The sequence below is a fragment of the Rhodococcus erythropolis NBRC 15567 genome, from assembly GCF_001552595.1.
GTDB classification, from domain to species: domain Bacteria; phylum Actinomycetota; class Actinomycetes; order Mycobacteriales; family Mycobacteriaceae; genus Rhodococcus_F; species Rhodococcus_F erythropolis.
On record NZ_BCRM01000017.1, the window covers coordinates 1 to 57,671 of the forward strand.

Consider the following 57,671-nt stretch of genomic DNA (forward strand, 5'->3'; position numbering starts at 1 on the left):
ACCCACCATGCGATAGGAGGTCATATCCGGTATTAGACCCAGTTTCCCAGGCTTATCCCGAAGTGCAGGGCAGATCACCCACGTGTTACTCACCCGTTCGCCGCTCGTGTACCCCGAAAGGCCTTACCGCTCGACTTGCATGTGTTAAGCACGCCGCCAGCGTTCGTCCTGAGCCAGGATCAAACTCTCCGTTGAAGACTCTAGATATCACCACCCCGAAGGCCGGCTAATCAGTCATAGACAAAAAGAGTCAAATCACTAGCAAAAAACTCAACTAGCAAAAAATGTGTCGGCAACCATTCAGACGGAAGAATGAACAATCACCGACGAAAAATACTCACACCACACACAAATCAACCAAACCCCAAGAGGCGGTTGATCATTCGCGGATGTGAAGTACCAAAAATATTTGGCACTGACATTCATCGACACACTGTTGAGTTCTCAAAGAACACGCACACACCATCACCACGACCCTATGGCCGCCGCTCCGGGGCAACTTTTCCAGCCTATCCCAACCAGGTCACCGGCGCAAACCGGAACCCCGTGAAGAAAAACTGGATTGTGTTCGCCAGGCACTTCGTACAACCTCGTGTCACTCACCCTCGCAGGTGGGAGTCGGTGTCCGTGTCGCTCTGACCTGGACAAAGTTACGCGAAGATCAACACAACACCAAATCGCCAGGTCAGAGCACTGCGGTCGGTAAACTTCACGGAACCCAGTACCTCTCGGCCAGTTCTTCGACGATCGGATCGCCTTCCTCGGCCTGTTCCAACGCTTCGAGATCGTCGTTGATCGACACCAGCCGGGGATCGTCACCCTCAGCTTCCTGAATCGGGTGCCGACCGTCCTCGGCGAGTTGCCTCAGTAGCTTTTCCTTGACGCGCGCTTTCAACGAATCAGCCATACCGCCAGCATGTGCCGCTCCGGCCCAGTTGTCGAGGCCTACTCGTCGTCCTTCTTGCCGAAGACACGTCGTGCCGTCGGAATCAGGATGATCAGCGCGCCGAGCAGAACGATGAGCGAAAAAACCTGCAGTGCCATGTCGACCTCTTACCGTCACGCCGGCGCGAGCCAGCTCCCCCACGGGGTGTTTCGAACAACCGTAAATGCAACGAGAACTCCGAGCACCACGATCGTCACAGTCGGCCGAAGCACGATCATGCGATCCCGCGTGCCCTTCCAACGGCGCACTGTCCAACCGATCCACGCGATCACCAACACCGCGACAAACGGCACGATCAAGACATTGCTGGACACTGCGGCGCCAACATCCAGATTAGTCAGGTCATTGACCGCACGAAGGCCACCACACGCCGGGCACCACAATCCCGTCAACGCATACATCGGACAAACGCCGTAACTACCCGCACTGTGGGGATCACGGAAGTGGAGTACCGCGGCGGCCGTCACCGCCACTGCAGCAACACCGACGGGTGCGGCCAGCGCGCGTCGTCGCCTTGCGACCACTTCCAACTCCATGACATCCACTGTAAGAGACCTCGGCAGCGACTAGCGCGCGCGAACGACTACCGACCGGACCACCATGTCGTGCCAGCACTGGTGCTTCGAGTCCCAGAGCGGCCAGAGATAGTTGAGGAAGCAGGCGCCACCCAGGATCGCCATCATGATCCAACGAAGCAGCGCCATCACCGGGCCGAGAGGCACACCGTCGGACTCCCGAATCACCGAAATTCCCAGCCACTTCTTGCCGAGCGTCTGTCCGGTGTTCCCTTGCCTGAAGACGAGATTCCACACCTCGATCAAGAAGATCGCCAGTATGCCGACGACCATGACGATCACCCCGACCGGATTACCGCCTTCAGCGCTCACGCTGCCGTCGTCGTATGTGGTCACTTCGGATCCGGAGAACGCGATCACTGCTCCGATGCCCGCGAGGATGACGCCCGGGAGCGGAACGACAAAGCCGTCGAGGATTGACGCAAACACCCGAGAGATCCAGCTTGCGAACGGATAGGCGGGCGTCGGCGGCTGATAACCCTGTGGCGGCATCGGCGGCATCTGCCCGTACGGCGGATTCTGCGATGGTTGGCCTGGTCCCCAGTTCTGATCCGACATCGAGGTCTCCCCTGTTCAGGCACGTGTTCGCCGAACTCAGGATAAACCGCACATACGCAAGAATTGGGAACTAACGACCAGAGCCCCACATCCGGATTTCCGGGTGTGGGGCTCTTGGCTGAGCTGCCTGAGAGAATCGAACTCTCGACCTTTTCATTACGAGTGAAATGCTCTACCGACTGAGCTAAGGCAGCGTGCCTTTCGGCGGTGGCGAGTCTATCTGGTCAACCCCCGGATCGCGAAAACGGGGGTCGGAAAGCGGCTCCGATGGAGGCAACCATCGCATCGAGCGCCCACTGCAACTTGACGTTGAAGTCGACGGCCTCGCGGCATTCGAGCACCGCTTCGATGCACTTGAGCAACCCCTCCGGGGACGTTCGTGCAGCCAACTCGGCGGCCTGCCGAGCCATGTCGGGATGGGTCGCCGTCGACGTCGACCCCAGCGAATAGGAAAGCGCGTCCCGGTACATGCCGGCCAGGTCGATCAGCGTCCGGTCGAGAAGATCGCGGCGGGCCCGGGTGTCGCGCGATTTCTGGCGTGCTTCGAGGTCCTTGATCAGACCAGCCGATCCGCGCAGAGTCCCGGCTGTTCCCTTGCCGGTTCCACCGCCACCCAAGGAGACCTTGAGCTCCTCGAGTTCCTGTTCCTTGAGTTCGGCGTAGAACGCCTTGGTGTCAGCCTCGATCGACTTCACCAAGTTCTCTGCGGCCTTGTACGCCGTCGAAGCACCGATCGCGTCTGCGGCCAGCCGAAGCGAACGCTGACGCTCGTCCCGCGCGCTCTCGTCGGTGGCGAGGCGCCGCGCCCGACCGACATGTCCGCCGCTGATCGATGCGGCGATTCTCGCTCGCTCCGGATCCAGCCCGTCGCGGTCGATCAGTACCTGAGCGATCGATTCGACGGACGGCGTCACCAACGGCATGTGCCTACACCGCGAACGGAGGGTGACAGACATGTCTTCCGGATCGGTCGTCGGCGCGCAGAGCAGGATGACCGTGCGGTCCGGTGGCTCCTCGACAACCTTCAACAGGGCGTTGGCTGCGCCTTCGGTCAAACGATCGGCATCCTCGACCACGATGACCTGCCACCGCCCCGTCGTCGGCCGACGCGAAGCGATGTTGACTATCTCGCGCATGCCTTTGACGCTGATGCTCAGGCCGTCGGGGATGATCCGTCGTACGTCACCGTGGGTTCCACCCATCGTCGTCGTACACGCATGACACTCACCGCACCCTGGTGCACCGTCGGAGGTGCATTGCAGGGCTGCGGCGAAGCAGAGAGCAGCAACCGAACGACCAGAGCCGGGTGGCCCGGTGAAGAGCCACGCGTGGGTCATCTCCGAGCCGCTGGAATCGCCACGAGCAGACAGCGCAGCATCACGCAGGCTCTGCTCGACGTCGTGCTGACCCACCAGCCGACCGAACACACCTCGTTCGGCCACTTCAGTACTCATGCAAAAACCCTAACCGTCGGCACCGACGAAGCCTTACGAGTCCTTCTTCGCGGGAGCCTTCTTGGCGGCAGCCTTCTTGGCCGGGGCCTTTTTTGCGGCTGTTTTCTTGGCAGCGGCCTTCTTTGCCGGAGCCTTCTTGGCTGCTGCCTTCTTCTTGACGGGACCGCGGGCCCGACGATCAGCCAGCAACTCCGACGCACGAGCATCGGAAATGGATTCGACGTCGTCGTCCTTGCGAAGGCTGGCGTTGGTCTCGCCGTCAGTGACGTACGGACCGAAACGGCCGTCCTTGATCACCATCGGCTTCTCGCTGACCGGATCGACGCCCAACTCACGCAACGGAGGCGTTGCCGATGCCTGACGCCCACGACGCTTCGGCTCGGCGTAGATCTTGAGGGCCTCGTCGAGCGTGACGGTGAACATCTGCTCTTCGTTGGCGAGCGAGCGTGAGTCCGTGCCCTTCTTCAGGTACGGACCGTAACGGCCGTTCTGCGCGGTGATCTCTTCCTTGGATTCGGGGTCGACACCCACGACGCGCGGAAGCGACAGCAGACGAAGCGCATCTTCCAAGGTGATCGTCGCCAAATCCATGGACTTGAGCAGCGATCCCGTCCGCGGCTTGGGGCCCGCGACCTTCTTGGCAGCCTTCTTCGCGGGTGCCTTCTTGGCTGCGGCCTTCTTCACCGCAGTCTTGGTACTGCCCGAACTGATTTCTTCCGGCTCGGGAGCGGAGACGGGAACGATGTCCGGTTCCGGCTCGGCCGGCGGTTCGGGCAGGATCTCGGTCACGTAGGGACCGAAGCGGCCTTCCTTCGCGACGATCTCGTGGCCCGTCAGTGGGTCGACGCCCAGCTTGCGGCCCTCTTGAGGCGTCGAGAACAGTTTCTCGGCGTACTCGGGAGTGAGCTCGTCCGGCGGCAGGTCGTCGGGAAGATTTGCCCGCTGCGAGATCAGATCGCCTTCGGGATCGTCCGGGTTCTGAACCATGCGCTCGAGATACGGGCCGAACCGGCCGACGCGCACGTGCACCTCGCGGCCCTCGGCGTCGTCGAAGAGACGGATGGAGTTGACCTCGCGAGCGTCGATCTCCTCGAGGTTGACTCCGACCATCTTCTTCAGCCCGCCCTCGCGGGCGACCGAACCTTCTGCGCCTGTCTCGCCGCCGAAGTAGAAGCTGCTCAGCCAGTTGCCGCGCTGCTCACGGCCACCGGCGATCGCGTCGAGATCGTCTTCCATTCCTGCCGTGAAGTCGAAGTCGACCAGCCGGCCGAAGTGCACCTCGAGCAGTCCGATGACGGCAAACGCCACCCAGGACGGAACCAGCGCGCTGCCACGTTTGTAGACGTATCCGCGATCGAGGATGGTCTTGATGATCGACGAGTAGGTCGAAGGACGGCCGATGCCGAGTTCTTCGAGCGTCTTGATCAGGCTGGCTTCTGTGTAGCGAGCGGGCGGGTTGGTGCTGTGCCCGTCCGGATCGAGCTTGGTGGCCGTGACTTCCTGGCCCTTGACCAGTACCGGAAGCCTGGATTCGGCGTCGTCGGACTGACCGCCGGCTTCTTCGTCGACACTTTCGACGTAAGCCTTGAGGAAGCCGGCGAACACGATGGTGCGACCCGAAGCGGAGAACGTGCAGTCCTCGCCGGTTCCTGCCGTGCCGGAGATGCGGAGCGTCAGCGTCGTACCGCGGGCGTCGGCCATCTGCGAAGCGACGGTCCGCTGCCAGATCAGTTCGTACAGCTTGAACTCGTCGGAATCGAGCTTGGAATGCAGCTGACCCGGGGTCTGGAACACGTCGCCGGCGGGGCGGATCGCCTCGTGAGCTTCCTGCGCGTTCTTGACCTTGCGGGTGTACTGACGCGGCGTCGGATGGACGTACTCCGGACCGTACAACTCGGTGGCCTGCGCACGAGCGGCTGCGATCGCCGACTCCGAGAGCGTCGTCGAGTCGGTACGCATGTAGGTGATGTAGCCGTTTTCGTACAGACGCTGCGCGATGCGCATTGCGCGCTCGGACGTGAAACGAAGTTTGCGTCCGGCTTCCTGCTGGAGCGTCGACGTCATGAACGGCGGGTAAGGCTTGCGCGTGTACGGCTTGTCCTCGGCGGAGGAAACCGTGAGGTCGACGCCCTGCAACGCTTCCGCGAGACGACGCGCGTACGCCTCGTCGAGCACGGTGACCGCGCTGCCCTTGAGCTTTCCGTCAGCTCCGAAATCGCGACCGGAGGCGACACGCGAACCGTCGACGGAGACCAGGCGAGCACCGAAACTACGCGGGCTGGCCGCTGCACCGGCGTCGAGCGTCGCGGAAATGTCCCAGTACGACGCCGACTTGAACGCCATGCGCTCGCGTTCACGCTGGACGATGACGCGAGTGGCCACCGACTGGACGCGGCCGGCCGAGAGCTTCGGCATGACCTTCTTCCAGAGAACCGGGCTGACCTCGTAACCGTAGAGACGGTCGAGGATGCGGCGGGTTTCCTGAGCATCGACGAGGTCGGTGTCGAGTTCGCGGGTGTCTTCGGCGGCAGCACGGATTGCCGGCTCGGTGATCTCGTGGAAGACCATTCGACGAACCGGAATCTTGGGCTTGAGAGTCTCGAGGAGATGCCAGGCGATTGCCTCGCCCTCGCGGTCGGGGTCAGTTGCGAGGAAGAGCTCGTCGGCGTCCTTCAACAGAGACTTGAGTTCGGCGACCTTGCCCTTCTTTTCCGGGCTCACGACATAGAGCGGCTCGAAGTCGTGATCGACGTTGACGCCGAGACGGGCCCATGACTCGCCCTTGTACTTGGCCGGAACGTCTGCTGCGCCTCGCGGCAGGTCGCGAATGTGACCGACCGATGCCTCTACGACGTAGTCCTTACCGAGGTAGGGAGCGATTTTGCGCGCCTTGGTCGGTGACTCGACGATCACGAGGCGACGAGGGTTACCGGACGCTCCCTGACCGCTGCCGTTGTCCGCTTTAGCCACCTGCTGCCCGAGCCTTCCTTTGGACGTTCACTGCCGTCGGCAGATCTTCAGAACTAGACGTGTGGAGCAAGTTATACCCCGTGTCTCTCTTTACAGAGTGACATACCCGCAAGACATTCGTGCAGATCAGTACAGTATGGGCTCCGTCGGACACGCGGCATGAGCACCGTCGGACGCGAGGCAAGAGCACTGTCAGACGTGCGGCCAGGCGACCGAAGTGTCGACGTGTTTCGGCGCCTCACCGAGGTATTCGACGAGCTTTGTCAGTCTCTTCTTTCCCGACACACGGAGCCCCGGGCCCGGTGTCCGGTTACCCAGTTGAGTCGGCGCGATACCAACCCGCATCAAGGCCTGAGCCAGCGGTGCGTGCGTCTCCTTGGCATGGGGGTCGAGGCCGAACACGAATCGCTCGCCGCCTTCTTCGAGCCTGCCGGCCGCGACGGCCCACACCCGGAGTTGGCGGGAGTTCGGTACCCAACCGACCGGCACCGCCTTCACAGCTCCCTTGGTCCACTGCACGGACAGCGGAAGGAGTGCGGGCGTCGACTGAGTGCGGACCAATGGGCTGCCTTCTTCACTACGCGTCACCTCGGCCCCGAGTCCGCACTGCGCGATCAACTCGGCAACGGCCTGCGCTCTCCAGTCCCGATCCACGACGATCGAGATCCGGGCACGGTCCTCCGAGGTCACGACCTGACCCGGTCCGGCCAGCATTCCGGCGAGGTCCGTCACGGCAGGTGGAATCGACTCGGCAGAGAAAAAGGACAGTTGGCTCACAGAGTGAAACGTAAGCCACGAAGGTACTGACGGCATAGACGACCGGCCGTGGTCGAACAGCTGCGTGCATTACCTCGGACAGAGAAAGACTGGCTCAGCCCGAAAAGATTTGTCCCCCACCGCACGGATGCGATGGGGGACAAATACTGTCCGAACTAATCGCTCAGCGAGTGAGCGGAAAAATCAGACCGCGCGAACGCCGGTAGCCTGGGGCCCCTTGGTGCCCTGGCCGACCTCGAACTCCACACGCTGGTTCTCCTCGAGGGTACGGAAGCCGTTGCCCTGAATTTCGGAGTAGTGAACGAAGACGTCTGCGGAACCGTCTTCGGGAGCGATGAAGCCGAAGCCCTTTTCAGCGTTGAACCACTTCACAGTGCCCTGTGCCATGCTTTTCCTTCTCTTTCTAACACCGGATTCGGTGAACAGCCCTTACAGTCCACCGGGCCGGTTCCGACCGCTGTACGTCTTTATTTCCCCCTCAGGAAAGGCAGAGCACCGCGCCCGCAACAACGATCCTGCGAGCGTGCACTTTCTCAAGCCTACGAACACAGAAGCTGCGACCGATTGTCAGTCAACCATGTTCTCCGCGTGCACAACAGTCGAAAAGGGAACTAAAAACGTTAAAAGTTCGCTACGAGAAAAACGGCCCACGATCGTGGCTTCCCGCTTGCGCGCCGACCACCCGGTTCCACCAAGACCGCCGGCCGTTGCGTATCATCAAAACTGCAGGTAGCGACAGTTTCCGATTGCCGCCACACCCCAACGCCGAGCCCGGAGAGTCACGTGAACGCACCTTCCCCGATCCCCGCCCCGGGAGGGAAGCCTGGCGACACCTACGGGCAGATGCTGCTCGATCGCGTCGTCGCCGGGGTCAGTGGAAGCGAAAAACCACTGATGTTCACCGCGCAGTTGCCTGCTCGCGTAGCCGAGTTCACCGAATGGCCGGAGTGGGTGCACCCCAGCGTCGTACGCGCGCTCGCCGAGCACAGCGTGCGGTCCCCGTGGATCCACCAGAGTGAGGCCGCCGACCTCGCTCACGAGGGAAAACACGTGGTCGTGGCCACCGGTACGGCGTCGGGTAAGTCACTGGCATACCAACTCCCGGTGCTGACGGCCATGGCGACCGATCCGCTCGCAACTGCCCTGTACCTCTCCCCCACCAAAGCGCTGGGCTCGGATCAACTGCGAGCAGTGCTGTCCCTCACCGACTTCGACGTCGAACTTCGCAGCACGAACGCCAGTGCGTACGACGGCGACACCTCGCAGGAACTCCGCACCTGGGCACGCGAGAACTCACGCTGGCTCTTCACCAACCCCGACATGATCCACATTTCGCTGCTCCGCACCCATCAGCGATGGGCGCACTTCTTCCGCAACCTGAAATACGTGATCATCGACGAATGCCACTCCTACAGGGGAGTCTTCGGATCCAACGTCGCGCTCGTGATCCGGCGACTTCGCAGGATTGCAGCGCGCTACGGCGCCGAACCTACCTTCATCCTGGCCAGCGCGACCACGGCAGATCCCGGCGCAGCGGCCTCGCGGCTCATCGGCGCACACTGCACCGAGGTCACGGAAGACGGATCGCCGCACGGCCCACGCACCGTCGCACTGTGGGAGCCGCCGCTACTCGAGGCATTGACCGGCGAAAACGGTAGCCCGGTACGACGTCCCGCGGGCGCGGAAGCAGCGCGGATCATGGCTGACCTCATGATCGAGGGCGCCCGTACTCTCACCTTCGTCCGCTCCCGCCGCGGTGCCGAACTGACCGCGATGGCCACCAAACGTCTACTCGCCGAGGTGGACCCGGACCTCGCCGAGCGAGTCGCGTCGTATCGCGCCGGATATCTGGCCGAGGACCGTCGCGAACTGGAAGCTGCGCTCGCCGACGGCACGCTGCTGGGCGCAGCCACCACCAACGCGCTGGAGCTCGGCGTCGACATCGCAGGCCTCGACGCCGTTGTCGTGGCAGGCTTCCCGGGGACCGTTGCCTCGTTCTGGCAGCAGGCCGGTCGCTCCGGGCGACGCGGCGAGGGTTCACTCGTCGTGTTGATCGCCCGCGACGATCCACTCGACACCTACCTCGTTCACCATCCGTCGGCGGTACTCGACAAACCCGTCGAGGCGACGGTGACAGATCCCGGAAATCCGTACGTCCTGGGACCACAACTTCTCTGCGCTGCAATGGAACTCCCACTTTCCGATGCCGAGGTGGATGCTTTCGGGGCTCTCGAGGTTCTGACCAGGCTGTCGGAGGAAGGCAAGATCCGGCGCCGAAAGCACGGATGGTTCGTCACCGCCGATTCGAACCCCCACGGCTCTTTGGACATTCGCGGCGGTATCGGAACTCAGGTGGCCATTGTCGACGGTGAATCCGGCCGGATGCTGGGTACTGTCGACGCGGGCCGCGCTCCGGCCACAGTTCATCCCGGTGCCGTGCACATTCATCAAGGCGAGACCTATGTCGTCGACGAACTGGACCTCGACGTCGGACTCGCATTGGTACACACCGAGAATCCGGACTGGACCACCTCGGCCCGAGAGACCACCGAAATCACCATCACCGAACAACTCGAGCACAAGAACTACGGCGACATCGCCGTCGCTCTCGTCCAGGTCGAGGTGACACATCAAGTCGTCGGGTACCTACGACGGTTGACTTCGGGTGAAGTCCTCGACTCGATCGAACTCGACATGCCCGCACATACTTTGCCCACCAGGGCAGTGATGTACACGGTCACGCCGGAACTTCTCGAATCCATCGGGGTGCCGCCCGAACGGTTCCCCGGATCACTGCATGCCGCCGAACATGCCGCGATCGGCCTGCTGCCACTGGTGGCGATCTGCGACCGCGGAGACATAGGCGGCGTATCGACGGCAATGCACGCGGACACCGGACTCCCGACTGTCTTCGTCTACGACGGTCACGCCGGCGGCGCCGGGTTCGCCGACCGGGGGCACAGCGAACTGTCACGATGGCTCACCGCGACGCGCGACGCCATACTCTCCTGCGAGTGCGCTCACGGATGCCCGTCCTGCGTCTATTCACCCAAGTGCGGCAACGGAAACGACCCACTCGACAAAGACGGCGCGGTCAAGGTTCTGACCGCCGTCATCGATACGATCAGCTGAGACACGATCAGCTGACCGGACCCGCACGAGCGTAGGCCTGCGCATCGCCGATCCCGAAGCCCGACAACAACACCGGTGCACGTATCTCGACAACTACATCCCACCCCTGCACCTCACATTCCGCGAGCACCGTACGCATACGCTCCGCGATCGCCGCGGACTTCGCACACGCAGACGCCTCACCTCCGTCCAAGGCGCCCGCACCGCCGAGAGCCGAAAGATCAGCGGCCGACTGAGCAGTGTGCCGGGCCACCACCGCGGACCCGACATGCAGCATCCCACCAGTCACCATCACGATCGCTGCCAGAACGCAGCACGCCAGAACCGTGGCAACACCTTCGTCGTCACGTAGGTTCACCCCTCTTCCACCCCTGACTCCACAGCTGCCACCGCCTCGGAAGAAATGTCGACCAACGGCAGCAACGTACTCTCGGCGCTGACAACGGCAACGGCAAAGCCGTCAACGATCTCCACCGAGATCGACGCATTTTGGGGTGCGATCCGGCGGGCCGTGGCGACCGCAGACTCACGATCACCACGTGCCACCAACCGCGCGGCCTCACGAGCTGCGTCGACACACCGAACCTGCATCGACACCGCGAGGACGCCACCGATACACAGCACGACCACCGTGACGATCGAAGCCAGAGCAATCGCAGCCTCCACCGTCACGGCGCCGTCGTCGGCTTGCCGAATACCTCTCGTGGACAACATCACACAGCTGTCTTGAGCGCCTTGTCGATGATGCCTGTCAGCGCCGAAACAATGGAGTCGCCGGTGACAACCGTGTACAGGACGGCACCGAATGCGGCGGCCGCAATCGTGCCGATCGCGTACTCCGCGGTAGACATACCGTCGTCCTCCGTTACCAACAACGCAAATCTGGCCGACACCGTCCTGAGCGTCTTCGAAATCATTTCTCCCCCTTCAATCAAAACCTGTGGCAGCAGTTCTGCCGCAGGAGCTTTCACACGGATCCGGCTCACAACAGGCCGTTACCGAGCACAGTCGTGGCAAGCCCGATCACCACCGGGACGATGCCCAAGGCGATGAACGCCGGCAGGAAACACAGTCCGAGTGGACCGCTGATCAGCACTCCCGCACGTTCGGCCGCGGCAGCAGCCAGATCCTCCGCGTCACCTCGACTGCGCTCGGCGAGTTCGGCCATGGACGAGGACAGCGACGAACCCGAACGGGCGGAACGCCGAGCCATTCTGGCGAGCGCCTCGGTATCGGGATCGAGAGCGGCTTCGCTCCACGCGGCGTCGGGGTCGGCACCGAGCGCGAGAAGGTCGGCCACGCGACTGAGCGTGTCGGCCATCGGTTTCGGTGCCGTCGACGCCATCGCTGTGATCGCGGCGGAGACGGGAAGCCCCGCTCGCAGGCAGGCCCCGAGAAGGTCGAGACTTGCGGCAACCGCGAGTGGATCCGGCTTGTCCGGGGCTGAAACCGAATTTTCTGTTGTTGTGTCCGCGAACAGAATTTCTGCCGCCCTGGCCGAAGCGCCGCGGCGAGCGGGAATGATCGCGAGCGCCAACGCGATCATCGCCACGGATGCCCAACTCACGACGTGACCTTCGCAGTTATCCGGTCGGTCCAGAGCAAACCAGCTGAGACACAGGCAGTTCCGATCACGAGCAGCACGCCGCCGAGCCCACCGCCGAACAGCACGCGCAGAGGCGACGCCCCCATCAACTGGCCGAGGCCGATCCCCAGCAGCGGTAGAAAAGCCAGCACCGCAGCCGTCGCCCGAGCGCCCGCCAACCCGGCCTCGGTGCGCTGACGAAAGCGTCTACGCCCCAACATGTCCGTCCGGACCGCGCCGAGTAGTTCAGCCAGCGCCAGACCGTGTTGGTCTGCGACCCGCCAGACGGATCCGATGCGGGAGAACTCACGCTCGATGCACGAATCCGGTACCGCGAAGGCCGCCGCGGCAGAACCACCGAGACGCGCCCTGGCCCCAGCGGACCGGAACACCGCACTTACTTCGCCGGTACATTCCTCGCCTGCAACAGAACTGGCACTTGCAGGATGCGCGCCGACGCTCAGCTCGGCGATCAGCACCTCCAGACCGGAGAGCAGCATCTTCTGTGAGAGGTCCCGGTTTTCGGCCGCCTTCGCGCGGCGCCCACGAAAGATCAAGGTTCCGGCGAGGACAACCGCCGCGCATCCTGCCGACAAGCCTCCGAGAACCCATGCAGCCGACACCGCGAAAAATGCGGCGACCAACTGCCACGGAATCTGCCGGGAGGGCTTGCGGATGCTCGGGGCGTACGTAGCGAGCCGAGCACGTGAATCCCGCACCGGCGCAATCGAGACCGCCAACGCGAGGACCAGGAAGGAAACTGTCACGTCCCGACCTCTCGATTGCGAAGCCGGAACATCCGCTCGAGCCGCTCACGACCCGAACCGCCGTCCGGCCATGCCTGCATGATTTGTACGTATCCGTCCGCACCGCGGTCGATGACGCCGATCTGTTCGAGACGCCTCGATCCGTCGGCCAACCGGTGCACGTGCAGGATCACTTGAACTGCCGCGGCAAGTTGACTGTGCAACGCGTGGCGATCCATACCGCCGAGCGCAGCCAACGCCTCGAGTCTGGCCGGCACCTCTTCAGACGAATTGGCGTGAACGGTGCCGGCGCCGCCGTCGTGGCCGGTGTTCATCGCCGTGAGCAGATCCGTCACCTCTGCACCGCGGACCTCACCGACGACGATGCGATCGGGACGCATCCGCAGTGCCTGCCGAACCAGATCGCGCACCGTCACCTCTCCGACGCCCTCGACGTTGGGAGCCCTGGCGACGAGGCGGACGACGTGCGGATGCGGCGGCGCTAGTTCGGCCGCGTCCTCGACGCAGACGATTCGCTCGCGCGGGTCGACGGCGCCGAGCATGGCGGACAACAACGTGGTCTTTCCCGCGCCGGTCCCGCCGATCACCAGGAAGGCCAAGCGGCACGAGATGATGCGATCGAGGAGTTCGCGCGCGTCCGGTTCCACGGCGCCGTGAGCACACAGCGCGTCGAGACCCTGTGTTGCGGGCCGCAGCACTCGCAGTGACACGCAGGTTCCGCCCTGGGCCACCGGTGCGAGTACGGCATGAAGTCGTACCCCGAAGTGCCCGTCGCCGACGCCCCGCAGACGGCCGTCGACCCACGGTTGGGCGTCGTCGAGGCGTCGACCTGCCGACAGTGCCAACCGCTGCGCCAGTCGACGCACGGCTGCCTCGTCGGTGAACCGGACCCCTGACCTTTCGAGGCCGACCCCGCGGTCCACCCAGACCTGATCCGGCGCGGTCACCAGTACATCGGCGACACCGGGTTCGTGCAGCAGTGGTTCGAGCGGCCCTGCGCCTGTCAGTTCCGTCTGGAGCACCCTGACGACCTCCAACAGATCCGTGTCCGCCAGAACGCCAGAGGACTCGGCTCGCACGGCGTCGGCAACGGTGGCCGCCGTCGGCTCGGCGACCGACGACGCCGTCAGCCGCTCGCGAACTCGGTCGAGCAGTTCTGTCGTGACCAACGCACTCATGCCGCAGCCCTGCGCGGGCGTGCGCCGGATTCGACGGCGTCGAGTACCGCTGTTGCCACCGCACTCAGCGGACAGCCTCGGGTCAATTCGAGGCCACCGCGCTCGAGCATCGGCGCCAGCGAGCGGTGGCCGCGCATCACGGCCGTCAGCGGCAGGCCGAGCATGTCTGCCACATCGGCGCCGCGTAGGCCTCCCGGCGCCGGCCCACGCACGACGAGCCCGACATTGGAGTTGTGTCGCACCACCCAGGCTCCGACCTTCTCGGCAGCGACGCACGCAGCCACGGTGGCCGGAACCACCACGAGAACCAAATCCGACATCTCCAACGCGGCCTGACCTACCTCGCTGGGATGACGTGGCACGTCGCAGACCACGAGTCCGCCGGAACTGCGACCTGCGTCCAGCACGGCGCGAACGGCGGTCACTGTCGGACCGTCGATCTCGCGGCGACTGCTCGCCAGAACCCTCAGGAACTTTCCCTTTGCCGGCAGGGCATCGCGCAGCGCATCCGGGGCCAGCCGCCCGCCCTCGACGGTCAGTGCACCCCAACGCAATCCGGGGGTCGTCTCGATGCCCAACAGCACATCAGCGCCGGAGCCGAGTGCGTCGACGTCCACCAGTAACGTCGGGACGTGACGTGCCGCCGACGTCAACGCGACAGCCGCAGCTGTTGCCGAGGCTCCGCCGCCACCACAACCACCCACCACGCTCACGACGGTGCCGTCACCACTCACGTCGACGTGGTCGGCCAGAACTGCGACCAGTGCGTTCTCCTCTTCCGGCAAGGACAGAACGCTGTCGGCTCCGATCGCGGTGGCGCTCTTCCAGTCGTCGACGGTCGGTGTGCCGTCGCACACGAGGAACACTCGCGTTCGTTTAGGGGAACGAGTCAGAGCATCCCGCGCAGCCGACGCGTCCAACACGACCGCCGAGGCCCGGTTCCACTGTTGCCGAGAAACGGGATGCTCGGCCTCGTCCAGACAGCGATCCACCGCGGCAGCGACGCGGCGCACGCTCGCGAGGACCTTCGCGTCGTCGACGAGAACCAGAATGGGAGCCCCGGTTTCCCGAGAGTTGATCGTCGTGTTCATGACTGCAGAGCCTGAACGAGCACCGGCACCGAAAACAGTGGGTCGAGAGAGCCTGTGGACAACTGGGAAGTTGTGGAGAAACAGGCCTGAGACAGAGGACGACCCCCGCCAATGGGGGGAGGAGGCGGGGGCCGTCTGAGTTCAGCCCCGGGGGGTCGGGCTGAACTAGTTCGAACGAATCGAACAGCAACGATCTTACACCCGCCATTGGCGAGAAATGCAAGCCTGAGCTGCACTGAACTGCTGTTTTTCGCCGAAAGAGGACGCTTGCCGAGGAGCACACGAACCGCCTGTCGGACTATCCTCATTCCTGTGACCGACAAGCCTGCGAACGGACTGAATACCGGGCGGACAGCCGCTTTCTTCGATTTGGACAAAACGATCATCGCGAAGTCGAGCACCCTGGCGTTCAGCAAGCCATTCTTCGCCCAGGGTCTGATCAATCGACGCTCGGTTCTCAAGAGCAGCTATGCGCAATTCCTGTTTCTTCTGTCCGGCGCCGATCACGATCAGATGGAGCGCATGCGCGAGCACCTGACTGCGATGTGCGCGGGCTGGGACGTGGAACAGGTGAAGGCCATCGTCGCGGAGACTCTGCACGACATCGTCGACCCACTCGTCTTTGCCGAGGCGGCCGATCTGATCGCAGATCACAAGCTGCGTGGACACGACGTCATCGTGGTGTCGGCGTCGGGCGAGGAGATCGTCGCGCCGATCGCCCGCGCCCTCGGCGCCACCCATTCCGTCGCGACGTCGATGAGGGAAGAAGACGGCCACTACACCGGCGAGGTCGACTTCTACTGCTACGGTCCGGGCAAGGTCGAAGCGATGGAAAAACTCGCCGCGGAATACGGCTACGACCTCGCCGCCAGTTACGCCTACTCCGACTCGGTGACCGATTTGCCCATGCTCGAGGCGGTCGGACATCCCACCGCAGTCAACCCCGATCGTGCATTGCGCAAGGAAGCGGCCGTATACGGTTGGCCCATACTGACTTTCTCGAACCCGGTCTCGCTTCGCGCGCGATTGTCGGCCCAGTCCACGACGACGGTCGCCACAACTGCAGCGGTGGGAATCGCAGCTCTGGTGGCCGGCGCCATGACCTTCGGGCTACTGCGTCGGAAACGCTGAAATCCAATGCCCACAAACAAAAATTGGTACTTGCTGTGAGCCCGGACACAGGGTACAAAGGAGTTACGGAAGAACGGAAGGCCAGGAACGGCTCGGAAGAGAAGGACCGTTTCCCCAACCGAAATTCCTAGCACGGGCACTAGGGCACCCACGCGGAGCACAAGCCACTATAAGGGCAGAAGCGTTGTGGGCCTGCGAGATTCGTTCAATTTGAGCGAGGACCCCGCACCGGTTGCGGGGACGACCTCAGAAAGTGCGATCCCTCGCCGAGGCCACCCACACAACCCACCGAGCACGCTTGGTAACGAGTAGTCCGTGCTGACGGGCGGCGAAGTCGATTTATCGGCAGCGCCGCCCGTTCGTTATGTGCCGGCCTCGCCCTGTTGCAGACTATCCAGTCGCCGCGTCGGCGATCGAAGTCGCTTCTCGCGCACCGGCTTCGAGAGCTCCACAGCACAAGATCACCCAACTGCCGACACCCGCCGGATTTCCCGAAGCGAATCCAGCCGCGCCGTCCGTGTACGCCTGCGGCCGCCGAAGCCAACTGACCTCGGGGACTCCCAGATTGTGCGGATCCAACCCGGACGAGACCGCAACCAGACGCGAAGCCGCACGTGCAACAATGCCGTCAGCGGTGCCGAACGGGCTCAGCGCCAAGAGTTCTCCGTGTACGACGGCCGCCAGAACCGGCGCCGGCGCACTGGTTCCGCCGGTAACGAGTTGTGCGAGAGCGTCCAACCGCTCCCCCACTCCGCGATCCGACCGTGGCCGTCCCAGTTGATCCGCGTCCTCGACGAGGTCTGCCGCGGCCAGCAGGTGCAGCCGGGCCAAAGCCTGCAGCGGGGCGCGCTTCCACGTCGACTCCATGAGCGGAAGACTGTCGCCGTCCAGAGCCTGAGCCACGCGCAGAGCACCCGCGAGAATCGGATCACCGGCCATGCCCTCGGCCGGCAATTCGGTGGTGCCACCGGCCAGCGATGCGGAAGCTCGCGCAGCGCGAACCGCGGCTTCGGCGGCAGTGGTGGGCCAACCGCGACGGTTGGTCTTGTGCCGATGAACCTCACCCAGAGCGTCGCGCGCATGATCGGCGGCGGCGCGTACGCCTGGAAGATCGACGAGGGGCTGCAGGGGGTCCGTCACGATCAACGACGGTACCCTTGCAGCCCCTCTGCGGACTTGCCTACCTACCTGTTGCGTCAGCTTCCCAGCGTGATGGACCCGCCGGGAATCGCGTCGAGCAACTTGCGGGTGTAGTCCTGTTGCGGATTGCCGAACACATCGTCGATCGGTGCCGATTCGACTATCGAGCCACGCGACATCACCAACACGTTGTCCGCGATCTGACGAACCACGGCCAGGTCGTGCGTGATGAAGAGGTACGTCAACCCGAACTCTGCCTGCAGGTCGTTGAGCAGGGTCAAGATCTGATCCTGCACGAGCACGTCAAGAGCGGAGACCGCCTCGTCGCAGATCACGACCTCCGGCTGAAGTGCCAACGCTCGCGCAATTGCGACGCGCTGACGCTGTCCGCCGGAGAGCTCGTTCGGGAACCGTCGCATGACCGACTGGGGCAGACCGACCTTGTCGAGAAGTTCGCGGACGCGAGCCTCCCGTTCTGCTTTGGTCCCGACCTTGTGGGTACGCAGCGGCTCTTCGATCGTGCGGTAGATCGAGTACATCGGGTCGAGCGTGCCGTAAGGGTTCTGGAAGATCGGCTGCACTCGACGACGGAACGCAAAGGTTTCCTTCGCACCGAGTTTGGACACGTCCTGACCGTCGAAGACCACGTTGCCTGCGGTGGGCTCGAGCAAACCGAGAACCATCTGCGCGACCGTCGACTTACCGGAACCCGATTCGCCGACGATTGCAGTCGTGGTTCCGCGGCGGACCTTGAAGGACACGTCGTTCACGGCTGTGAAGTCGGTGGTCTTGCGGAAACCCTTGCGCAGCTTGAACACCTTGGTCAGATGATCGACGACAAGAACGTCGTCGGTCGCCTTGCCGAAGGACTCTGACGCACTTTCCTCGGCCTTGACCGCTTCGGCGACCTCTTCCGCCTGTTCGCGAATCTCGGCGCGCGCCACCGACGAGCTGAGCCGCTTCGACGCCAACGACGGCGCAGCAGCGACCAGCTTCTGCGTGTACGGATGCTGCGGGCGCTTCAGAATCTCCAGTGCCGGACCGGATTCGACGATACGACCCTTGCTCATCACGATCAGATGCTCGGCGCGCTCGGCGGCCAAGCCCAGATCGTGAGTGATGAGCAGAACGGCGGTGCCGAGTTCCGTTGTCAGACCGTCGAGGTGGTCGAGGATCTGACGCTGGACCGTGACGTCGAGCGCCGACGTCGGCTCGTCCGCGATCAGGAGCTTCGGACGAGCGGACAACCCGATCGCGATGAGTGCGCGCTGACGCATACCGCCCGAGAACTCGTGCGGGTACTGCCCCAACCGGCTCTCGGCTTCGGCGAGTCCTGCCTCCTCGAGCAGTTCGGCGGCCCGAACCTTGGCTGCCTTGCCCTTGGCGATCCCGTTGGCGGCCAGTGCTTCCTCGATCTGGAAGCCCACTTTCCACACGGGATTCAGATTCGACATCGGGTCCTGCGGAACCAAACCGATCTGGCTTCCCCGGATGTGGACGAAGTCCTTCTCCGAGACCTTCGAGATGTCCTTGCCGTCGAAGATGATCTCGCCTGCCGTCACCTTGCCGGTGCCGGGAAGCAGATTGATGATCGAGTGTGCGGTAGTGGACTTACCCGAACCCGATTCGCCGACGATCGCGACAGTCTGACCCGGGTAGACGGTCAGGCTGACGCCTCGAACTGCCGGAACCGGACCGGAATTGGACTGGAAAGACACCTCGAGATCACGAATCTCGAGCAACGGAGTTTCCTCCGAGGTGAGAGTTTCCTTGGTGGTCATCGTGCTCACCGCTTCCGCGACTTGGGATCGAGGGCGTCGCGCAGAGCGTCACCCATCATGATGAATCCGAGAACGGTGATCGCCAAAGCCGTTGCCGGGTAGAACAGAATGGTCGAACCCTGACGCAGCGTCACCTGAGCGTTGCTGATGTCGCCGCCCCACGAAACCTCGGTGGACGGAAGACCGATACCGAGGAAGGACAGCGTCGCCTCGGCAACGATGTACGTACCGAGCGAGATGGTGGCGACCACGATGATGGGCGCCAACGAGTTCGGGATGACGTGGCGGATCAGTGTCTTGAGCTTCGAGACACCCAACGCTTCCGAGGCCATGACGTAATCGTTGTTCTTCGCCGAGATCACCGCGCCTCGAGCGATTCTTGCCATCTGCGGCCAGCCGAAGAGCGCCAGCACGCCGACGACGGTCCAGATGGTGCGATCGGTGAACAGCTGCATCAGGACGATGGCAGCCAGGATCAGCGGGATGCCGAAGAAGATGTCGGCGACACGGGAGAGGATCGAATCGGTCCATCCGCCGTAGAAACCGGACAGCGCGCCGAAGATCACGCCGATCACCAGCACCGACGCCGTGACACCGACGCCCACGAGTACGGATGCGCGAGCACCGTAGATGGTGCGCGAGTACACGTCACAGCCCTGGCGGTCGAAACCGAACCAGTGCCCTGAGGTCGGCCCCTGCATGCTGTAGGTCAGGTCGCAGAACCGCGGATCGGTGCTCGTGAACAAGCTCGGAAACGCTGCGATGACGATGACCGCGAGGATGATGATCGTCGAGATGATGAACAGGGGGCGCTTGCGTAGGTCGCGCCACGCATCGGTCCACATGCTGGTCGGCGCCTGATCGAGTTTGACGGCGTCCGTCTCCCCCGGTGCCGCAACTTCGGGCGGTGCCACGAAATGACTTTGCCGGACTGCGCGTCCGGTCTTCACGGTCTCAGACATAGCGGATCCTCGGATCGAGCGCGGCGTACAAGAGGTCGACGAGCAGATTCGCGATCAGGTAGATCACGATCAGGATGGTGACGAACGAAACCACCGTCGGCGCTTCACCTCTGGTCACGGCCTGGTAGATCGTGCCACCGACGCCGTTGATGTTGAAGATGCCCTCGGTGACGATGGCGCCGCCCATCAACGTTGCGAGGTCGGCACCCAGGAACGTGACCACGGGGATCAGCGAGTTGCGCAACACGTGCACGCGAACCACTCGTCCACGGGAAAGTCCCTTGGCGGTAGCGGTGCGGACGTAATCGGCAGTCAGATTCTCCGCCACGGACGTTCGGGTCAGTCGCAGTACGTACGCAAACGAGACCGAACCGAGAACCAGGGCAGGGAGCAGGAGATTGGTGAAGCTGGTGTTGCCACCGACCGTCGGCGGGACGATGCCCCATTTGACGCCGATGAAGAACTGAGCCAGGAAGCCGATCACGAAGATCGGGATGGCGATGAGAACGAGGCTGAACAGCAGGACGGTGCTGTCGAAGAATCCGCCCTTACGCAGGCCCGCGATGAGGCCGAAGCCGACACCGAAGACCGTCTCGACGATCAGTGCCATGAAGGCAAGTTTCATCGTGATCGGAAATGCCTGTGCCAGAACTTCACTGACAGGTCGTCCGGAGAACGACGTGCCGAAGTCCAGCGTGAAGATGCCCTTCAGGTACAGCAGGTACTGCTGATAGAAGGGGAGATCGAGGTGGTAGCGCTCCCGAAGCTGTGCTGCCACAGCCGGACTGAGCGCCTTGTCGCCCGCCAACGCGGCAATCGGATCACCGGGAAGCAGGAAGACCATGGCGTAGATCAGAAGAGTGGCCCCGAGAAAAACCGGGATCATTTGAAGCACTCGGCGACCGATGTACCAGAGCATCGGATCACCTCCTTGTCGATGATCGTGTACGTCAGCGGACAGTCCGGTGTGAACACGAGTTCGGGACGGCAGGCAGGGCGCCTGCCGCCCCGAACTCACGTTTCAGATGCGGATCGTTCTACGCGTCAGTTCTTTTCGATGTCTTCGTAGACCGGAACACCGTTCCAGCTGATGGTCACGTTGGAAACGTTCTCCGACCATCCACTGGCAGCGTTGCGGTACCACGTCGGAACTGCGGGCAGGTCCTTGAGCAGGACTTCCTGGGCCTGATCGAGCAGTTCCTGAGCCTTCGCCTGATCGGTCTGGCCGGCCGATTCGCGCAGGAGGCGGTCGAACTCGGGGTTGGAGTAGTCACCGTCGTTGGAGCTGCCGCCGGTCTGGTAGTTCTGCGCCAGGAAGCCGTACTGCTGCGGGTAGTCGCCCTGCCAACCGGAGCGGAAAGAGCTCTGGATGGTGCGGTCGGTGGCTTCGGTGCGGATCTGAGCGAAGGTGGCGTACTGCTTGCCCTTCGCGTCGATACCGAGGGTGTTGCGGATGCTGTTCGCCGTGGCATCGACCCATTCCTGGTGTCCGCCGTCGGAGTTGTAGGCGATCTCGAAGCTGCCGGACCACGGTGCGATGGCGTCAGCCTTGGCCCAAGCAGCCTTGGCCGCCTCGGGATCGAACTTCACGTTGCTGTTACCGGTCAGCGAGTCGTTCCAGCCCTTGATTGCGGGGCTGGTGAAGTCGAGTGCAGGCGTCCTGGTCTTGTTGAAGATCTGCTGGGTGATCTGATCGCGGTTGATCGCCATCGAGATCGCCTGACGGCGGAGCATGCCCTCTTCGCCGCTGAAGTGCGGCAGGCGACCCGGGATCGTGAACGTCTCGATGGTTGCCGACGGCTGGTTGACGGTGCGTCCGGGCAGGTCCGACTCGAAGGTCGTGACGGCGCTCGGAGGAACCTGGTCGAGAACGTCGACGTTGTTGGCCAGGAGATCGGTGTACGCCGTGTCGAGGCTGTTGTACATGATGAAGTCGACGCCGGCGTTCTTCGGCTTACGGTTGCCGTTGTAGTCCGGGTTCACGACGGTGTCGATGCGGACGTTGTGCTGCCACGCGCCGGTTCCGTCGAGCTTGTACGGGCCGTTGCCGATCGGGTTCTCACCGAAGGCGGTCATGTCCTTGAACGCGACCTCGGGCAGCGGGTAGTACGCCGTGAAGCCGAGGCGATCGGGGAACGCCGACTCGGGCTGCTTGAGTTCGATGGTGAAGGTGGAGTCGTCCACAACCTTCAGACCCGACATGGTCTGTGCCGTCGGAACCTCGGCGGCAACTTCGTCGTAGCCCTTGATCGGATCGAAGAACGATGCCTGAAGCTGAGCGTTGGTGGAGAGGGCTCCGTAGTTCCACGCGTCGACGAACGACTTCGCGGTGACGGGGGTGCCGTCCGTGAATGTCCAGCCGTCCTTGAGCTTGACGGTGAAGTTCTGACCGTCGGTGCTCTCGATGGACTCGGCAACCTCGTTCTCCGTACCGCCGTCTGCGGTGTACGAAACGAGACCGGAGAACAGTGAGTCGAGGACGCGGCCGCCCATGTTCTCACTCGTGTTCGTGGGGATCAACGGGTTCTGAGGCTCGCCCGCCCAGGCGTTGACGACGCCACTGGACGATCCGCCCGACGAATCGCCGGACGAACATGCCGTGATCAGCACTGCCGTCATTCCGAGCGCGACCGCGCCGGTCGCTATGCGTGAGATACGCAAAGGAATTCCTTCCACATCTAAGTGACCCCGAGCATGCTCGCGGCCTGCCGACAGCCGTAACTGCCGGCGTCGTGTCGCCTACAACTGAAAGTGAACGTGACTTCGAGTTGCGGTCGAATAATGGTTTGACAATAGACACATCGAACCCGAAGCGCGCACCGCACCCATTGTTGGAAAATTGGGGGTAATTGAATTCGGGCACATTCATTCGTCGGCGGAAGTGACCACCCGTCGCATCGATTCGACCGATCGTCGCAGGACAACGGGTTGCAACGTGATGCAACGGTGCGTTTGAGCGAGCTTGTGACTACCCTCACACGGAGTCAGAAAAGTGTCGATCAATGTGGAAAGAAGGCCGTCAGCCATGACAAGCGCAGCCGAAACAGACGTCCCCCAGGCATATCCGCCGAGCGCAGAGTTCGCTGCGGCCGCCAACGCGGGACCGGAGTTGCAGGCTGCCGCAGATACCGACCGCCTCGCTTTCTGGGCGAATCAGGCTGAGCGCCTTCACTGGCACGAGAAATGGACCGACGTCCTCGACTGGACCGACGCCCCCGTCGCCAAGTGGTTCGTCGGCGGCAAGCTCAACGTCGCCTACAACTGCGTCGACCGCCACGTCCTCGCCGGCAACGGCGACCGCGTCGCCATTGCATTCGAAGGCGAACCAGGCGATTCCCGGGATCTGACCTACAACGACCTCCTCGCCGAAGTCAGCCGCGCCGCAAACACTTTCACCGACCTCGGCCTCGTCGCCGGTGACCGCGTAGCGATCTACATGCCGATGATCCCCGAAGCGATCGTCACCATGCTCGCCTGCGCCCGCCTCGGCCTGACGCACTCGGTCGTCTTCGCCGGATTCTCCGCCACTGCCCTACGCTCGCGCATCGACGACGCCCAAGCCAAGCTCGTCGTCACCGTCGACGGCCAGTGGCGACGCGGCGCCGCAGCACCCATCAAAACAGCGGTCGACGAATCCGTCGCCGGAGCCGACTCCGTCCAGAACGTGTTGGTGGTCAACCGGACCGGCATCGACGTCGAGTGGACCGACGGCCGCGACCTGTGGTGGCACGAGACCGTCGCGCAGGCCTCACCTGAGCACGAAGCGCAGGCCTTCGACGCCGAACATCCCCTGTTCATCCTCTACACCTCCGGCACCACCGGTAAGCCCAAGGGCATCATCCACACCTCCGGCGGCTACCTCACCCAGGCGTCGTACACCCACCACAACGTCTTCGATCACAAAGCGGGACAAGACGTCTACTGGTGCACCGCCGATATCGGCTGGGTCACCGGACACTCCTACATCGTCTACGGCCCCCTCTCCAACGGCGTCACCCAGGTCGTCTACGAAGGCACCCCCAACTCCCCGAACGAGCACCGCCACTTCGACATCATCGAGAAGTACGGCGTCTCCATCTACTACACCGCCCCCACCCTCGTGCGGACGTTCATGAAGTGGGGCCGGGAAATCCCCGACGCCCACGACTTGTCTTCGATCCGTTTGCTCGGATCTGTGGGCGAGCCCATCAACCCCGAAGCGTGGCGCTGGTTCCGCGACGTCATCGGCGGCAACAAGGCCCCCATCGTCGACACCTGGTGGCAGACCGAGACCGGTGCGATCATGATTTCCCCGCTGCCCGGTATCACCGCCACCAAGCCCGGATCCGCGATGGCACCGCTGCCCGGTATCTCCGCGAAGATCGTCGACGACGACGCCAAGCCCCTCGGCCCCGGCGGCAACGGTTACCTCGTCCTCGACGAGCCGTGGCCGGCGATGCTCCGCGGCATCTGGGGCGACATGGACCGCTACCGCGACACCTACTGGTCCCGCTACGCCGAAGAAGGCTGGTACTTCGCCGGTGACGGCGCCAAGTACGACGACGACGGCGCCCTCTGGGTCCTCGGCCGCGTCGACGACGTCATGAACGTCTCCGGTCACCGCATCTCCACCTCCGAGGTGGAGTCAGCACTGGTCAACCATCACGGAGTCGCCGAAGCCGCCGTCGTCGGTGCCGCGGACGAGACCACCGGACAGGGCATCGTCGCGTTCGTCATCCTGCGCGAAGGCGTCGAGAACACCGGTGAGGTTCTGATCGCCGAGCTCAAGGCGCAGGTCTCCACCGACATCAGCCCCATCGCAAAGCCGCGTCAGATCACGATCGTGCCGGAACTGCCGAAAACCCGATCCGGCAAGATCATGCGCCGCCTCCTGCGCGACGTCGCCGAAGGCCGCGATCTCGGAGACACCTCAACCCTGGTCGATCCCAAGGTATTCGACGCAATCCGCGGCAAGTAGGGCCTTCGGCCCCGTGCGCCTTTCTGGTAGTCCCCACTACCGGAAAGGCGCACAGGGGCGGAGCCCCTCTCGCAACTTCACTTCCTCTTTCGACGTCAGCCAGGACTCCTCGGCCACGCGAATGTCTGCGGCAACCCGCTTGTGCAGAGATTTTCCGCGTGAGGAGAGAAACACGCGTACCTTCCGGCGATCGTCCTCACCGACCTCCCGATAGATCAGCGCAAGCGAGACCAACTTGTCCGCAACTCGCGTCAGCGTCGGAGCCGGTGTTCCCGTTCGATCGCGCAGCTCAGCCATCGTCAGCCCCTCGGTCGACGCCAGGGCTTCGAGCGTCATCCAGTGATCGAGAGTGAGATTCTCAGCCGCCAGCGCTTTCTCCGCCGCTGCCGCGGCCATTCGAGCCGCTCGGACCAGCGTGGTCGTCAGCGAAGCATCAAGAATTCCGGAGTCACTTTTTCCCACTGATCGCTCCCCCGCTGTTGCGTACTTCACACTTCTCGGGCAATACTTTCAAATGAAATGATAGTAACCCAGGCCAGGCCGCTGACTTCCGATTCCGGCGGCGACGCATGAGCGCTACCGGCGCGCTCGAACGCGCGCGCAGCGCCGTGTGGCGCCTGGGCATGGTGCTTCCCCTCCAAGGGCCGGCCGGACTGTTCGGTCCGTCGTGTGAGGCGATCAGCGAATTGGCCGCCCGCGATCTCAACAACTCCGGCGGCGTACTGGGACGCGAAGTCCAGATCGAAGTGATCGACGGCGGCGCTTCGCCGGGCGTCGTCGCAGCCCGCGTGCAACAGCTACTCGACGCAGGTGACATCGACGCCGTGAGCGGTTGGCACATCTCCTCGGTCCGCCACGCACTCGCACCGGTGGTCGCAGGCCGTATTCCGTACTCGTACACCTCGCTCTACGAGGGCGGCGAGGTCAGACCAGGAATCTACTGTTCAGGCGAAACACCACGACAGCAGATCGCGCCGGCACTGAAGTGGCTGCGCGACAACGTCGGAGCGCGCAAGTGGTTCGTCGTCGGCGACGACTACATCTGGCCTCACAGCTCGCTCGGGGCCGTGAGGCAATTCGCCACCGAACTCGATCTCACCCTGGTCGGCGGTTCGTTTGTCGATCTGGGGCGCGGCAACATGAAGCAGTTGGTCGAGACCGTCTCGAGCTCCGGTTGCGACGGCGTGATCATGCTCCTCGTCGGGCAGGACGCCGTCGACTTCAACCGAGCCTTCGCCCGCCGAGGCCTCGACGAGTCGATGATCCGGTTCAGCCCGTTGATGGAAGAAAACATGCTGCTCGCAAGCGGCCCCCGCGCAACCCGGAACCTGTTTGCCTCGGCAGCGTACTTCCGCTCGATGGTCGACGGTAACTCCATGGACCTGCTCGGGCGCTACATCGCACTGCACGGCGCGCACGCTCCGGCACTGAACAACGCTGCCGAGTCGTGTTACGAAGGGATACATACCCTTTCGGCCCTGGTTCGACGCGCCGACAGCACCCACCCGCACGCCCTGGACGCCGTCGTCGAAGGCGCCGCGTACGACGGACCTCGCGGAACCGTCGAGTTTCGCGATCGCGTTGCACGACAGAAGATTCAGCTGGCCGTCGCCGACGGACTCGACTTCTCGATCATCGCCACCCTCTGAAACCTTCCCCTGAGATCCACCTCTTGACTTCTGTGGCGCGCATCACTTAGTTTCATTTGGAATCATTTCATTTGAAAGTAACCCGTCCCGAAAGTAACCGGAGGTGCCCGATGGGCAGTGTTGGTTTGCTTTACGTGGGAGCCGTCCTCTTCGTCAACGGACTGATGCTGCTCGGCACAGTTCCCGTTCGATCCGCCTCGGTCCTCAACCTCTTCGTCGGCGCACTTCAATGCGTCGTCCCCACCGTTTTGTTGATTCAGGCACAGGGAGATTCGAGCGCCGTCCTGGCGGCCTCAGGTCTCTACCTGTTCGGATTCACCTACCTCTACGTGGGAATCAGCAATCTCGCCGGCTTCGAACCGGAAGGAATCGGATGGTTCTCACTGTTCGTCGCGTGCGCCGCGCTCGTGTACTCCTTCCTCTCGTTCACGGTGAGCAACGACCCCGTCTTCGGGGTCATCTGGCTCGCATGGGCAGCACTGTGGACGCTGTTCTTCCTGGTGCTCGGCCTCGGCCGCGAGAACCTCAGCCGCTTCACCGGCTGGGCAGCAGTCCTGCTGAGCCAGCCCACCTGCACTGTTCCTGCCTTTCTGATCCTGACCGACAACTTCCACACCACACCCGCGGTAGCCGCCGGCTGGGCCGGAGCGCTTCTGATTCTCCTCGGCCTGGCCAAGATCCTCGCCGCACCCAAAGCCGCAGTACCCCAGACTCATCCAGTCTTCAACTGATCCACACAACCAAGGAGTGAAAGACAATGCGACACGGTGACATCTCCTCGAGCAACGACACGGTCGGCGTAGCAGTAGTCAACTACAAGATGCCCCGCCTGCACGATCGCGCCGGAGTGCTCGAGAACGCGCGCAAGATCGCCGACATGATGATCGGCATGAAGACCGGACTCCCCGGAATGGATCTGGTGGTATTCCCCGAATACTCCACGCAGGGAATCATGTACAACGAAGAGGAGATGTATGCGACAGCGGCAACCATCCCCGGTGACGAGACCGCAATCTTTTCCGCCGCTTGCCGCGAGGCCGATACCTGGGGAATCTTCTCCATCACCGGTGAACAGCACGAAGACCACCCGAACAAGCCGCCGTACAACACGTTGATTCTCATCGACAACAAGGGCGAAATCGTTCAGAAGTACCGAAAGATCCTGCCCTGGTGCCCCATCGAAGGTTGGTACCCCGGCGACACCACGTACGTATCCGAGGGTCCCAAGGGCCTGAAGATCTCACTCATCATCTGCGACGACGGCAACTACCCGGAGATCTGGCGTGACTGCGCGATGAAGGGTGCAGAGCTCATCGTCCGCTGCCAGGGCTACATGTACCCCGCCAAGGACCAGCAGGTGATGATGTCCAAGGCAATGGCCTGGGCCAACAATTGTTATGTGGCAGTTGCCAATGCAGCCGGATTCGACGGCGTCTACTCCTACTTCGGACACTCCGCGATCATCGGATTCGACGGTCGGACGCTGGGTGAGACCGGCGAGGAGGAATACGGAATCCAGTACGCGCAGCTGTCCGTCTCCGCCATTCGCGATGCACGCGAGAACGATCAGTCCCAGAACCACATCTTCAAGCTCCTTCACCGCGGATACTCCGGCGTGCACGCAGCAGGTGACGGAGACAAGGGCGTCGCGGACTGCCCGTTCGAGTTCTACAAGCTGTGGGTCACCGATGCCCAGAAGGCTCAGGAACGCGTCGAGGCCATCACCCGAGACACAGTGGGCGTAGCGGACTGCCGCGTCGGAAACCTGCCGGTCGAGAAGACAATCGAAGTTTAAGGATCTCGCTGTGCCGTATATCACCGACATGCTCCATGACCGGAACAGTGCAGCACCACCACTGGCCGAGGAACAATCCGAACCCGTACCGGTCGGAGCCTTCGACGCTCGCAATCTCTCGAAAGCCCTCAGTTCCAAGATCGTCGGACAACAGGCCGCCGTCGACGCAGTGGTTCGGGCGATTTCGATCGCGCATGTCGGTGCCACGGATCCGACGCGTCCACTCGCCAATATCCTTCTGGTCGGCCCCACCGGCGTCGGCAAGACGGAGTTGGTGCGGCGCGTGGCCGCGGAACTACGGTCCGGGCCCGACGATCTGTGCCGCATCGACATGAATGCTCTTGCTCAAGAGCATTATGCGGCGTCGTTCTCCGGGGCTCCGCCTGGGTATGCCGGCAGCAAGGAGTCCTTCACACTGTTCGACAAGAACACCGTCGAGGGCGATCCGTACACCCCCGGAATCGTCCTGTTCGACGAAGTGGAGAAGGCCGACCCCACCGTTCTACGTGCGCTCCTGCAGGTCCTCGACAACGGCGAACTCCGGTTGGCGAACGGTCAGCAGAAGATCTCGTTCCGCAACAGCTACGTGTTCCTGACCTCGAATCTCGGTTCTGCTGCGGTGGCGGAACGTCGACGGTCCCGGGTGCGGCAGCTCGCCGATCGCGTCCGGATCGATCGACCACACCATGGTCACCACTTGGTGCAGCGCGCTCTCGAGAAGTTCTTCGACCCCGAGTTCTTCAACCGCATCGACGAAACCGTGATCCTCGACGAGTTCGACGAACAGACCGCAGAACAAGTGACCCGGCTCGAGATCGAACTGATCACGACTCGGTTGGCCAGAAGAGGCGTCGACGTCGACGTGGACGACAGCGCCGTCGCACTGTTGCAACGGCGCGGATTCGATCCGGTGTACGGAGCACGTGGCCTGCGCCGGACCATCCGAAACGTCTTGGCCGACCCGGTGGCCGCCGCCGTTCTCGACCTACGACCAGTCGGGACGCAGCCACTCGCCTTGCAGGCGCGGGCAGTTGGTGATCAGATACAGGTAAAGAAAGTCCCATGAGTGCTCGCTCACGTTGCGGATCGAATCCGCAACGTGGGCGACACATTTCAAACATGTCCGCGTAACGCCACCTCCCTAGGTTGGGTGCCTGCACCACAAAGTGCACATGCACAGGCACCCAGGGGAAGTGACGTCATGACAGCAGTGAACGAGCAGGTGTCCGCCGGCGCACCGGACAGGGCAGATATCGGTGAGAACGCCGCACTGAAGGAGACTCTGGAGGACTACACCCTCCGATTTGCGCCACGCAGCTACCGCAAATGGGGAACCGGCGTCGTCGCGACCTCCGCGCTCGGCGGAATCGCGTATCTCGCAGACTTCTCGATCGGCGCCAACATCGGCATCTCGTACGGCACCGGTAACGCATTGCTGGGCATCGCCGTGTTTGCCGTCGTCATCATGGCCACCGGCTTCCCACTCGCCTACTACGCCGCGCGATACAACATCGACCTCGATTTGATCACGCGCGGAAGCGGTTTCGGCTACTACGGCTCGGTGGTCACCAACGTCATCTTCGCGACGTTCACCTTCATCTTCTTCGCGCTCGAAGGTTCCATCATGGCCCAGGGTTTGAAACTGGGGCTCGGGATCCCACTCTCGATCGGCTACGCGGTCTCGACCCTGATGGTCATTCCGCTGGTCATCTACGGCATGAAGGCTCTGGCAAAGCTCCAAGTGTGGACGACGCCTCTGTGGCTCGTCATGATGGTGCTGCCGTTCCTGTATTTGCTGTTCAAGCACCCAGATTCGGTGAGCGCGTTCTTCGCCTTCGGCGGTGAGGACGGCGCAAACGGCAAGGGCGTCAACTTCGGATCGGTGATGCTGGCCGCGGGTGTCTGCCTGTCGCTGATCGCACAGATCGCCGAGCAGATCGACTACCTACGCTTCATGCCGCCCAAGACGCCGGAGAACACCCGTCGTTGGTGGGCTGCAGTAATTCTCGCGGGGCCCGGCTGGGTCATCTTCGGCGCGTTCAAGCAGATCGTCGGACTGTTCCTCGCCGTGTACATCATCGCGAACGTCGTCGACGGATCTTCGATCGCCAACCAGCCCGTGCACCAGTTTCTCGAGATCTACCAGGACATGATGCCGCACTGGCTGGCCATGACCCTTGCCGTGATCCTCGTGGTCATCAGCCAGATCAAGATCAACGTCACCAACGCGTACTCCGGCTCACTGGCCTGGACCAACTCGTACACTCGCGTCACCAAGACCTACCCGGGACGCATGATCTTCGTTCTGGTCAACCTGGCGATCGCACTGATCTTGATGGAAGCCAACATGTTCGACTTCCTCAACACGATCCTGGGCTTCTACGCCAACTGCGGTATCGCCTGGGTCGTGGTCGTCGCCTCCGACATCGCGATCAACAAGTACTGGTTGAAGCTCTCCCCGAAGGTCCCCGAGTTCCGACGCGGGATGCTCTACGACGTCAATCCCGTCGGCTTCGTGTCGATGCTGCTGGCCGCGGGCATTTCGATCCTGGTGTTCTTCGGTGCTTTCGGTTCGGCGATCAAGCCGTTCTCCCCGATCGTCGCGATCGTCATCGCACTGGTGATGCCGCCGGTCCTCGCCGTCGCCACCAAGGGCAAGTACTACCTACGACGCACCGACGACGGCATCGATCTGCCGATGTTCGACGAGTACGGGAACCCCTCGGGTGAAACGCTTCTGTGCTGCGTCAGCGGCATCGAGTTCGAGCGACCCGACATGCTCGCGTCGAACGTTCCCGGCCCGAACGGCGAGAAGCAGTACATCAGTTCCTTGGCCTTGAGCACCGACAAGACCGGTGAGCACGTCCTGCCTGCTCAGCTTCCCTGACAACTGCTGTGCGCCTTTATTAACCGCCGGGGGTTAATAAAGGCGCACAGCAGGGTTATGCCCCTACATCGTCTAGCGACTCACCCTTTGTCTCGCGCATGACCAGCAGCGCAACAAAAGTCAGCGTCGCAGCTACGAGGAGGTAGATGCCGACCCAGCCGACGCCGTAGTTCTTCGCGAGGTAGACGGCGATGAACGGCGCCACCGCAGCGCCCAGAATGCTGGCGGTGTTGTACGCGATTCCCGAGCCCGTGTAGCGGACGTTGGTCGGGAAGAGTTCCGGGAGAACGGCACTCATCGGCCCGAAGGTCAGGCCCATGAGCAGCATGCCCACGATGAGGAACGCCAACATGCGACCGTCGTTCATTCCGTCCGGTTCGAGGAACACGCCGAAGGTCAAGCCGAACACCATGATCAGGCCGGTGATGATCAGTAGTGTGATACGACGCCCGTAGCGGTCGGCGAGCCAACCCGAGACCGGCACGGCGGCAGCGAAGAACACGACCGCGATGAGCTGCAGGACAAGGAAATCGGTGTACTTGAAGCCTGCGCCCGTTCCACCGTCGGCCGCCGTCTTGCCGGTTCCGTGGCTGAGCACCCAGGTGGTCATGATGTAGAAGAGCGTGTACGTCGCGAGCATCACGAACGTACCGATGATCAGCTGACGCCAGCTGGTCTTGAATACCTCGGCGACCGGGGTCTTGACCTTCTCGCCGCGCTCGACTGCGCGCGCGAACACCGGGGTCTCTTCGAGCTTGAGCCTGACGTACAGGCCGATCATCACCATGATTGCGCTGAGCAGGAACGGAATTCGCCACCCCCAGCTCAGGAAGGCACCTTCGAGGTCCGGGCTGGAATTGTCGTGGTTCATGAACAACGTGATGATCAGGAACAGTCCGTTGGCCATGAAGAAGCCGATGGGTGCACCGAGCTGCGGCCACATCGCCGCCCAGGCCCGCTTGCCTTCCTTGGCCGTCTCGGTCGCGAGCAGAGCCGCGCCAGACCATTCGCCGCCGAGTCCGAGGCCCTGGCAGAAACGCATGAGCGCCAACAGCGCCGGGGCCAGTAGACCGATCTGGTGATAAGTGGGCAGCAGTCCGATGAGGAAGGTCGCGATGCCCATCGTCAGCAGCGAGCCGACCAGAGTTGCCTTGCGTCCGACGCGGTCACCGAAGTGTCCGAAGAGAATCGAGCCGAGGGGACGGGCGACAAACGCGAGTCCGAACGTCGCCAACGACGCGAGAAGCGCGGTGGTGTCGTTGCCCTTCGGGAAGAACAGGTGCGGGAACACCGATACTGCCGCTGTTGCATAGATGTAGAAGTCGTAGAACTCGATGGACGTACCCACCATGCTGGCAACCACGATTCGGCTGCGCGGCACTCCGGCGACGGTATCTGCGTCGCCGCCCTCCGGCTTGGGTGGGTTCTCACTGACTGACGTGCTCAAAACATGCTCCTGCGCCGTTATACGAAAATTGTCCAATTGGTGGGATGGTGTCCCAATCAGTAGGAATTGAACACCCGCGGGGTTTTCCGGCGCAAATTCGGTTCGCTAATTCGGCTCAGCGAGCAATCCGCGATAAAATCCCGTAAAGGTGAGCCGGGAAGTCTGGTCGGCACGTGCATTCGATGCTTTACAACGTCGATCACGTTCATGTCTGTTGCATCCGAACTCGGGTGCACGAACAAAGGTCGTCCCCACGCGTGATCTCCACTTTGCGTTCCGAACTGTCCCGCTATCTCCGCACCGAAACGGTGGGCGGATCGATACTGCTCATCGCCGCTGCCGTCGCTCTGATCTGGGTGAACTCACCTTTCGGTGAGAGCTACATCGCACTGCGCGACTTCCAGATCGGCCCGTCTGCACTCCATCTGGACCTCAGCCTTGGCACCTGGGCGCAAGACGGACTGCTTGCCGTCTTCTTCTTCGTCGCCGGCCTCGAACTCAAACGCGAACTGGTGGTCGGCGAGCTCGCGGACCGCAAAGCCGCGATGCTCCCGATCATCGCGGCGTGCGGCGGTGTCCTGGTCCCCGCGATCATCGCGGCGTCCATCGGCTTCGGCACTCCAGGTATGGACAAGGGCTGGGCCATTCCCGTCGCGACGGACATCGCTTTTGCCCTCGGCGTGCTCGCTCTCACCGGATCGAAGATCCCCGCAAGCGCCCGAGTCTTCCTGCTCAGCCTGGCCGTCGTCGACGATCTGCTCGCCATCATCCTCATCGCCGTACTGTTCACCGGCTCCCTCGCGATGTTGTGGCTGTTGACCGCGGCCGCAGCCCTCGCTGTCTACGCCTACGCCCAGCACAAGCGCATCACGACGCCGTTCCTCTACGTCCCGCTGGCACTACTGACCTGGTACGCGATGCACGAAGCGGGGATACACGCCACACTCGCGGGCGTCGCGCTCGGCCTACTCACCCGTGTCAGGCGCGATCCGGACGAGGAATACGCGCCGGGCAGCCGCCTCGAGCACCGAATTCAGCCGTACTCCGCAGGCTTCTGCGTCCCCGTGTTCGCACTGTTCGCCTCCGGTGTTCCGATCAACGCCGCGGTACTCGGCGACATTTTCACCGACCCCGTCGGGCAATCGGTTGTCGTCGGCCTTCTGGTCGGAAAGACCGTCGGAATCTTCGGAATTTCCCTGCTCGCGATCAAATTGGGCATAGCCACCAAGCCCAAGACACTGGAATTGAGAGACATGTTTGCCCTCTCAGTTCTCGGTGGCATCGGGTTCACCGTTAGCCTGCTTGTAGCAGACCTCGCATTGGACGGGGTCGGCGATGGCAGCGAGGCCGAGATAGCGAAGGCCGCAGTTCTCGTGACATCGTTGGTGGCATCGCTGATCGGATCAGCGCTGCTGTGGCGACGTGGACGAGTTCATGCGGCTCGAGACGACGCTTCCAACGCCATGGCCACGGACGCGAGAGAACTACCTGGAGAGGTCGACAAGTGAGCTTGACCAACGGAGAGAGCCAGCGCTTCACCGGAGATGGAGTACCGAACACGGTCTCGTCCATCCCTCTCACCGATGTGGACGCCCGCACGCCGGGTGAGGCCACCATCGGGGCCCTCGTCAAGGACGCGACCGCACAGGTCTCCACCCTCGTGCGCGCCGAGGTTGAACTTGCCAAGGCCGAGGTCACGGGCGAGGTCAAGAAGGGTCTGCAGGGCAGTGTCTTCTTCATCCTGGCCTTCACGGTTCTGCTGTTCAGCTCGTTCTTCTTCTTTTTCTTCCTGGCCGAGATGCTCGATACCTGGGTGCCGCGCTGGCTGGCGTTCCTCATCGTCTTCCTGATCATGGTGGTGACCACCGCGATTCTGGCGCTGCTCGGTTATCTGCGTGTGCGCAAGCTGAGGGCTCCGGAGAAGACGATCGAATCGCTCAAGCAGGCCAAGAACGTCCTTCCCGGCAGCCATGACGACGCAAAGCCGTCTGTCGATTTCAACGCGCGCCGGTAGCGAGTCTGATCGAAAGTGGCAGCCCCAGATCCATCCACCGTCAGGTTCGACGGCCCCTGGATTCACCGGGACATTCACGCCAACGGCATCCGGTTTCACGTCGTCGAGGTAGGCGACGCGGAGCCGGATGCTCCGTTGGTGGTCCTGTTGCACGGATTCGCCGATTTCTGGTGGTCCTGGCGCCATCAGTTGACGGCACTGTCCGAGCAGGGATTCCGCGTCGTCGCCATGGATCTTCGTGGATACGGCGATTCCGACAAACCCCCTCGCGGCTACGACGGTTGGACGCTCGCCGGTGACGTAGCCGGTCTCATTCGTGCGATGGGTTACGGCAAGGCCACGCTGATCGGTCATGCCGACGGCGGGTTGGTGTGCTGGGCGACCGCGCTCCTGCATCCACGTCTGGTGCGGTCGATCGCGTTGATCTCGTCGCCACACCCGATGGCACTCAAGAAAGCAGTCGTGCGCGACCCATATCAGCGCCGCGCGCTTTTGCCCTCTTTCCTGGCCTATCAGGTACCGCTACGCCCGGAACGTCGGTTGACGGCCGACAACGGCGCCGAGGTGGAGCGTCTGGTTCGCTCGCGGTCCGGCCCCACCTGGCCGCAGCAACCCGAGTTCGCGGACGTGATGACCAAGATGCGGGCCGCGATCCGGATCCCGGGCGTCGCGCATTCCACGCTGGAGTACCAGCGCTGGGCCTTCCGCAGCCAGCTCCGGCCCGAGGGTCGTCGTTTCATGCGTTTGATGGATCAGGTTCTTCGCATTCCGATCGTCCAGATTCACGGCGAACTCGACCCGTACGTGCTCACCCGTACCGTGCGGCGCGACAAGCATTGGGCTCCCGGCGAGAAACTGCGCACCATTGCCGGAGTTGGTCACTACGCGCATCAGGAAGCCCCCGAGCGCGTCAACCGCGAACTCGAGGACTTCCTCCTTACGGAGAAGTGACCGCTACAGAATGCAGGCGCCTGTCGGCACCGGCGTCGACGCCGAGGCAGCCGCGTTCAACTGGCGCGATACTTCCTGGGCGGTGAGGACGAATCCGGTGTCGCTGTCGTCGACGGCGGCACCGAACACGACGCCGAGGACGCGCCCCTGATCGTCGACCATCGGCCCACCAGAGTTGCCCTGCCTGATGGATCCGCGGACGGTGTAGACCTCACGCTGAGTGGTTCCGGCCTTGTAGATGTCCGGTCCGTTCAGGTTCAGGACCTCACGAACGCGGGCTGCGCTGGCCGTGTACGGACCGCCGCCGGGGTAACCGAGCACCAACGCGTTGTCGCCGGTCTGAGCCTGCTCCGGAGCAAACGGCAGCACCGGTGCGTCCAGTCCGGGAACCGCCAGAATCGCGATGTCGACGGCGGAGTCGAAGAGAACCACCTGCGCGGGCAGCGCGCCCTCCATGGTGTCCACCGTGATGCTCTCTGTTCCGGCAACCACGTGTGCGTTGGTCATGACGCGTTCGGGAGCGACGATGAATCCGGATCCCTCGAGCGCGCGCTGGCAACTCGGTGCGACGCCGTTGATGCGTAGAACACTCGGACGCAACTGCGCCGCCAACGGACTGGCCAGAACGCTCGCGTCGGGTGCTTCGACCTCGGTGATGGGCGTGCGCCCGAACGGGCCGATGACGTCCGGCAGGCCGGAGGTGTCGAGCAACGCCGAAAACTCCGTCGGGATGCGGCGCAGCCACTGCGGCGCCAGTTCGTCCACGCTGGCGAGAACATCCGAACCACGAACAGCGGCGGCAATATTCGGCTGCGACGAAGAAGTGAGCGGAATCGCGAGCAACCACGCCGCGACCACGACGGCCACCGCCTGTAGACCCGCACCGATGACGCTGTCGACGGATCGCGCCGTCGGACTGTGCATTCCGCTGCGCGCCGCGCGTCCGAGCACCATGCCGGCGACTTCGCCGATGATGACCAACACCACGATCAGCGAGATGCCCGCGAGGATGCGCAGCTTGCCTTCGGTGACGTGCACGAGCAGGTGTGGCGCCAACAGAATTCCGGCGACGGCACCGAGGATCACGCCGACAAACGCCAACGCCGACGCCACCGCACCCTGACGCCATCCGGATGTGGCCGCGATGAGGGCGACCAGAACGATGGCGATGTCCACCCAACGAGAACCTGTCATCGCGGCACCGCCGAATCCTCGACACCTTCACCGAACTCGGACAGCGCTGTGTCCAGGTCTCTCACGTCCTCGTAGTTCCACGGAATCTCCCAGCCCGACACCGTGAACAGCGCCGCGAGGATTCCTGCTGTGAACCCCCAGACCAGCATGCCGTCGGCGCGGAACGCCGGGCCCTGGTATCCGAGGGGATGGCGAACCTGAAACCGGTTGTCGGGGTCGAGCAACGTGCGCAGCGGCACCCTGGCCACCCGTCCGACCTCGCCCTCGTCCTGAATCCCCACCGTCGTCGGCTGCTCCCAGTAGCCGAGCACCGGCGTCACGTCGAAACCCGACGGCGGGATGAAGATCTCCGGCAGCACGGTGAGCGGCTGAACTCCGCTCGGATCGAGCCCGGTCTCCTCCTGCGCTTCACGCAGCGCGGTGCCGATGGGGCCGTCGTCGCCCGGATCGGCGGCACCGCCCGGGAATGCGACCTGTCCGCTGTGCTGACGCATCGTCGACGCCCGTTGGGTCAGCAACACGTCTGCGCCCTCCGGCAAGCCGCCGACGGCGAGAGGGTCTGCCTCACGCGGTCCGCCGAAGAGCACGAGCACCGCGGCCGGACGCGTCACGGTCCCGCGCGGCGCGCGACGCTCGAGGACGGGGTTGATCCGGTGTGGATCGGTGGGCTCGGTGCTGGCGACAGCGCGCAACCACTCGGGAACCGGTGTGCTCATACGACGACTCCCAGATATTGCGCCGCAGCGGCGGCGATTTCGTCCGCACTGCGGAAAGGTTGAGGCAAGACCTTGGCGACTGTTCCATCCGCGCGCACGAGCACCGACACCGGCAGCACCGGCGGTGCGCCCACTGCGATCCGTACCTTGCCGTCACCGTCCTGGACGCCGGGCAAACGCACCGAGTAGTCGATGAGTCGCGTCAAAGCGTTCTCCTGATTCGGATCCGAATGCACCGTCAGAACGTTGATGCTGCCCTCGGCGCGCTCCGCGAATTCCTGAAGGTACGGAAGCTCTTCGGCGCATGGCGCGCACCAGTACGCCCACAAGTTGAGCAGAGTCGGTTTTCCGCCGACCGCTGCGGCAAGGTCGACGGGCCGACCGTCTGACACGCAGTCGAGGGTGATTCCGGCCAGCGCCGAGCCGGCCGGAGCTTCGCCCGTCGGAGTCGGACAGGGAGCCAGTGAGGCCTGGCTACGGAGTTGATCGAGCGATTCCGACGACGGAGTGAACGTCGGCGGCTGATACGCGGACGACGACGGACCCGTGGACGTGGGCGTCGTGTCGTCTCCCCCGCGCGGCCAGATCGCCACGACGAGAGCCGCGACGACCAACAGCGCAGCGAGAGACCATCTTCCAGCACTTGTCATCAGCGATCACAACCCTGCCAGGGCGAGCAGATGGTCGGTCTCGGGGCCTTTCACCAGGGCCGCGGCCTCGGTTTTGTCGGTCGGGCCGAGTCCGTACGACGGGCAGTCCTTGGCCAGAACGCACACCCCGCACGCGGGCTTGCGCGCGTGGCAGACCCGTCGGCCGTGAAAGATCACGCGGTGCGAGAGCAGTGTCCATTCCTTACGTTCGATCAGTTCCCCGACGGCGTGTTCCACCTTGACGGCATCTTCTTCCTCGGTCCACTTCCACCGGCGCACGAGCCGACCGAAGTGGGTGTCGACGGTGATTCCCGGGATGTCGAAGGCATTGCCCAGCACGACGTTCGCGGTCTTGCGTCCGATGCCTGGGAGTTTCACCAGATCTTCGAGCTTGTTCGGGACCTGACCGTCGTGGCGTTCGAGTAGCGCCTGACCGAGTCCGATCAACGACGTCGTCTTGTTCCGGTAGAAGCCGGTGGAACGGATGTACTCCTCGAGTTCGGTCCGATCGGCTTCCGCGTATGCCTTCGCGTCGGGATAGCGGGCGAAGAGCGCCGGCGTGACCATGTTGACGCGGACGTCAGTGCATTGCGCCGACAGGATTGTCGCCACTGCCAGTTCCAACGGAGTCGTGAAGTCGAGTTCGCAATACACGTGCGGGAAAGCCACAGCGAGCTCGCGATTCATCCGACGCGCCCGGCGTACCAATCCGAGGTGTGATTCTTCCTTCCGCGCACCCCCCGAACGCGGTTTCTTCCGCTGCTCTGAACTGCCTGTCGGGGTGGTCTGCACTCAGACAACTGTACGGATACGACATGAGTGGAGACTCCGTCGTGTCGATTCTGAGACCTTCGACGTGTTTACTTCCCCCTATGCAAGGACTCGCAGTAATTCTCTTTCCGCTACTGCTGATGCTCTTTGCCCTGGCGATGGAACGAGTCGAAGGGCGATTGCGTCGGCTCTCGGTTCAAGAGCACGAAGTAGAAGACTTCCTCGATCAGGCAAGTCACGACGACGTCGCCCGCCTGGCAAGCGATGGGTTTCCCCATGCGTTCGCTCGCTTCCACCGGAAGCGGAAGGGCCGTCAGTCGGAGGCTCCCGAGAGCGCCAGCCTGGGCGAAATCCGGACACAACGGGCAAGTTGACGGCCATACAAAGTAGTCACCGCAGCGGATTCCGGAAGAATTTTCGGCTCTTACGTGGCATCAATCACTCGTCGCGAGCTATCGGGACGTAGACTTCGATGCCGTACCTGTTGCATTGAACACAGATTGCATTGGACACAGTGTCTCACTCATGAGGGCTGAGCCTGTGCACGACGGTTTGTGCGCAGCGCGGGTACAAAGATAGTTAGCGCAAAAATGACACCACAAACGAACAAATCCCAACAAGGAGCGCACGTGGACGACGTCCTGGCAAGAGCCGGCATCTTCCAAGGAGTCGAGCCCTCAGCGGTAGCGGCGCTGACAAAGCAGCTGCAGCCCGTCGACTTCCCCCGTGGACATGTCATCTTCAACGAAGGTGAACCCGGTGACCGCCTGTACATCATCGTGTCCGGCAAGGTGAAGATCGGTCGACGCTCACCCGACGGTCGCGAGAACCTACTGACGATCATGGGCCCGTCCGACATGTTCGGCGAACTGTCCATCTTCGACCCCGGCCCCCGCACCTCGACGGCTACGACCGTCACCGAGGTTCGCGCCGTGAGCATGGACCGCGACGCTCTCAAGGCATGGATTCAGCAGCGCCCCGAGATCGCCGAGCAGCTGCTGCGCGTTCTCGCCCGCCGACTGCGTCGTACCAACAACACCCTGGCCGACCTGATCTTCACGGACGTTCCCGGCCGTGTGGCCAAAGCGCTCCTGCAGCTCGCGCAGCGCTTCGGCACTCAGGAAGGTGGCGCCCTGCGCGTCACTCACGACCTCACGCAGGAAGAGATCGCCCAGCTCGTCGGCGCTTCCCGCGAGACCGTCAACAAGGCGCTCGCCGATTTCGCACACCGCGGATGGCTGCGCCTCGAAGGCAAGAGCGTTCTGATCTCGGATTCCGAGCGTCTGGCTCGTCGCGCCCGCTAGTTTCTTCCTTCTCGACTCTTTCGGCCGCTCCCACTTCGGTGGGGGCGGCCGAAGTCATTCCCTGGACTCTTGTTGTACCTATCGGTAAAGTATGTACCGATAGGTACACATCCGATCGAGAGGCCACGCAATGACCGTCCGAGCACCGATTCCGCCCTTCACCCACGAAACCGCCGTCCAGAAGGTCCGCCTCGCCGAGGACGGATGGAACTCACGCGATCCGCACAAGGTGTCGCTGGCCTACACGCCGGACAGTTGGTGGCGCAATCGGTCGACGTTCGTCACCGGCCGATCCGAAATCGTCGAACTTCTGACCGAGAAGTGGACCCGCGAGCTGGACTACCGGTTGATCAAAGAGTTGTGGGCACACGGCGACGACCGCATCGCCGTGCGATTCGCGTACGAGTGGCACGATCACGACGGGCAGTGGTTCCGCTCCTACGGCAACGAGAACTGGGAATTCGACGCGGACGGCCTCATGCACCACCGTCATGCCAGCATCAACGACGTCCCCATCGCGGAGTCCGAGCGAAAGTTCTTCTGGGATTCGACCGGACCACGCCCGCACGATCATCCGGGCCTGAGCGAGTTGGGTCTGTGATGAAAGGATGAATCCATGGTCAGACAGGTAGCTGAACGCTCGGACACGATCCCCGCCCTCGCGAACGTGTTTCGAACCTACGGGTTCGACGGAGCAAGCCTGGCCGTCATCACCGAACACACCGGTTTGGGCAAAGGCAGTCTCTACAACTTCTTTCCGCGAGGAAAGGAAGAGATGGCCGAGGCCGTACTCGACGAGGTCGACGGATGGTTTCGCACCGAAGTCTTCGAACCGCTTCGAGCAGAGTCGGTTCCACCGCGGCAGCGCATCGAGAGCATGTTCGCTACCGTCGCCGACTACTTTCGGTCAGGGCAACGCATTTGCCTGTTCGGCGCATTTGCACTCGGTGAAGAGCGAAACCGCTTCGGCGCCAAGGTGCGAACCTACTTCGACGAATGGACCGCAGCTCTCGAGGCGGCACTCGTCGGCGCCGAAGATTCCACCGGACTCGCCGAAGAAGCCGTGGCCGGAATCCAAGGCGCAATAGTGATGTCCCGAGCCCTGGACGACGGTGCCGTATACAGCCGAGTGACGACGCGACTCGAAGATCGACTGGTACAGGCACTCACGCCGTAACGCATACCGCACGACCACAAAGGCATTTGTGCCGCGGCATGCACCTGGCATGCTCGAAAAGGTATGCACAAGAGGAAAGGAACCCATGCCCTCGTCCGAGACGGTGATCGCATCCACAGCTTCGGGGAAGATCCGCGGCCTAAAGCGTGACGGTTCCTACTACTTCGGTGCGATCCCCTACGCCCGCGCACTGCGCTTCGAGAAGCCGCGGCCGGCGGAACCATTCTCCGACGTCTTCGACGCCACAGCGCTTGGAACGGTCTTCCCCCAACCACCTTCACGACTCGAGCGCATCATGGGGACACCGCTCCCCGAACCGGAGCAGAGCGAGGACAGCTTCACCGTCACCGTCACAACCCCGTCGCCGACCGGTCATCGCCCGGTGATGGTCTGGCTTCACGGTGGCGGCTACTCCAGTGGCGGCGGCTCCCTCCCCTGGTACGACGGCCACGCTTTGTCAGCCGAGGGCGACGTCGTCGTGGTGTCGGTCAACTACCGCGTCGGCGTGCTCGGATACCTCCTCCTCGACGGCGTCAGCGAAGGCAATCTCGGGGTCCACGATCAGATCGCAGCGCTCGAGTGGGTGCGCGAGAACATCGAGGCATTCGGCGGCGACCCAGACTCGGTCACCGTGTTCGGGCAGTCGGCCGGCGCTCATTCGATTGTGAATCTGTTGAGCAGTAACAACTCTCGAACTCTTTTCCATCGAGCAATTCTGCAGAGCACCCCACGGCCGGACCTCAATTTCACGCAGGCTGCCGCGATCGAGAACGGTGAAGCATTTGCCCGACTGCTCGACGGAGATCCTCGGACCGCGCCACTCTCCCGCATTCTCGACGCATTCCGCAGCACCGCAATCGAGTTCAGCCGGCGGTCCCCCAATGTCGTGCAACCGCCCTTCGCACCGATTTCCGAACTGGATCCGGTGATCCGAACTTTCGAAACAGCGCCGGACGTCATCGTGGGATACACCCGCGACGAGGGATCCGCTTTCGTGCGCGACGTAGCGGGAGTACCCGATCCCGAACGCGTCGCCGAAAAGGCACTGACACAGAACATGTTTGCCGAACCGGCGATGGAGCTGGCCGACGCCTTCACAGCGGCCGGCGCGTCGGTGTACACGTATCGCTTCGACTGGGCACCGACGGACGACGTCTTCGGAGCCACTCACTGCATCGAACTACCCTTCATGTTGGGAACCGAGCAGTCCTGGAAGAGCTCACCGATGCTGGGCAGCAGCGACTGGCAGAGCATCGACGCACTGGGCCGTCGGATACGCCGGCACTGGACGTCGTTTGCGCACACGGGAAGTCCGGACAGCAGCGAAACCTGGGAGAGGTACACCTCGGCCCAACCGATCGGAATCACCTTCTTCTGAGCATCTTCGGGCGCCTACCCACTCGCGGCAATCCCGTCTAGGATTGCTCCATGGACATGCCCAAGCTCCTCGACGGGCGACTCAAACTCCGCCATCTCCTGCTCGTCGACGCATTGAGCCGTCAGGGCAGCGTGGTCGGCGCCGCTGCCGCACTTCACATCACACAACCCGTCGCGACCCGCAGTCTGCACGACATCGAGTCCATTCTCGGTGTCTCGCTATTCGACCGCGGCCCACGCGGAATCACCCCGACCATTTTCGGCGAGGCCTTCACAACTCATGCGCGGGCCGTGATCGCGCAGCTGACCGAAGCCGGGCGGCACGTCGTCGAACTTGCCGACGCCAATCGCGGAACCGTCATCGTGGGAACACATCTCGCCGGATCCAACGTGCTGCTTCCCGGCGCTATCGCGCGCCTGAAGGTTCACCACCCGCTGCTCACCGTCATCGTGCGCGAAGGTACGCCCGAACAGTTGCTCACCGATCTGGAAGCGGGCCGAATCGACCTGATCGTCGGCCGGCTCACCTCACCTACCGATGACACCGCGACAAGACGGAACCTCTACGCGGAGTCCGTCGAACTCGTCACCCGTGTGGATCACCCGCTCGCTCACCGCGAGGACGTCCAACTCGAAGAACTACGCGGCTTCCCCTGGATCCTTCCCGGGGTCGAGACAGTGCTCCGCCGCGAGCTCGAGGAGTTCTTCGCCCGCAACGGCCTGCCGTTGCCCGAAAACCGCGTCGAGGCAACCTCTTTCCTCACCGTGCGCCAGCTGCTGGTCGAGACCGACATGATCGCGGTCCTACCGAGCCTCATCCCCCGCGACGACGCGCGCTTGACCACCCTGTCCATCACACTCGATCCGATCGGGCACAGCGTCGGCATCACCTCGTCGGCGACTCGCACGTCGAGCCCGTCCGCGCAGGCCCTGATCGCGACGCTGGAGTCCTTTGCAGCTGAGCTCATGCGACCGTGAAACGCCGATCGGCCCGTTCCCCGCGCGGGGGAACGGGCCGATGTCGGATCAATCCAGTACTCAGGCGTTTTCGGAGACGCGAATCTCCTCGTGTTCCAAGCCCCGCGACGAATCGGGGACAATCTTGAACAGTGCGATGGCGCCGACCAGGCTGATTGTGCATATCGAGGCGAGGTACCAGGTGACGCCTACCGAAGACCCGGTGGCGTCCAGCAGTGCGGTGGCGATCATCGGCGCCAGTCCACCGCCGAGAATCGCACCACTCTGAAGGATCAGAGACGAACCGGAGTAGCGGACCTTGGCCGGGAAGGTATCGGCGATGATGCTGCCCTGAACGCAGTGGGTGACCGGCACGATCAGACCCATACCCAGGAACGCGATGACAGCGACCACTTTGTTCTCGGTGTTCAGTAGCGGGAAGAACACGATGCACCACAACAGGATTGCGGCAGATCCGCCGATGAACATGTGTCGACGCCCGTACTTGTCAGCGATCTTGGTCCAGAACGGGATGGAAAGGAACCACAGGACTGCGGCCGCGGTCACGCTGAGAACCAGGAATTGCTTGTCGTAGCCCAGATGTTGAGTTCCGTACGACAGGGTGAACACCATGAAGGCGTACGCCACGGCGGAGTTCGCCAAGCACGCGGCAAGCGTGAGAGACAAACGGGGGAAGCCGACCTTGAGCGACTCACGCAGCGGGAAGCGGACTATTTCGCCCTTCTCCATGATCCCGGCGAATGACGGCGACTCGGTGACGCGCAGGCGAATCACCAGACCGATCGCCACCAGAACGAAGCTGAGCAGGAACGGGATTCGCCAACCCCACGAAGCGAATGCCGAGTCCGACATCACGGCGTTGGTCGTCAGGAAGATGCCGTTGGCGAGAACCAGTCCGGCGGGTGTGCCCATCTGCGGGAAACCTGCATAACGATTCTTCTGCCCTGCCGGCGCGTGCTCCATCGACATGAGTGTCGCGCCGGCGCCTTCACCGCCCAGACCGATGCCCTGAACAACGCGCATGGCCACCAGGAGGACAGGCGCCCAGAATCCGATGGAGTCGTAGTTCGGGATGAGGCCGATGAGTGTGGACCCGACGCCCATCATCACCAGGGAGACCACGAGTGTGGCCTTGCGCCCGATCCGGTCACCGAAGTGCCCGAACACGAGCCCACCTACCGGCCGCGCGATGAATCCGACGGCGAAGGTGCTGAAGGCAGCCAGCGTGCCGGCCGTGGGGCTAAGGCTCGGAAAGAATTGTTTGTTGAAGATCAGCGCGGCGGCTGTGCCGTAGAGGAAGAAGTCGTACCATTCGAGAGTTGTGCCGGCCAGAGTTGCCATGGCAACTCGGCTACGGGCAGCTTTCTCCGGCAACGGCTTTCCGTCACTCGTTGTGCTGTTGGATATCTTGTCTGACATCGCGGAACCTATCGATTGGATGGGGCAGGCGGACGATGAAATCTGTAGTCACCGACCCCGTCTTCGGGATTGTCGGCATCACGAGCGTCGTCGATCGTTGTGTTTGGAATTGTGCTCGCTCGAGACATGACTCACAAATGCCGAATTCACCGTCCGCCATACCGGAAAGGGTATAGCCGGGGTCTCAGACGAGACCCAGGAAGCGTTCGGCATTCCCCCGCGAAATCAGTTGGCGCGCAGTATCGTCCAAGAACTCACTCTTGCGAACCACCTCACCGACCGGACGCTCCCCCAAGGGGTACGGGTAATCACTACCCACCATCACACGGTCCACCCCCACCGTGTCCACCAGCAGTCGCAGTGCGCGCTCGTCGAAGACGACGGAATCCACGTAGAACCTACCCAGGTAATGCGAAGGAGGGAACTCCGACGTACCGATGATGTCGTTGCGGCCGTGCCAGGCGTTTTCCATCCGGCCCAACCAGAACGCGAAAGATCCACCACCGTGCGCAAATCCGATCTTGAGACGATCGTCGATCTTGTCGAACACCCCACCGAGAATCAGCGCGAGTATCGACAGATGCGTTTCGGCCGGCATCGCGGTGAGCCACTGCGCCATCCAGCGATCGAGGCGCGGAGAGTTGGCCATGTCCCACGGGTGCACGAATACCGGCACGTCAAGCGACGCGCAGTGCTGGAGAAACGTCACCACGCCCTCACTGTCGAGGTCCAGATCGCCCACATGATTGCCGATCTCGACACCGCGGTGCCCGTTCGCGATGCACCGCTCGAGCTCACGGCACGCTGCGTCGGTGTCTTGCAGAGGCACCTGGCAGAACGGAATCAACCGATCCTTCGCCGGCTCCACGATCTCGAGCGCGAGGTCGTTGAAGATCCGTGCGATGCGACTTGCCTGCTCGCCGCTTCGGCCGTAATTGAAGAATGCCGGCGTCGGCGAGACGACCTGCGTGTGCACGCCGTCGGCATCCATGTCACGAAGCCGCACCTCGGCGTCCCAGGCATCGGACTGGATGCGGCGGAACTCCTTGGTGCCCATCATGATCATGGCTTCGGTCTCCGACTCGACCTTCAGCCACGGCGCTTGCGGCCCCGCGTCTTCGGTCAGATCCGGCCACCCGTTGGGCACGTAGTGGGTGTGGATGTCGATCAGGTTGCTCATCACTCAGCCCTTGCCGGGATGGAGCGTGCCGCACTTGTCACACGTGCGGGCTTCTTCGCTCTCGTAGAACTTGACGAACACCGGCGGAAGGTCGGCCACGATGTCGCGCACCTGAAGTTCGACCTCGTGAATCTTGTGATCGCATTCGAGGCAGTACCACTGGAACTTCTCGAGCGTGCCTTCCTTGCGGACGCGTTCGATGACCAGGCCGATGGAGCCCGCCGTGGGACGCTGCGGCGAATGCGGAATGTCTCCCGGCAGCAACCAGGTTTCGCCCTCACGAATGTCGACACGCTGAGGACCGTCCTCGGTCATGACGTTGACGTGGATGTCGCCTTCGAGCTGGTAGAACCACTCCTCGTACGGATCGAGGTGGTAGTCGGTCCGCTGGTTCGGTCCGCCGACGACCTGCACGATGAAGTCGTCTCCGAGCGCCATCGTCTGATTGTTGACAGGCGGCTGCAGCAGGTGGCGGTTGTCGTCGATCCACTTCTTGAAGTCGATGACGGGAGGAATCGTGGTCATGATGCATTCTCCGTATCTTCGGACGCTGAGTGCTTGGAGGCGGGCACGTACGCCACGCCGGAAATTTCGATGAGCAGATGCGGGTGGGGCAGTTGGTGAACAGCCACAGTCGTTCTCGTCGGACCGTTTTCGTCGAACAGTTCGGCGTACACCTCGTTGTATCCACCGAAGTCGTTCATCGACACCAGGTAGGAGGTGACCTGAACCAGATCACTGAGTTCTCCACCCACTTCGGCGAGGATTGCCGCGATGTTTTCGATGACGGCACGCGTCTGCGCCCGAATGTCGAGCGCCGTCGTCCCCATCTCGTCGACCTCGACGCCGACAAACGTGTTGTCGGGTCGACGCGAACTGGTCCCGGAGACATAGACGAAATCGCCGACCACCTTGACGTGGGGGAACTTTCCGCGCGGCTTCGCCAGCTTCTCGATGACCTGCGCCCCACTCATCGCTTCACGCCTTTCACCGTGACGGTTCCGAGTCCGTCGATCGTGCACTGTGCGACGCCCTCGTCGAGTCGCACAGCTGCTGTGGCGGCACCGGCCAGAATTACCTGACCGGCGCGCAACGGAATTCGGCGTCGGCGGGCGATGTCGAGCAGTGCATGCAAAGCGCGCGCCGGATCGCCGAGAATGGCCGACGTGGAACCGACTACCGTCTCGCCGCCGACCTCCATACGTACGGAACGGTCTTCGACGTTCTGTAGCGGCAGCCACCGCCCGATCACATACCCGGCAGCGCTGGTGTTGTCAGCGACGACGTCGGTGTAGGTGAAGCGGAAGTCGCGATAGCGCGAGTCGATGATCTCCATAGCGGGAGCCAGCGCGTCGACGCAGGTTTCGATGTCGACATTCGGATCGTCGAGATCGACGTCCTTCGACAGACGGTATGCCACTTCGGGTTCGATCTTGGGATGAATGAACGTCCTCAGGTCGACTTCGCCGCCGTTGCTCACGCACATCGCGTCGGTCAACTGACCGACGATCACTTCGGAGACACCCATCTGCGCCATCTTCGCTTGGCTTGTGAAGCCGAGCTTGATACCCACAATCGATTCGCCACGGCTGGTTCGTCGTTCGAGGAGTTCGTTCTGGATCCGGTAGGCCTCGTCGATGTCGATGGTGTATTCGTCGGCGAGGCTCGGGGTGTCGGTGCGAGTCTGCGCAGCGTCGTCGAGGCGACGCGCGAGCGCGGATACGGTGTCTTCGGGGGCTGTCATCACGCCTCGCTCATTTCTGGAAAACTTTTGCGGTTTCGATGTTCACAGTTGCACACATACATTCGTCGGTTCGGTGTAGAAGTGCAGCGAGGACTCGCCGCCCTCACGTCCGATGCCGGACAGGCCCATACCGCCGAAGGGAGATCGCAGTTCGCGGGTGAACCACGTGTTGACCCAGGAGATTCCGACGTTCATCTTCTGCGCGACGCGGTGTCCACGGCGCAGGTCGTTGGTCCACACGGAGGCAGCGAGGCCGTACTCGGTGTCATTTGCCAGGGCGATCGCCTCGGCTTCGGTCTCGAACGGAATGAGTGCTGCAACGGGTCCGAAGATCTCCTCGCGCACGACGCGATCCTTGTTGGTCAAGCCAGTCCACAGGGTGGGTTCGATCCACGATCCGCCCGACAGTTCCTGTCCGAGGTCCGGAATACCGCCGCCGGTCAGCACTTTCGCGCCTTCCTGCTCGGCGATCTCGAAGTAGTCGAGAACCTTCTTCCGGTGCGCCTGCGAAATGAGCGGTCCGGTCGTCGTTGCATCGAGCGTCGGGTCGCCCAGACGCAATCCGGCTGCCCGCTCGACGAGTCCACCGGCGATGTCGTCGAAAATGCTGCGGTGCACGTACACCCGCTCGGTGCACAGGCAGACCTGGCCGGTGTTGGTGAACACCGACTTGGTCAGACCCGTCAACGCTTCGTCGATGTCGACGTCGTCGAAGACGATCGCGGCGTTCTTGCCACCGAGTTCGAACGAGACCGGACGGACTCGCGGCGCAACGGTTTTCATGACATGGGAACCGGTTGCCGAAGAACCGGTGAAGGTGACACCGTCGATGCCGGGGTGGGTGGTGAGGAACTCGCCGGCGGAGTTCGCACCGAACCCGTGGACGACGTTGTAGACACCGGCAGGCAGGCCGACTTCTTCGAGTACCTCGGCAAGCAACGACGCCGTCGCTGGTGTTTCCTCGGAGGGCTTGACCACCACGGAGTTTCCGCACGCGAGTGCGGGCGCAACCTTCCAGGTCAGGAGAAGCAGCGGCAGGTTCCAGGGAACGATGACAGCGACGACGCCGAGCGGCTTGCGGATCGCGTAGTTCAACGCCTGCTTGCCACCCGCGAGATCCGTGACAAACGATTCCTGTCCGGCCGCGGCGACGATGTCGGCGAAAGTGCGGAAGTTCGTCAGGGCGCGCGCGACGTCGAGTTCGCGTGCCTGTGTGATCGGCTTGCCGGTGTCCGCCATTTCTGCGGCGACGAACTCTTCGAATCGCTCCTCGATCCGGTCGGCGGCGCGTCGCAGCAGAGCCGTCCGCTCGCGGACCGGCGTATCGGCCCAACCGTTGTCCAGAGCACGTCTGGCGGAGGTCACGGCCCGATCGACCAGGGCCTTGTCGGCCTCGTGGACCCGGGCGAGAACACGGCCCGTTGCTGGGTCGACCTGATCGAAGCTCGACGACTCGTCGGGTTCGACATAGGAGCCGTCCACGTAATTGCGGATCCATCCGTCGCATTGTGAGGTCATGGACTAACTATTGGCCCGTGACCCATATCAAACAAATGCAAAAACTGCCGCCAGCTATACCTCGATCGGCATAGATGGCGGCAGTTCGGCTACACAACTCAACTCTTCATGTCGGCGCCGAGCGCCTCAGCGGCGCAGAATGTCGGCGCCGAGCGCCTCAGCGGCGCAGATACGCCAACTGCACGTTGACGGATTTCTCCGCCACCGGCCACAGTTTCGGGTCCACGTCGGAGTAGACGTGCTCGACAACCTCGCGCACCGATGCCGACTCCCCCAACGTCGTCAGAGCGTCCCGCACCTGGGCTAGACGCTCCTCGCGGTGAGCAAGGTACTGCTGCGAAATCGCCTGCAGATCGGGCAGGTCCGGACCGTGCCCGGGAAGAACCGTCAGTCCTTCGCCGAGTGCGGCCAACGACCGCAGTGATGTGAGGTAATCCCCCAGATCGCCGTCGGAGTCGTCCAGAACTGCTGTGCCGCGGCCGAGAATGGTGTCGCCCGTCAGCACGCTCGCATCGTTCTCGATGACTATCGACACCGAGTCAGCGGTGTGTCCCGGAGTCGCGAGGATCCGCAGCTTCAGACCCGCCACCTCGATCACTTCACCGTCGACAAGCGCCGAAGCACCCCCGCGCAGAAAAGTGGGGTCGACGGAACGCACCGGAGCCGAGGTCAATTCATGGAAACGGTCCACCCCGCCGGTGTGGTCGTAGTGCCGGTGCGTGATCAAGGTCAGCGCAACCGGACCGATACCAGCGACACGTTGCAGGTGTTCCTCGTCGTTGTCGCCCGGATCGACGACTACACACTCGACGCTGCCGGGAGCATGCAGAATCCAGGTGTTCGTACCGTCCAGCGTCATCATGCCCGGATTGTTTTCGAGCAAGACCGAAGCGATGTCGGTGACGCGGCGAAGCTGCGCGTAGGCGGGATGGACCGTCGACATCAGCGAACTTCGACGATCAGTTCCACCTCGACCGGAGAGCCGAGGGGAAGCTCTGCCACGCCGACTGCCGAACGAGCGTGGATACCGGCGTCGCCGAGCACCTCACCGAGGAATTCGGAAGCGCCGTTGATCACGCCGGGCTGACCGGTGAATCCTTCGGCGGATGCCACGAAGCCGACAACCTTGACGACACGAACGACGTTGTCGATGCCGACCAGGGCGTCGATGGCAGCGAGAGCGTTGAGCGCGCAGGTACGCGCCGCGGCCTTGGCGTCCTCATCCGACACGCCCGCGCCGAGCTTGCCGGTCAGCGCCAGTTTTCCGTCGACGAACGGGAGCTGACCCGACGTGTACACGTGGTTGCCGCTGCGAACCGCGGGAACGTACGCAGCAACGGGTGCCGCGACGGCGGGAAGTGCAATGCCCAGTTCGGCGAGACGCTCCGACCAGGTCTGTGTTGCCTCTGCCATGTGATTCAGCCCTTCGGACGCTTCATGTACGCGACGTGCTGCTCGCCCGACGCGCTCGGCAGGACTGCCACGAGTTCCCAGCCGTCGACACCCCAGTTGTCGAGAATTGCCTTCGGATTGTGGACCAGCAACGGAGTCACGGTGTATTCCCAGGAAGTTATTTCGCTCATGCGGTGAGCCTATCCCGCGTACATCTTCGGCCCCAGACTTATAGGCTCGCGGTGTGGTTGCATCCCAAGATGAGCTGAGCAGGACCTGGCCCGAGTCTGCGACGAAGGCCCGCCTGCACTTTGTGTCGGGTAAAGGCGGAACCGGTAAGTCCACGGTTGCCGCCGCGTTGGCGCTCGCGTTGGCCGAGGGCGGCAAGCGCGTTCTCCTCGTGGAGGTCGAGGGCCGCCAGGGAATCGCGCAGCTCTTCGACGTACCGCCGCTTCCACCGCAGGAGACTAAAGTCGCGGCCGCCGAAGGTGGCGGTGAAGTGATGGCTCTGGCCGTCGACATCGAGACCGCGTTCCTCGAATACCTCGAAATGTTCTACAACCTCGGCTTCGCCGGCCGGGCGATGCGTAAGTTCGGCGCCATCGAATTCGCCACCACCATCGCTCCCGGCCTTCGCGACGTTCTGCTCACCGGCAAGATCAAGGAGTGCGTCATCCGCACCGATCGAACCGGCAAACGCGTGTACGACGCCGTTGTCGTCGACGCTCCCCCGACCGGACGAATCGGCAGCTTCCTCGACGTCACCAAGGCGATGGCCGATCTCGCCAAGGGCGGCCCGGTGCACTCCCAGAGTGAAGGCGTCGTTCGGCTGCTGCACTCGCCGGAGACCGTCGTACATCTGGTTGCACTTCTCGAAGCGCTGCCCGTTCAGGAAACTGCCGACGCCGCCGCAGAACTGGCGCGCGACGACCTCAACCTCGGTGCCATCATCGTCAACCGCGCCAGCCCGAGGTTCTTGCCCGAAGACCAACTCTCCGGTGCCGCTGCCGGCGATATCGACGCGGCTTCGATCCGGTCGACACTCTCGGACGTCGGCATCGATCTGTCCGACGACGACTTCGCAGGCCTGCTCACCGAGACGATCGAGCACGCGTCGGTGCTCGAAGCTCAAGAATCCAGCGCCGAGAAGCTCCGCGAGATCGACGGGGCTCGGGTGCAACTTCCCGCACTCGCCGACGGCGTCGATCTCGGTGGGCTGTACGAGCTTGCCGAATACCTCACGGAACAGGGCGTGTGATGACCGAGACCACCGAGAACGTGACGGTCGGCAGTTCCAGGACCGGCCGACGCGCAGCTCCTGCCCTCGATATTTCGGCGATCATCAAGGACCCGACGGCCCGGATCGTGGTTTGTTGCGGCGCAGGTGGCGTCGGCAAGACCACGACGGCCGCGTCCCTGGCGTTGCGTGCAGCCGAAGAGGGCCGACGCGTAGTCGTCCTCACCATCGATCCGGCCCGCCGCCTCGCACAGGCCCTGGGTGTGGCCGAACTCGACAACACTCCGCAGCCGGTGAAGCTGGGTCCCGAGGCCACGGGCGAACTGCACGCAATGATGCTGAACATGCGTCGGACTTTCGACGAGATGGTCATCGAGCATTCGAGCCCTGAGAAGGCCGAGCAGATCCTGGCGAATCCCTTCTATCAAACCGTTGCCACATCGTTCTCCGGAACGCAGGAGTACATGGCGATGGAGAAGTTGGGGCAGCTGGCATCGAACGACGCGTGGGATCTGGTGATCGTCGATACCCCGCCGTCGCGCAATGCGCTCGACTTCCTCGACGCCCCGCAGAGGCTCGGCACATTCCTCGACGGACGGATGATCCGGCTGCTCTCCGCACCCGGCCGTGGCCTGACCAGGCTCGTCGCCGGCGCGATGGGATTGGCACTGAAGGGTGTCTCCACCATCGTGGGAAGCCAAATGCTTTCGGATGCATCGGCATTCGTGCAGTCGCTCGACTCGATGTTCGGCGGTTTCCGTGAACGCGCAACGAAGACCTACGAGTTGCTACGTCAGCCGGGGACTCATTTCCTGGTGATCGCAGCGGCCGAACCCGACGCTCTGCGAGAGGCGGCGTTCTTCGTCGATCGCCTTGCGGGCGACTCGATGCCGTTGGCCGGTCTGGTTCTCAACCGCACGCACCCGACATTGACGGCTCTGCCTGCCGATCATGCGGTGACCGCCGCCGACAAACTGGAAGCGAAGGAAAGTGCGACCGAGGCCGAAGCCCTCACCGCAGCCGTTCTCCGCATCCATGCCCATCGGGCAGTGATCGCGAAGCGGGAGATCGCCTTGCTGAGTCGATTCACCGCAGCTCACCCGAGGGTGCCGCTGATCGGTGTTCCGTCGCTACCGTTCGAGGTCTCGGACCTCGAGGCGCTGCGCGCGGTGGGAGATCAGCTCACTCGTAAGGGCTGATCCCCCCGATCGGCCTGGATCAGACTGCTGAGTGATGCTGGCGCTGGTCTTCGAAGAACTCGGACCAGGAGTCGACGTCGGGGTGCTGCTTGAGCAGTGCACGGCGCTGACGCTCGGTCATTCCGCCCCACACACCGAACTCGACACGATTGTCGAGAGCATCTGCTCCGCACTGCATGAGGACCGGGCAGTGACGGCAGATGGTGGCCGCCTTGCGCTGCGCGGCGCCACGAACAAAAAGTTGGTCGGGGTCGACCTCGCGGCATCGTGCCTGAGTTACCCAGGCAATTCGTGCCTCGGCCTGCTCGATGTCCAAACGGCTACTCGGGGTGGCTGTGTACATTCTGGGTCCCCTCTACAAAGTCTGACCGTCGCCATAGGGCGAGCAGCGCACCATCTCAGCCGTCCCCGCGGTAGCACGGTGAAAGCTGAGACACATTCGTGATCGAGTGTTACGTCGATCACACTGATCACAATTTAGGTAAAGAACGGCCCTAACGCAAGACGCTCGGGAGCATTTTTTGGTACGGCAGTACAAAGCGCGTGTTCAGAAGGTTTTGAACACCCCCAAAACACTGAAACCGGTTCCAATGGGTGGGCACACGTACTCTGTAGATCGTGTCGATTGCAAAAACAGTGGCGAAGCTCGCCGGAAGCTCCGCATTGGCGGGTGTCCTGGTCGCAGGGGTGATGTTCCCAGTGGCGGGCGGATTCGGATTCGCGTCCAACCGCGCCGCCGATACCGTCGACAACGTCTCGGCCGAACTGGTCGAAGGCACGGTCCCCGCGGTGTCCACCATGGTCGATGCGGCAGGCAATCCCATTGCCTGGCTCTACGACCAACGACGCTTCGAAGTCCCGAGCGAGAAGATCTCCAACAACATGAAGTTGGCGATCGTCTCCATCGAGGACCGTCGGTTCCCCGACCACAAGGGCGTCGACTGGCAGGGAACGCTGCGTGCCTTCCTCACCAACACGACGACCGGTGAAGTGCAGCAGGGCGCGTCGACACTCGATCAGCAGTATGTGAAGAACTACCAACTGTTGGTCGTGGCCAAGACGGATGCCGAGCGCCGCGCTGCCATCGAGACCACCCCGGCCCGAAAGATCCGCGAGATCCGGATGGCCCTGACGCTGGACAAGGAACTCACGAAAGACGAGATCCTCACCCGGTACCTCAACCTCGTACCGTTCGGCAACGGATCCTTCGGCATCCAGGACGCCGCTCAGACCTACTTCGGCGTCGATGCCGCAGACCTGACCGTTCCCCAGTCGGCGATGCTTGCCGGCATGGTTCAGTCCAGCTCCGCACTGAACCCGTACACGAACGTCGAGGGCGTGACCGAGCGTCGTAACACCGTGCTCGACACCATGATCACGAACATTCCGGATCGTGCCGACGAGTTCCGCGCAGCCAAGGAAGAGCCCCTCGGCGTCCTGGAAACCCCCAACAACTTGCCGCGCGGCTGCATCGCTGCAGGCGATCGCGGATTCTTCTGTGACTACGCACTGAAGTACCTCTCGGACGCCGGAATCACGCGCGACCAGATCAACGAGGGTGGTTACCTCATCAAGACCACTCTCGATCCGCAGGTCCAGGCGTCCACCAAGGCCGGACTGAACGCGAACGCGAGCGCCAACCTCGACGGCATCGCGAACGTGATGAACGTGATCAGGCCGGGCCAGGATTCACACAAGGTCATCGCGATGGCCAGCAGTCGCACGTACGGTCTCAATGCCGACGCCGACGAAACCGTCCAGGCACAGCCGTACTCCCTTGCGGGTGACGGTGCGGGTTCCGTCTTCAAGATCTTCACGACGGCTGCGGCGATGGAGAAGGGCCTCGGTATCAACGCGACGCTCGACGTGCCCAAGCGATTCGAAGCCAAGGGCATGGGTAGCGGTGGTGCGGCCGGTTGCCCGGTGTCGACTTACTGCGTGGAGAACGCCGGCAACTACCCGCCGACGCTGTCCGTGACCGACGCGCTGGCACAGTCCCCCAACACCGCTTTCGTCAAGCTCATCGAGGCAACCGGCGTCACGCCGACCGTCGACATGGCCGTCCGTCTCGGCATGCGCTCGTACGCCGATCCCAACACCTCGGGCTTCGACGAGCGCAGCATGGCCGACTTCCAGAAGGAACAGAACCTCGGTTCGTTCACCCTGGGCCCCACCTGGATCAACCCGCTCGAACTCTCCAACGTCGCGGCCACTCTCGCCTCGCACGGCAAGTGGTGCCCGCCGAGTCCCATCGATTCGGTCTTCGACCGCTACGGCAAGCCGGTGGCCGTCACAGAGCAGGGCTGTGAGCAGGTTGTCGAGCCCGGCTTGGCAGACACACTCGCCAACGCCATGAGCCGTGACGACGTCGGCGCCGGTACGTCTGCCGGAGCTGCAAGCAGCGCCGGATGGAGCCTGCCGATGTCGGGCAAGACGGGTACCACCGAGACCCACAAGTCCTCGGCGTTCCTCGGCTTCACCAACAACCTCGCTGCTGCCGTCTACATCTTCGGCGACTCCCCGACGCCGGGAGAGATCTGCTCGAGCCCGCTGCGCCCCTGCTACAGCGGCAACCTGTACGGCGGTACCGAACCGGCGAGATCCTGGTTCGCGGCAATGAACCCGGTCGCCAACAACTTCGGGCCCACCTCACTGCCTCCGATCGACGAGAAGTACGCACGGGGATCGCAGAACGGCCAGGTTCCCGAGGTTGTCGGACTGAGCCAGTCGGCGGCGACGTCGAGGTTGCAGGCGTCCGGCTTCACGGTCAATTCCGTGACGACGGCGTCCGGAGCACGCGCGGGAACGGTCACCGGAGTTTCGCCGTCCGGGTCCGCGATCCCCGGTTCGACCGTCACGATCTACATCAGTGACGGTTCCGTGAGGGCTCCGGCAGCACCCGCATCCCCCGCAGCCCCGGCACCGGCACCGGGCGCGACTCCCCCGGATGCGACTCCGCCCGGAGGTGAACCCGCACCGCCTGCGGGGACCCCGCCGAACTGACGGCCCTGAAAACTGACGGCTCTGAAAACTGACGGCTCTGAAAACAAGAACGGCCGCGATCTCCGAATGACTCGGAGATCGCGGCCGTTTTCGATTCTGGTGGCGCTTCTACAGGCGGGACTTCACTGCTGCAGAGATACGGGCGCCATCGGCCTTGCCCTTGGCCAGCGCGCTGGCGGCCTTGATGACCTGGCCCATCTGACGCATCCCCGGACGCTCACCGAGCTCCTCGGACACCTGAGCGAGGGCGGTGTCGACGACGTCGACAAGCTCGGCGTCGGTCAACGGCGTCGGCAGGTACTCGTCGATGATCTGAGCTTCGGCGCGCTCTTTCGCGGCAAGCTCACCGCGGCCGTTCTCGGTGTAGATCTCGGCCGATTCGCCGCGCTTCTTCGATTCCTTTGCAAGGACTTTGATGATTTCTTCGTCGGTGAGGACTCGTGCTTCCTTACCGGCCACCTCTTCGGTCTGGATGGCTGCCATGAGCATCCGAAGGGTGGCTGTACGTAGCGGATCCTTCGCCTTCATGGATGCAACCATGTCGGTTCGGAGGGTGGCTTTGAGCGATGGTGTCGTGTCGGACATGGTGGAAACGTTACGCGCTCGGCGTTTCGAGCGTGCCGATAGTTACCTCCGCCCGGACACAATTCTCTGTGGAATAGCTGCAAATGGCGGCGAGAGCGACGCAGAAGAACGCCACACCCGTATCCTTGAGAGGTGTCTTCCCAGTTCCGCACCAATCTGACCCGCACCGCACTTGGTGCCGCGGGCGCCGCTGCACTAGGGATCGGGTACGCATCCGGCATCGAACGCAATGCATTTGCACTGCGTGAGGTGACGATGCCAGTCCTGGCGCCCGGTTCGTCGTCGCTGCGGGTCCTCCATCTCAGCGACCTGCACATGATGCCGAACCAACGGTTGAAACAGAATTGGTTGCGTGAGCTCGAAGGCCTCGACCCCGACCTCGTGGTCAACACCGGCGACAACTTGTCGCATCAGCGCAGCGTCCCGGCAGTGGTCCAGGCGCTCGGTGATCTGTTGGCTCGGCCGGGTCTGTTCGTCTTC

57 protein-coding genes, 1 tRNA gene and 1 rRNA gene (1 of these 59 running past the window's edge) are annotated in these 57,671 nt (G+C 63.0%); 21 read left to right on the forward strand and 38 right to left on the reverse strand.

The genetic code is table 11. The features are described 5' to 3' along the window. The 9 genes from RE4_RS20025 to cspE all read right to left on the reverse strand — a co-directional run. Positions 1-195: ribosomal RNA gene (locus tag RE4_RS20025) — 16S ribosomal RNA — on the reverse strand; the annotation flags it as partial. Positions 196-709: 514 nt separating this feature from the next. Next, the gene (locus RE4_RS20030) at positions 710-907 is read right to left on the reverse strand and encodes a hypothetical protein (protein WP_003946112.1); all 198 of its coding nucleotides are present in this window, start codon (positions 905-907) and stop codon (positions 710-712) included. A gap of 152 nt (positions 908-1,059) precedes the next feature. Continuing rightward, entirely contained in the window at positions 1,060-1,482 is a 423-nt protein-coding gene (locus RE4_RS20035; protein ID WP_060939212.1) for a DUF2752 domain-containing protein, read from the reverse strand. Positions 1,483-1,512: 30 nt separating this feature from the next. Beyond that, positions 1,513-2,079, reverse strand: a complete 567-nt coding sequence (locus tag RE4_RS20040) for an RDD family protein (RefSeq protein ID WP_020905988.1) — start codon at positions 2,077-2,079, stop codon at positions 1,513-1,515. Between the two features lie 121 nt (positions 2,080-2,200). Next, positions 2,201-2,273, reverse strand: a tRNA-Thr gene (locus tag RE4_RS20045). A 30-nt stretch (positions 2,274-2,303) separates the two neighbouring features. After that, on the reverse strand, positions 2,304-3,533 hold the full coding sequence (locus tag RE4_RS20050) for a DNA polymerase III subunit delta' (protein ID WP_019746652.1): 1,230 nt from the start codon (positions 3,531-3,533) through the stop codon (positions 2,304-2,306). 33 nt (positions 3,534-3,566) lie between these two features. After that, complete coding sequence (gene topA / locus RE4_RS20055) at positions 3,567-6,503, reverse strand: type I DNA topoisomerase (protein ID WP_060939213.1); 2,937 nt, start codon at positions 6,501-6,503, stop codon at positions 3,567-3,569. Positions 6,504-6,695: 192 nt separating this feature from the next. Next, the gene (locus RE4_RS20060; protein WP_003946106.1) at positions 6,696-7,280 is read right to left on the reverse strand and encodes a hypothetical protein; all 585 of its coding nucleotides are present in this window, start codon (positions 7,278-7,280) and stop codon (positions 6,696-6,698) included. A 183-nt stretch (positions 7,281-7,463) separates the two neighbouring features. Beyond that, on the reverse strand, positions 7,464-7,667 hold the full coding sequence (gene cspE / locus RE4_RS20065; RefSeq protein ID WP_003946117.1) for a transcription antiterminator/RNA stability regulator CspE: 204 nt from the start codon (positions 7,665-7,667) through the stop codon (positions 7,464-7,466). Between the two features lie 456 nt (positions 7,668-8,123). Here cspE and RE4_RS20070 point away from each other — a divergent pair, with 456 nt between their 5' ends. Further along, positions 8,124-10,412, forward strand: coding sequence for a DEAD/DEAH box helicase (locus RE4_RS20070; protein ID WP_030535671.1), 2,289 nt, complete (start codon positions 8,124-8,126; stop codon positions 10,410-10,412). A 7-nt stretch (positions 10,413-10,419) separates the two neighbouring features. On the opposite strand, the gene RE4_RS20075 is transcribed toward RE4_RS20070, so the two are convergent. The 7 genes from RE4_RS20075 to ssd form a co-directional block, all read right to left on the reverse strand. Further along, complete coding sequence (locus tag RE4_RS20075) at positions 10,420-10,770, reverse strand: Rv3654c family TadE-like protein (protein WP_020968275.1); 351 nt, start codon at positions 10,768-10,770, stop codon at positions 10,420-10,422. Next, positions 10,767-11,126 carry a TadE family type IV pilus minor pilin gene (locus RE4_RS20080; protein WP_060939214.1) on the reverse strand — a complete coding sequence of 120 codons (360 nt, stop codon included), beginning with the start codon at positions 11,124-11,126 and terminating at the stop codon, positions 10,767-10,769. The genes RE4_RS20075 and RE4_RS20080 overlap by 4 nt, the downstream gene beginning before the upstream one ends. Further along, positions 11,126-11,329 carry a DUF4244 domain-containing protein gene (locus tag RE4_RS20085; RefSeq protein WP_042446719.1) on the reverse strand — a complete coding sequence of 68 codons (204 nt, stop codon included), beginning with the start codon at positions 11,327-11,329 and terminating at the stop codon, positions 11,126-11,128. The genes RE4_RS20080 and RE4_RS20085 overlap by 1 nt, the downstream gene beginning before the upstream one ends. Before the next feature lie 65 nt (positions 11,330-11,394). After that, complete coding sequence (locus RE4_RS20090) at positions 11,395-11,979, reverse strand: type II secretion system F family protein (RefSeq protein ID WP_060939215.1); 585 nt, start codon at positions 11,977-11,979, stop codon at positions 11,395-11,397. Then, positions 11,976-12,764, reverse strand: a complete 789-nt coding sequence (locus RE4_RS20095) for a type II secretion system F family protein (protein WP_021342690.1) — start codon at positions 12,762-12,764, stop codon at positions 11,976-11,978. Before RE4_RS20095 ends, RE4_RS20090 begins: the two co-directional genes overlap by 4 nt. After that, positions 12,761-13,942, reverse strand: a complete 1,182-nt coding sequence (locus tag RE4_RS20100) for a TadA family conjugal transfer-associated ATPase (protein ID WP_019746643.1) — start codon at positions 13,940-13,942, stop codon at positions 12,761-12,763. Before RE4_RS20100 ends, RE4_RS20095 begins: the two co-directional genes overlap by 4 nt. Next, the gene (ssd, locus tag RE4_RS20105; RefSeq protein WP_020905980.1) at positions 13,939-15,033 is read right to left on the reverse strand and encodes a septum site-determining protein Ssd; all 1,095 of its coding nucleotides are present in this window, start codon (positions 15,031-15,033) and stop codon (positions 13,939-13,941) included. The genes RE4_RS20100 and ssd overlap by 4 nt, the downstream gene beginning before the upstream one ends. 312 nt (positions 15,034-15,345) lie before the next feature. Between ssd and RE4_RS20110 the strand changes: the two genes are divergently transcribed. Further along, positions 15,346-16,164: an HAD-IB family hydrolase gene (locus tag RE4_RS20110; RefSeq protein ID WP_060939216.1), complete on the forward strand. Its 819-nt coding sequence runs from the start codon at positions 15,346-15,348 to the stop codon at positions 16,162-16,164. Between the two features lie 390 nt (positions 16,165-16,554). On the opposite strand, the gene RE4_RS20115 is transcribed toward RE4_RS20110, so the two are convergent. From RE4_RS20115 to RE4_RS20135, 5 genes are all read right to left on the reverse strand, one after another. Continuing rightward, on the reverse strand, positions 16,555-17,304 hold the full coding sequence (locus RE4_RS20115; protein WP_020905979.1) for a Fic family protein: 750 nt from the start codon (positions 17,302-17,304) through the stop codon (positions 16,555-16,557). Positions 17,305-17,360: 56 nt separating this feature from the next. Continuing rightward, positions 17,361-19,085: a dipeptide ABC transporter ATP-binding protein gene (locus tag RE4_RS20120; RefSeq protein WP_127159961.1), complete on the reverse strand. Its 1,725-nt coding sequence runs from the start codon at positions 19,083-19,085 to the stop codon at positions 17,361-17,363. Between the two features lie 5 nt (positions 19,086-19,090). Beyond that, positions 19,091-20,047, reverse strand: a complete 957-nt coding sequence (locus RE4_RS20125) for an ABC transporter permease (RefSeq protein ID WP_019746638.1) — start codon at positions 20,045-20,047, stop codon at positions 19,091-19,093. Beyond that, the gene (locus RE4_RS20130; protein WP_019746637.1) at positions 20,040-20,966 is read right to left on the reverse strand and encodes an ABC transporter permease; all 927 of its coding nucleotides are present in this window, start codon (positions 20,964-20,966) and stop codon (positions 20,040-20,042) included. Before RE4_RS20130 ends, RE4_RS20125 begins: the two co-directional genes overlap by 8 nt. 125 nt (positions 20,967-21,091) lie before the next feature. Next, entirely contained in the window at positions 21,092-22,708 is a 1,617-nt protein-coding gene (locus RE4_RS20135; RefSeq protein ID WP_020968269.1) for a peptide ABC transporter substrate-binding protein, read from the reverse strand. A gap of 364 nt (positions 22,709-23,072) precedes the next feature. Here RE4_RS20135 and acs point away from each other — a divergent pair, with 364 nt between their 5' ends. Then, on the forward strand, positions 23,073-25,004 hold the full coding sequence (acs, locus tag RE4_RS20140; RefSeq protein WP_020968268.1) for an acetate--CoA ligase: 1,932 nt from the start codon (positions 23,073-23,075) through the stop codon (positions 25,002-25,004). A gap of 36 nt (positions 25,005-25,040) precedes the next feature. Here the strand turns inward: acs and RE4_RS20145 are convergent, their stop codons facing one another. Then, positions 25,041-25,466 (reverse strand): MarR family transcriptional regulator, encoded by a 426-nt coding sequence (locus tag RE4_RS20145; protein WP_060939272.1) that lies wholly within the window; start codon positions 25,464-25,466, stop codon positions 25,041-25,043. Positions 25,467-25,573: 107 nt separating this feature from the next. Between RE4_RS20145 and RE4_RS20150 the strand changes: the two genes are divergently transcribed. From RE4_RS20150 to RE4_RS20170, 5 genes are all read left to right on the forward strand, one after another. Beyond that, the gene (locus tag RE4_RS20150) at positions 25,574-26,653 is read left to right on the forward strand and encodes a substrate-binding domain-containing protein (protein ID WP_060939218.1); all 1,080 of its coding nucleotides are present in this window, start codon (positions 25,574-25,576) and stop codon (positions 26,651-26,653) included. Positions 26,654-26,763: 110 nt separating this feature from the next. Next, on the forward strand, positions 26,764-27,384 hold the full coding sequence (locus tag RE4_RS20155) for an AmiS/UreI family transporter (RefSeq protein WP_060939219.1): 621 nt from the start codon (positions 26,764-26,766) through the stop codon (positions 27,382-27,384). Between the two features lie 26 nt (positions 27,385-27,410). Next, a complete protein-coding gene (locus RE4_RS20160) occupies positions 27,411-28,448 on the forward strand; it encodes an aliphatic amidase (RefSeq protein ID WP_019746630.1) in 1,038 nt (345 codons plus the stop codon). A gap of 10 nt (positions 28,449-28,458) precedes the next feature. Further along, entirely contained in the window at positions 28,459-29,514 is a 1,056-nt protein-coding gene (locus RE4_RS20165) for an AAA family ATPase (protein WP_060939220.1), read from the forward strand. 135 nt (positions 29,515-29,649) lie between these two features. Further along, complete coding sequence (locus RE4_RS20170) at positions 29,650-31,335, forward strand: purine-cytosine permease family protein (RefSeq protein WP_021342683.1); 1,686 nt, start codon at positions 29,650-29,652, stop codon at positions 31,333-31,335. A gap of 55 nt (positions 31,336-31,390) precedes the next feature. Here RE4_RS20170 and RE4_RS20175 read toward each other — a convergent pair whose 3' ends face one another. Next, positions 31,391-32,782, reverse strand: coding sequence for an MFS transporter (locus tag RE4_RS20175; protein WP_020968263.1), 1,392 nt, complete (start codon positions 32,780-32,782; stop codon positions 31,391-31,393). 173 nt (positions 32,783-32,955) lie between these two features. Here RE4_RS20175 and nhaA point away from each other — a divergent pair, with 173 nt between their 5' ends. From nhaA to RE4_RS20190, 3 genes are read left to right on the forward strand one after another with little or no spacing between them, the layout of a single operon-like run. Next, the gene (nhaA, locus tag RE4_RS20180; RefSeq protein WP_370671301.1) at positions 32,956-34,290 is read left to right on the forward strand and encodes a Na+/H+ antiporter NhaA; all 1,335 of its coding nucleotides are present in this window, start codon (positions 32,956-32,958) and stop codon (positions 34,288-34,290) included. Beyond that, on the forward strand, positions 34,287-34,796 hold the full coding sequence (locus RE4_RS20185; protein WP_019746625.1) for a phage holin family protein: 510 nt from the start codon (positions 34,287-34,289) through the stop codon (positions 34,794-34,796). Before nhaA ends, RE4_RS20185 begins: the two co-directional genes overlap by 4 nt. A gap of 15 nt (positions 34,797-34,811) precedes the next feature. Further along, the gene (locus tag RE4_RS20190; protein WP_019746624.1) at positions 34,812-35,747 is read left to right on the forward strand and encodes an alpha/beta fold hydrolase; all 936 of its coding nucleotides are present in this window, start codon (positions 34,812-34,814) and stop codon (positions 35,745-35,747) included. A 3-nt stretch (positions 35,748-35,750) separates the two neighbouring features. On the opposite strand, the gene RE4_RS20195 is transcribed toward RE4_RS20190, so the two are convergent. Genes RE4_RS20195 through nth form a run of 4 tightly spaced genes read right to left on the reverse strand, consistent with a single transcriptional unit; the run spans position 35,751 to position 39,099 of the window. Further along, on the reverse strand, positions 35,751-36,941 hold the full coding sequence (locus RE4_RS20195) for a MarP family serine protease (RefSeq protein ID WP_019746623.1): 1,191 nt from the start codon (positions 36,939-36,941) through the stop codon (positions 35,751-35,753). Further along, the gene (locus RE4_RS20200) at positions 36,938-37,657 is read right to left on the reverse strand and encodes an NUDIX hydrolase (protein ID WP_019746622.1); all 720 of its coding nucleotides are present in this window, start codon (positions 37,655-37,657) and stop codon (positions 36,938-36,940) included. Before RE4_RS20200 ends, RE4_RS20195 begins: the two co-directional genes overlap by 4 nt. Beyond that, positions 37,654-38,307: a TlpA family protein disulfide reductase gene (locus RE4_RS20205; RefSeq protein ID WP_060939222.1), complete on the reverse strand. Its 654-nt coding sequence runs from the start codon at positions 38,305-38,307 to the stop codon at positions 37,654-37,656. Before RE4_RS20205 ends, RE4_RS20200 begins: the two co-directional genes overlap by 4 nt. Positions 38,308-38,313: 6 nt before the next feature. Then, positions 38,314-39,099 (reverse strand): endonuclease III, encoded by a 786-nt coding sequence (gene nth / locus RE4_RS20210; protein ID WP_060939223.1) that lies wholly within the window; start codon positions 39,097-39,099, stop codon positions 38,314-38,316. 80 nt (positions 39,100-39,179) lie between these two features. On the opposite strand from nth, the gene RE4_RS20215 reads away from it, so the two are divergent. The 6 genes from RE4_RS20215 to RE4_RS20240 all read left to right on the forward strand — a co-directional run bounded on the left by RE4_RS20215 (position 39,180) and on the right by RE4_RS20240 (position 43,914). After that, positions 39,180-39,452, forward strand: a complete 273-nt coding sequence (locus tag RE4_RS20215; RefSeq protein ID WP_019746620.1) for a hypothetical protein — start codon at positions 39,180-39,182, stop codon at positions 39,450-39,452. A 255-nt stretch (positions 39,453-39,707) separates the two neighbouring features. Further along, positions 39,708-40,382 (forward strand): Crp/Fnr family transcriptional regulator, encoded by a 675-nt coding sequence (locus RE4_RS20220; protein WP_003943506.1) that lies wholly within the window; start codon positions 39,708-39,710, stop codon positions 40,380-40,382. Positions 40,383-40,512: 130 nt separating this feature from the next. Then, positions 40,513-40,983 (forward strand): nuclear transport factor 2 family protein, encoded by a 471-nt coding sequence (locus RE4_RS20225; protein ID WP_019746619.1) that lies wholly within the window; start codon positions 40,513-40,515, stop codon positions 40,981-40,983. 15 nt (positions 40,984-40,998) lie between these two features. Further along, positions 40,999-41,559, forward strand: coding sequence for a TetR/AcrR family transcriptional regulator (locus tag RE4_RS20230; RefSeq protein WP_019746618.1), 561 nt, complete (start codon positions 40,999-41,001; stop codon positions 41,557-41,559). 85 nt (positions 41,560-41,644) lie between these two features. After that, complete coding sequence (locus tag RE4_RS20235) at positions 41,645-42,937, forward strand: carboxylesterase family protein (protein ID WP_060939224.1); 1,293 nt, start codon at positions 41,645-41,647, stop codon at positions 42,935-42,937. Between the two features lie 50 nt (positions 42,938-42,987). Beyond that, on the forward strand, positions 42,988-43,914 hold the full coding sequence (locus RE4_RS20240; protein ID WP_042950497.1) for a LysR substrate-binding domain-containing protein: 927 nt from the start codon (positions 42,988-42,990) through the stop codon (positions 43,912-43,914). A gap of 60 nt (positions 43,915-43,974) precedes the next feature. On the opposite strand, the gene RE4_RS20245 is transcribed toward RE4_RS20240, so the two are convergent. From RE4_RS20245 to sp36, 9 genes are all read right to left on the reverse strand, one after another. Continuing rightward, positions 43,975-45,333, reverse strand: coding sequence for an MFS transporter (locus RE4_RS20245; RefSeq protein WP_019746615.1), 1,359 nt, complete (start codon positions 45,331-45,333; stop codon positions 43,975-43,977). Between the two features lie 184 nt (positions 45,334-45,517). After that, positions 45,518-46,513 carry an amidohydrolase family protein gene (locus RE4_RS20250; protein WP_020968257.1) on the reverse strand — a complete coding sequence of 332 codons (996 nt, stop codon included), beginning with the start codon at positions 46,511-46,513 and terminating at the stop codon, positions 45,518-45,520. 3 nt (positions 46,514-46,516) lie between these two features. Further along, positions 46,517-47,038 carry a 3-hydroxyanthranilate 3,4-dioxygenase gene (locus tag RE4_RS20255; protein WP_003943511.1) on the reverse strand — a complete coding sequence of 174 codons (522 nt, stop codon included), beginning with the start codon at positions 47,036-47,038 and terminating at the stop codon, positions 46,517-46,519. Beyond that, positions 47,035-47,487 (reverse strand): RidA family protein, encoded by a 453-nt coding sequence (locus RE4_RS20260; protein ID WP_060939225.1) that lies wholly within the window; start codon positions 47,485-47,487, stop codon positions 47,035-47,037. Before RE4_RS20260 ends, RE4_RS20255 begins: the two co-directional genes overlap by 4 nt. Further along, complete coding sequence (locus tag RE4_RS20265) at positions 47,484-48,257, reverse strand: 2-keto-4-pentenoate hydratase (RefSeq protein WP_042950503.1); 774 nt, start codon at positions 48,255-48,257, stop codon at positions 47,484-47,486. The genes RE4_RS20260 and RE4_RS20265 overlap by 4 nt, the downstream gene beginning before the upstream one ends. Before the next feature lie 42 nt (positions 48,258-48,299). Next, complete coding sequence (locus tag RE4_RS20270) at positions 48,300-49,775, reverse strand: 2-hydroxymuconic semialdehyde dehydrogenase (protein WP_020905966.1); 1,476 nt, start codon at positions 49,773-49,775, stop codon at positions 48,300-48,302. 157 nt (positions 49,776-49,932) lie between these two features. Then, complete coding sequence (locus RE4_RS20275) at positions 49,933-50,718, reverse strand: MBL fold metallo-hydrolase (protein ID WP_046377838.1); 786 nt, start codon at positions 50,716-50,718, stop codon at positions 49,933-49,935. Then, positions 50,718-51,188: a RidA family protein gene (locus RE4_RS20280; protein WP_003943508.1), complete on the reverse strand. Its 471-nt coding sequence runs from the start codon at positions 51,186-51,188 to the stop codon at positions 50,718-50,720. Before RE4_RS20280 ends, RE4_RS20275 begins: the two co-directional genes overlap by 1 nt. 5 nt (positions 51,189-51,193) lie before the next feature. After that, positions 51,194-51,358 (reverse strand): Sp36 family protein, encoded by a 165-nt coding sequence (sp36, locus tag RE4_RS31315; protein ID WP_003943454.1) that lies wholly within the window; start codon positions 51,356-51,358, stop codon positions 51,194-51,196. 53 nt (positions 51,359-51,411) lie between these two features. On the opposite strand from sp36, the gene bagA reads away from it, so the two are divergent. Together bagA and bagB are read left to right on the forward strand one after the other, a co-directional pair. Then, positions 51,412-52,425 (forward strand): ATPase BagA, encoded by a 1,014-nt coding sequence (bagA, locus tag RE4_RS20285; RefSeq protein WP_019746607.1) that lies wholly within the window; start codon positions 51,412-51,414, stop codon positions 52,423-52,425. Beyond that, entirely contained in the window at positions 52,425-53,603 is a 1,179-nt protein-coding gene (bagB, locus tag RE4_RS20290; RefSeq protein WP_029254327.1) for an ATPase BagB, read from the forward strand. The genes bagA and bagB overlap by 1 nt, the downstream gene beginning before the upstream one ends. A gap of 19 nt (positions 53,604-53,622) precedes the next feature. Here the strand turns inward: bagB and RE4_RS20295 are convergent, their stop codons facing one another. Then, the gene (locus RE4_RS20295; RefSeq protein WP_007732375.1) at positions 53,623-53,946 is read right to left on the reverse strand and encodes a WhiB family transcriptional regulator; all 324 of its coding nucleotides are present in this window, start codon (positions 53,944-53,946) and stop codon (positions 53,623-53,625) included. 293 nt (positions 53,947-54,239) lie between these two features. Here RE4_RS20295 and RE4_RS20300 point away from each other — a divergent pair, with 293 nt between their 5' ends. Further along, positions 54,240-56,606 carry a penicillin-binding protein gene (locus tag RE4_RS20300; protein ID WP_060939226.1) on the forward strand — a complete coding sequence of 789 codons (2,367 nt, stop codon included), beginning with the start codon at positions 54,240-54,242 and terminating at the stop codon, positions 56,604-56,606. Between the two features lie 108 nt (positions 56,607-56,714). Here the strand turns inward: RE4_RS20300 and RE4_RS20305 are convergent, their stop codons facing one another. Then, the gene (locus RE4_RS20305) at positions 56,715-57,191 is read right to left on the reverse strand and encodes a GatB/YqeY domain-containing protein (protein WP_003943491.1); all 477 of its coding nucleotides are present in this window, start codon (positions 57,189-57,191) and stop codon (positions 56,715-56,717) included. Positions 57,192-57,323: 132 nt separating this feature from the next. Between RE4_RS20305 and RE4_RS20310 the strand changes: the two genes are divergently transcribed. After that, positions 57,324-57,671: the 5' end (the start) of a metallophosphoesterase gene (locus RE4_RS20310; protein WP_003943461.1), read on the forward strand. 621 nt of this gene lie beyond the right edge of the window; the window shows 348 of its 969 coding nt (coding positions 1-348); it begins with the start codon at positions 57,324-57,326; its stop codon lies beyond the right edge, outside the window.

Bases quoted from the DNA above. Each gene is read 5' to 3' on its own strand.
- RE4_RS20080 (WP_060939214.1), bottom strand. From the start codon at position 11,126: ATGTTGTCCACGAGAGGTATTCGGCAAGCCGACGACGGCGCCGTGACG.
- RE4_RS20205 (WP_060939222.1), bottom strand. From the start codon at position 38,307: ATGACAAGTGCTGGAAGATGGTCTCTCGCTGCGCTGTTGGTCGTCGCG.
- RE4_RS20240 (WP_042950497.1), top strand. From the start codon at position 42,988: ATGGACATGCCCAAGCTCCTCGACGGGCGACTCAAACTCCGCCATCTC.
- RE4_RS20245 (WP_019746615.1), bottom strand. From the start codon at position 45,333: ATGTCAGACAAGATATCCAACAGCACAACGAGTGACGGAAAGCCGTTG.
- RE4_RS20275 (WP_046377838.1), bottom strand. From the start codon at position 50,718: ATGTCGACGGTCCATCCCGCCTACGCGCAGCTTCGCCGCGTCACCGAC.
- RE4_RS20225 (WP_019746619.1), top strand. From the start codon at position 40,513: ATGACCGTCCGAGCACCGATTCCGCCCTTCACCCACGAAACCGCCGTC.
- RE4_RS20200 (WP_019746622.1), bottom strand. From the start codon at position 37,657: ATGAGCACACCGGTTCCCGAGTGGTTGCGCGCTGTCGCCAGCACCGAG.
- RE4_RS20160 (WP_019746630.1), top strand. From the start codon at position 27,411: ATGCGACACGGTGACATCTCCTCGAGCAACGACACGGTCGGCGTAGCA.
- RE4_RS20235 (WP_060939224.1), top strand. From the start codon at position 41,645: ATGCCCTCGTCCGAGACGGTGATCGCATCCACAGCTTCGGGGAAGATC.
- acs (WP_020968268.1), top strand. From the start codon at position 23,073: ATGACAAGCGCAGCCGAAACAGACGTCCCCCAGGCATATCCGCCGAGC.
- RE4_RS20305 (WP_003943491.1), bottom strand. From the start codon at position 57,191: ATGTCCGACACGACACCATCGCTCAAAGCCACCCTCCGAACCGACATG.
- cspE (WP_003946117.1), bottom strand. From the start codon at position 7,667: ATGGCACAGGGCACTGTGAAGTGGTTCAACGCTGAAAAGGGCTTCGGC.
- RE4_RS20230 (WP_019746618.1), top strand. From the start codon at position 40,999: ATGGTCAGACAGGTAGCTGAACGCTCGGACACGATCCCCGCCCTCGCG.
- RE4_RS20265 (WP_042950503.1), bottom strand. From the start codon at position 48,257: ATGACAGCCCCCGAAGACACCGTATCCGCGCTCGCGCGTCGCCTCGAC.
- RE4_RS20260 (WP_060939225.1), bottom strand. From the start codon at position 47,487: ATGAGTGGGGCGCAGGTCATCGAGAAGCTGGCGAAGCCGCGCGGAAAG.
- RE4_RS20155 (WP_060939219.1), top strand. From the start codon at position 26,764: ATGGGCAGTGTTGGTTTGCTTTACGTGGGAGCCGTCCTCTTCGTCAAC.
- RE4_RS20085 (WP_042446719.1), bottom strand. From the start codon at position 11,329: ATGATTTCGAAGACGCTCAGGACGGTGTCGGCCAGATTTGCGTTGTTG.
- bagB (WP_029254327.1), top strand. From the start codon at position 52,425: ATGACCGAGACCACCGAGAACGTGACGGTCGGCAGTTCCAGGACCGGC.
- RE4_RS20035 (WP_060939212.1), bottom strand. From the start codon at position 1,482: ATGGAGTTGGAAGTGGTCGCAAGGCGACGACGCGCGCTGGCCGCACCC.
- RE4_RS20195 (WP_019746623.1), bottom strand. From the start codon at position 36,941: ATGACAGGTTCTCGTTGGGTGGACATCGCCATCGTTCTGGTCGCCCTC.
- RE4_RS20295 (WP_007732375.1), bottom strand. From the start codon at position 53,946: ATGTACACAGCCACCCCGAGTAGCCGTTTGGACATCGAGCAGGCCGAG.
- RE4_RS20040 (WP_020905988.1), bottom strand. From the start codon at position 2,079: ATGTCGGATCAGAACTGGGGACCAGGCCAACCATCGCAGAATCCGCCG.
- RE4_RS20170 (WP_021342683.1), top strand. From the start codon at position 29,650: ATGACAGCAGTGAACGAGCAGGTGTCCGCCGGCGCACCGGACAGGGCA.
- RE4_RS20030 (WP_003946112.1), bottom strand. From the start codon at position 907: ATGGCTGATTCGTTGAAAGCGCGCGTCAAGGAAAAGCTACTGAGGCAA.
- RE4_RS20130 (WP_019746637.1), bottom strand. From the start codon at position 20,966: ATGCTCTGGTACATCGGTCGCCGAGTGCTTCAAATGATCCCGGTTTTT.
- RE4_RS20150 (WP_060939218.1), top strand. From the start codon at position 25,574: ATGAGCGCTACCGGCGCGCTCGAACGCGCGCGCAGCGCCGTGTGGCGC.
- RE4_RS20255 (WP_003943511.1), bottom strand. From the start codon at position 47,038: ATGACCACGATTCCTCCCGTCATCGACTTCAAGAAGTGGATCGACGAC.
- sp36 (WP_003943454.1), bottom strand. From the start codon at position 51,358: ATGAGCGAAATAACTTCCTGGGAATACACCGTGACTCCGTTGCTGGTC.
- RE4_RS20120 (WP_127159961.1), bottom strand. From the start codon at position 19,085: ATGACCACCAAGGAAACTCTCACCTCGGAGGAAACTCCGTTGCTCGAG.
- RE4_RS20215 (WP_019746620.1), top strand. From the start codon at position 39,180: ATGCAAGGACTCGCAGTAATTCTCTTTCCGCTACTGCTGATGCTCTTT.
- RE4_RS20125 (WP_019746638.1), bottom strand. From the start codon at position 20,047: ATGTCTGAGACCGTGAAGACCGGACGCGCAGTCCGGCAAAGTCATTTC.
- RE4_RS20100 (WP_019746643.1), bottom strand. From the start codon at position 13,942: ATGAGTGCGTTGGTCACGACAGAACTGCTCGACCGAGTTCGCGAGCGG.
- RE4_RS20280 (WP_003943508.1), bottom strand. From the start codon at position 51,188: ATGGCAGAGGCAACACAGACCTGGTCGGAGCGTCTCGCCGAACTGGGC.
- ssd (WP_020905980.1), bottom strand. From the start codon at position 15,033: ATGAACACGACGATCAACTCTCGGGAAACCGGGGCTCCCATTCTGGTT.
- RE4_RS20050 (WP_019746652.1), bottom strand. From the start codon at position 3,533: ATGAGTACTGAAGTGGCCGAACGAGGTGTGTTCGGTCGGCTGGTGGGT.
- RE4_RS20270 (WP_020905966.1), bottom strand. From the start codon at position 49,775: ATGACCTCACAATGCGACGGATGGATCCGCAATTACGTGGACGGCTCC.
- RE4_RS20070 (WP_030535671.1), top strand. From the start codon at position 8,124: ATGCTGCTCGATCGCGTCGTCGCCGGGGTCAGTGGAAGCGAAAAACCA.
- RE4_RS20250 (WP_020968257.1), bottom strand. From the start codon at position 46,513: ATGAGCAACCTGATCGACATCCACACCCACTACGTGCCCAACGGGTGG.